Consider the following 57,671-nt stretch of genomic DNA (forward strand, 5'->3'; position numbering starts at 1 on the left):
TCGACAAATAAAGAAGGAGTAATATTCAAATCAACCCGTTCATTTTTCAATTTGTAATCAGCGGTTATCCGATGGTTGTATGAAAAAGTTGAGGTTGAGTTGAATTGCCCGAGGGAGAGACTTGAATCCGGCCGGAGTTGATTTAATGTCTGTGTAGCACTATTTATGTCGTTTAGATCTTGCTTGAAAAAATACGAAACCTCCAAACGGTTGTTTTTATCTAGTGTGGATTGAGAAATAAAGTTCTGTTGTAGGTACAGTCCAATTACTCGGGGTTTATGACTGCCTGGAAGCGAAAAGTCTGCCTGGTATGCTAAAGGCCCTCGTTCTTTAAATGAATTATATCTCATTAGCAAATCTATGCTATTTGGTACTGCATTTACATTATTTGCTGTTCCTGCAACGCTAACTTGAGTTGATGGAGAATAGAAGCTCAGCATGCCGTCAGCTGTATAGCGTGATCCTGTCCCAAGACCCAGCCCTGTTTTTCCGAAAAGACCAGCTTTGTATTCTTTCTTAAGTTTGATATTTACGTTAAATGCAGAGTCAGATGGTTTAGTTATTTTGCTTTCCGGAAAAATTTGAATTTTATCTACTACGTTTTTAGGCAGATTTTGCGTTGCAATTCTGGCATCACTACCAAAGAATGGCTTGCCATTTACAAATACATGGTTTATTGACTTGCCATTAAATGTAATCGTTCCGTCACCCCACAGCGTTATACCAGCGAGTTTGCGCATTAAATCTTCAACTACTGCATTACGATCCAGTTTAAAGGCATCCGCTTTAAATTCTAGTGTGTCACCATTCATTACAAGTGGGGGGGAATAAGCTGTAACCTTCACCTCGTTAAGGACCTTGCTTAGAGGGTGCAATTTTAGTGTATCAAAATTATATGACTGCAAATTACCCGGGATGACGAACTTTTGGCGGTATTGTTCATATCCGATATGGCTGACTACAAGTTGAAGTTGAACGTTATGAGGTAAATTTTTAAAGTAAAATCTACCATTCGAATTTGACAACTGGTATGCTACCAAACTTGTGTCATTACTTTGGTACACGGAAGCAGTTGCTGCTAACAGTGACTTTTGATCAATGGAATCAACTATAACACCGGTCGCTTTACCCGTATTTATAAGGTCGGTACTTTGACCAGACGCTTTAATTGAAAAATTTAAAATTAGGATAAGATAAAGCCTTAAATACTTCATTTTTAAATGTTGTCTTTGGGCTTTATCTGGATGATGACGGGATTATCCTTACGGCTAGCCTTTCTTAGATATGCTTTTAATAACGCAGGGTAGAATACATCTCTTTTTGCATTATTTCGCTTGTACTTTAGAAGGATATCAGATGACACGGCTGTATAAACATATTGTCCATCACTCGTTAGAAAGTTATGGTTTGCAAAGCCTACTCCGTCATGTAGATCGGTTACGGGCAAAAAATAGTTAAAATTATCTGGTTGTATATCTTTCACAGAGATGAGAGTAGCCGATTTTAAGTTGTAGATGTAAGAGTTTGACCTATTGTTCCAGCTAAGGATTTTAAAAAATAAAATATTTTTCACCTGATATGGATATCCTATGGTCGAAATAAGATTCTGATGGGCTGAAAGGAATGCGAAGCGCTTTCCCTGTAGCAAAGTGTCACTTTTAAAGCTTGAAGAAAGAGTGTATGCGGCAGGAAAGACCATTTCGTATTTCTTAGAAAAATCAGAGCTTGTTACCTGATAGATACAGTAATCGTAAGGGCGTGTATAGTAAAGAATCGTGTCTATTCCTGTTTGGTAAAAAGGTGAATGCGCCAGATTAAGGATATCTTCGCTTTGTATTGGAGCCGTCTTCATATTATAGGGTAAGTATCCAGCTAAGAGGCGTTGTTTTTGGAATAATTTGACCTCGAAATCAATGGTGTCAGGTAGGAATTTTTTACTGACCGCATACAATGATGAAGCAATTCTATCCCTATCGAAGTAATGCAAATCAGCATGCATCCGAAACTCTCTATCAGGCTCTTCAGCTATTAACTCTCCCGAAAAGTTGAAGAATAACAACTTTCCGTTTTTTCGAAAAATTATCTCCTTATTTTTTTTATTCACAAAGAAATTCTTTCGATCATTTTTGTCTCTAGTAATTCGCCCTTTGAACTCTCCGTTTTTTAAGAAGATCAGGATTGCATTAGTATTTTCATCGGAAAGAATAAAATGTTCTTCTTCTACTGTAAGAGCTGCTATTTCGCCGAAAATGCTTTCCTTAGTTGTTTGCAATGGGATGTAATTGATTTCCTGAAACGCTTCTGACGCCCTCAAAGGAATCGCTGTTGATGGATCAATATGTAACATCTGAGGTTGAGAGACCTGGCCTGATACTGTTTGGACAATTATAACTAGTGTTGCTAGCAGGAAATTTGGTTTCTCCATTTCTATGAGGTTAAAATTTAAGAAGCGTTTTACTAGAAAATGAAATGATGTTGGCTTTTAGGTTTTCCTTTTGCGTATTTATCGATATCAATCGAATGTCGGCGAAGGTTACTTCCTTGGTTTATATCTGGAAAGAAAATATGAAAGTATAATGGCTTCCCATATTTTCTATCAAGAAATATGCTGCTTTTAATTTCATTGGATCAGATTCATTGTAGACCTCTGGCATATGTTGGAAGTCTCCACGTAGATTAAATGATAGAATTTTCAGTAGTTATCTCGATTGTATTGAAGTTAATTTCTTGCAACGTTAAGCGGTTTATTTCTTAGAAGAAAATGAAAGCTTGTGATTGTTACATTAACGAACATTTATGATACGTTAAAGGAGGAGGGAAAATTATAGATCATCTTGATGAGATCGTAGTTTTACTTCTAAATTCTGCCAAATTTCCGTTCATGTCACTTCCCTGAAGAATAATAGTGTACCTCCCTGGTTGGTCTGCAGCAAAAAAGGAAACAGATGCTTTTCCTTGCTCATCGGTTATTATATTCGGTTCCCAGTGGATTGTTGAGCGGAGGTCTGGTTCAGAAGCTGTGCCGCCTTTTACTGTGTATCGAGGGCGGTAAAATTCTTTGCTTAAGCTGAAGGCCATAGGCCTATAGGAATATACCCCAGGCGTTTTGCTCAGGAAGGGGCCTTGGCCAGAACGGGTCGTGATTTCCACATAAGCGAAATCAAACTGAATACCTACTTCAATAAGTGAATCCGGCGGCAAAAAGGTGCTATTGTATCTGGCATTATACTTACTATTGTGCATCACTTCAATCCCTTTAATATCCTCAGCGGTATAATAGTCTAAAAAGCTTTTGATATGCTGAAGTCGTTCATTCGTAGTGTTGCTTCCAGGAGTAAAAGAATAATCTACATCAATCCCGTCAATTACCAGGCGAACTTCTTTAAAGAAGATGGTATAGCTTTGTATGTTAGACTTTGGCGGGAACGTTCCGATACCGAAACCTTTTACTTTCTGCTGCAGGAGATCCCCCAGGGTCATTTTACCCGCCTTTAGCATATCCTTTTCATCCAGTACCTGGTCGGCGTTACCGGCACCGTTTAAGTTTTTTGAGCCTTTCACTGTTTTCCTGGCAGTTATCACCACCTCCTTTAAGATGATGTTCGCTCCCGGAAATTTCCCAAGTTGTTCCTTCCTGCCCGTGTTTTTTTTCACATAGTTCAGCATGGTGGTATCGGTATTGATATACCAGGGAATAAGAGTATTAATGTAGCCAGTAAATACAGGTGGTCTAAATTCATCCACTTCAATCCCTACATTAAAACTGTTTCCCTTTTGGTTTTTAGCCTGGATAAAATAGACAGCTGTATCCGTTGGAAAGAAGTTCTTGAATATAAATCTTCCGTCGGCGTTGGTTAAGGTGTCCATAAATAGAAAGGGCTTTTTAGAGAGCAAGGTTACCTGGCTGTTAGACACCGGCCTATTTATAGCATTAGTCACCCTCCCCTGGACAGTAAATTCAGGCTCTCCGGCAAATAACTGTTTTTTTGCTGCATTAAAGATGTCTTTCCAATTGTAGCCCACCCAGCCCTGGGTCAGCAAAAGATTATCCAAATGCTTTCCGGCATGCGAATCTGGACCTAAATAGTATCCAGGTTCTTCTATCTCACCCTTTAGATCCGAAGTTAGGAGCACATTAGAAACGATACTGCTACCAGCCGTACTGCCTGTCTCTACCTGTCCGTCGTCGGTTACTGCAAGTGAAAAACTTCCCGATATGGGCTTTCCGTCTTTATCATTTACCTGTATATTGAGTGATATACTGTCCTTCGTATAATAAACCGGCATACTAGCTTGTATATCAACTTTCAACGCATCATTATGGTCAATATAGACCAGACGTTCATTTAAAGGCTGTTTTGAGGCATTTAACAAGGTAAGTCTTGCTATGCCCGTTGGAAATACATCTTTTGGAATATCGATGAATGATGTCTTGTCTAAGTTTAGACGTGCTGCATAACATACTACACCTCTTGCTTGACCTACTAAGTAATAAGATTCGTATCTATTAAGCACATCGGCTGAAGCGCTTATTTGCACCTGCATGAAATCTTCGCTTAGCTTGTTTATTCTGAGAACGGTTCCCGCATTGTTCACCCTGGGAAGCCTATATGTTTTTGATTCGCCATCTTTAAATATCAGCTTTGCGGTATATTCTTCTCCAGGCTGCGGTGTCAGCTCGAAAGACCCCATTCCTTTATGTTCTGAGCTAAAGTCACTTACTTTTTCCTGTTTGCTGTTATAAACAACGCCAGTCACATCTGTTCCTTTCCCATCCTCGCCGATGGCTTTAAAACCTACACGAGTGGATAGCCCGGCGACCAGGGCACCACCTTCGGGCATAAACTGCAGGTCGGTTTGCGCGGAACGCTTAAGTTCAAGGGGAAAAGTTAGACGGCGGTTGCCTTCTCCTTTAAATGGTTGAACTTGTGTGTGCAGCAGCCAATCCTGCCTTTCTGGAGCAAAATAAAACTGCTTTTTGAATACATAGTCTTCATTGAAGTTTCGCATCCAGTTCGTATAGGCTCTCAGAGTATACCCACCTTCAGAAAATTCTTTTTCATTCAGTGGGATGCTGCCCCAGCTTAGTCCGTCTACCGCCGGCACCATCATCCTTTTGACAACCTTATTGCTGTCTGTAGACAATTCTATATAAAACAATCCGCTTTTTTGGGAGGGCGTTAGAAAGGAGGCATCAAACAGGTATGCCTTGAACCAAATAGTATCTCCTATAGCGTAATACGGTTTATCAAAATGTAAATAAAGTTTTTCAATAGGGAAATGGGCACGGTTACTATCAATCAAGGATACGAGCGTTTTGACATCGTTTCCAGCAGTATTTTGAGCGTACGCTGGATCATCTTTTAAAGCAAAGCAGGTTAAACAAATAAATATTACCTTGACTAAAGATCGTCCTGTCTTGTTTAACGATAATAATTCCATTAGATCTGTCCACATGTGAAGTCTGTGTAGAGCATTATTTTGAAACCAACCCCTGCTTTTTTCCCACCTTTAACTCCTTCATCTCCATATGAGATATCGTTACAGAGCCGTCCGAAAAATTGAGTTCAATCTCATTACCTTCAATTTTAACTCGCCTGCATCCATCGAAATAGAAAATAGGATTTTTAGAAAAAGGCAAGTAGGTATCCGTTTTTTCGACTTTATTCCCTTTGAATGAAAGATTGTCCACGGATCTGGCGTAAAGCAAAGATCTGTCGTAATGTTTAAACTGATTGTTTTCAATGCGAATATTTCTGTGGTAAGGAATGGTTCGCATGCCCGAAGGCCTGATAGATGGTGTAATAGTTATCACGGCCTCTCCCCATTCAGGGCCGGAGCTAAGACAATCTTCAAATACGTTATTTCTTATAATTACATGGTTATTCGCACCCGACTCAAACCAGTGATTCAAGTCGCCTTCAATCAGGATGGCTGCTCCCGCAGTTCTGAAATAATTGTTCTCAATAATAACATCGTTCGGGGTCGTCACCAGGATACCTCTTGCCCGGTGTTTCTTTAGAATTTGGCAGTTCCTGATTTCCAGAGAAGCCGACCATGTTTTGTTTTCAAGGTAATAGCCCGCACCTATTTGTTCTGGTAGTTTATCTTGCATGGTAAGACGGTAGGAGAGGAGCCTGTTTCCTGAATGTACAGCTTCAATCTTTGTTACTGAAGTTGTAAAGGACTCCCTTTGTAGCGAAGTACTGCCGACAAAATAAATTTCGTCTCCTTCTTCCAGCAATTGTAGCCGATATCTTCCTGTTGTGGAAACTTCCAGTGTCCGATCGTCTACGCGTTTTAATGCTTTAACATATATTCCATGGCAGTTGAGGAAGTCATCACCCATGCCGGCATGTCCACAGCTGTCTACAATGATCTTCCCTCTGCAATTTGTAAAATGGGATGCATCCGCAATCGTACTGAATACTCTGCCTTTCTTTTCGTTGATCGTCATGCTCGAATTTCGTACTGTAATATTTTCGCTCCTCTCGCCTAAGATGCCGTGACTTAAGGCATGATAAACGGTGACGTGTTCAAGGACGGTGTTTTTGCTGCGGTTTATTTCTATTCCCGGGGTGATATAACGGCCGTGGTAAAGCGTTACGATAGTTCCAGCGTCGGGAATAAAAGCAGTTTTCCCATAAAATCTAAGTAGGCCGGGCTGGATTTCTTCAGCTTTCCCCAGGAATATGTTGCCCAAAGGATTGTCCCTGGTTCGATATACAATTTCTTTGTTAACCTTATCATAAAGCGTATGGAGGTTTGTGAAGGGCGACTCGAGCCTGGATGACCAGTTCTCTCCGTAAAATGTCAACATGCCATTTTCAAACCGGTATGGATACTCTTCCTTATTGATCTTTATATCAATATATTCATTGTTGGTATTAATAATTTCAGCCTGGGAAATAAAGGGTCTTTGCCAGTCGATACTTATATTCTTAATTTCGGTATCAGTGCATTCACGGATCAGAAAGGGCTTCATCTTTCCATGAAATACCAGCGATGCGCCTTTCCCATCAATGGTAACATTTTTCATCCCCTGCAGATGCAGCGCAACATTGCTAGTACCTTCCTGCTGCCAAAAGTCGAATCTTCCTTCGGAAAACTCGAAGAGCAGGTCGCTTTTATTGCTGTAGTGATCCAGCATTCTCTTCATCTGCGCGGAACAGTCTTTCCCGGTATTCGGGTGTATATTCCAGTCTGCAACCTTTATTTTGGTAGTCATGGTTTGTGAATGAACTATCCCTAAATAAAAGAAGAACGCTAATACGAGGCTTATCCAAAGTTTTGTAAATCGCATGGTGTTTTTCGTTATCTATCCTTAAGAGGAACTATTTGTGCTGGTTTCGACCTCTGCCTGCTTGCCGTATTCTTTCGGCGACACGCTGTACATCTCCTTGAAATATTTGTTGAAATGAGAATTGCTTGATATACCTACTTCGAACATTACCTCCGAAATCCTCATTGAACCACTTGACAGCAGCTGTGCGGCTCTTTTTATTCTAACCTCTCTAATAAACTCTGATGCTGTCTTTCCTACGATAGCATGTAGCTTCCTGTGCAGATTCATCCGGCTCATTCCAATCCGGTCGCAAAGTTTTTCTACGCTGAAGTTCGGGTCAGATAAGTTTTGCTCTACAATGTTCACGATCTTCTTCAAAAGCTCTTTATCTAATGATGGAACTTCCACTTCAGTTGGTTTGATGATTTCATCTTTATACATACTCACCATTAACTGGTTCTGTGATTTCAGTATATTATTGATTTTCAGGGCAAGCATTGAATAGTCGTATGGCTTGGGAATGAAATCATCTGCTCCGGCTTCGAGCGCGGCTTTTATAGTCTCGGATGAATTTTTCACACTGTGCACAATTACCGGGATGTGACTTGTTTTTGCATGCGATTTCACCTTTCGGCATACATCTATTCCATCGGAGAAGGGCATCATCAGATCGGTAAGTATCAGATCTGGTTGATATTTTGAAGCAAAATCAAAGCCTGCGGCTCCGTCAGCTGCTTCGAGAAGGTGGAAGTGGAGGTGAAGGCATTCTTTGAGATACAACCTTTGATCTTCGTTATCTTCAATGATCAGTACTGTCTTTCTGGTAAGGTTAATTTCGGGACTTTCAATAGCTTTCACATGCAGTCCTGCAGCCTCTCCCATTTGGTCATCCTGCTCTTTGGAGTGTTCCTGAATGGTTTCTGTACTGAAGCGTTGTTTCGAAACCGGAAAACTGACCAGGAATTCAGCTCCGCTCTCTGCTGACCTATTCAATCGCAGTGTTCCATGATGCATTTCGATCAGCCTCTTTGCCAGGGAGAGTCCTATGCCAGTACCCGAGTTAAAGTGATTATTGCTTTGGTAATAAAGCTCAAATATTTTTTCCTCTTCTTTCTGCTCTACTCCAATTCCTGTATCCTTAACGCTGATAGTCGCCTCCTGATCTGTCATTTCTCCATTAACTGTAAGAGTCACAGAAATAGTCCCGCCATTGGGAGTATATTTAAAAGCATTGGAAATCAGGTTAAAAACTACCTTTTCAATTTTATCTTTGTCAAACCAGGCGTGCCATTCGCGCGGGCTTTGAAAATCGAACCGAATATTTTTTTGTGCCGCCATCCAGTCGAACGACTTTTTGACCTCTAACAGCGTGTATACCAGGTCATATTCGCGTATTACAAGTTTTTCAGAATCCGAGGTGATTTTTCTAAGATCGAGGATTTGGTTAATGAGATTATAGAGTTTGAGGGTATTCCGGTGAATGATTGCAACTCTTGTGTTGGTATATTGATCGAAGGATTCAGCTTTTCCCAGCAAATCTTTAAGTGGGCTGATAATAAGGTTGAGTGGGGTGCGGATCTCGTGGGTGATGTTGGTGAAAAAGTTAAGCTTGATTTCATTTAGTTCCGTCACTTTTTCCTTTTCCAATTTTTCCCTGTAAAGCTCGTTCTTCAAGCGATTCCGGCTTCTGAAATACCTGATCACCTGATATAAGGCCCATATAGCGAACAGGCAGTAAATAAGCTTGGCCCACCATGTAGCCCATGGAGCAGGACTGATCTCGATATCAAGTGTCCGGATGTGTTTTGAATAGACACCATCATTGTTGGAAGAGGAAATTAAAAATCTGTATTTTCCCGGGTCAAGATTGCCATAGGCTGCAATTCGTTCTGAAAAATCAGTTTCTATCCAGTTTTTATCATATCCCTCAAGCTTATATCTGAATTTATTGTTTTCAGGAGCTGCAAAGTGTAGCGAGGCAAATTCGATAACAAAATCGTTCTGTTTATATGAAAGATTAATCTTGTTGGTATAGTTAATATCATTTTGCAGAATGACCGAACCATTATATTCTTCACCCGGCTTTATAGTGCGGTTGAATAGCCGGAAACCGGTAAAACCGGTTTGAGCGTGAAAAGCATTACTTGTTATTTTTTCTGGCTTAAAGTAGTTCAGTCCGTTGATGCTGCCAAAATAAAAGACGCCCTTACCGTTATTAAATGCAGCTTCAGTTAAGGTGGAGCTCAGCAGCCCGTCTTCATAGGAAAACAGCTTCGCATGATAACTGCCATTGTTGAAACGGAAAAGGCCCTGGCTGCTGCTGAGCCAGAGGTTAGAGAACTTATCTTCCATTATAGCCATTATTTTTCTGTCTGCCAGAGGAGAAACATCAATTGTTTGAATGCTTTTTACCTGAGAACCTGCATCTAAGGAGAGTTTGTTTAACCCTGCGTCTGTTCCTACCCATAGAGAATTAAAACGATCGCGGTGGAGGCACCAGACATGGTTGCTGCTTAAGCTATTTACGTTGTTTGGCTTGGGCTTATAAACAGTGATGTTATAGTTACCTGAATTGTCGTAGCTGATGCGGTTCAAGCCTCCTCCGATAGTTCCTGCCCAAATTACAGGTGCGTAGGGATCCTGGTAAACTATGTATACTGAGTTTGATGACAAGCCGTGCCCGACTGTTATTTCTTTGAATTGATTTAGTTTGCGGTTATAAATGAGGATTCCGCCCCAGGTGCCGATCCAAAGATTATTAAACCTGTCCTCGCAGATTGAGCGGGCTATAAACGCATCTTTTACAGTGCTTATTTTGTAGGTACTGCCGGCAGGTAGTACTTTGTATAAGCCGTTCTCGGTACCAATCCATAATGTTTTGTCTCTGGTTTCGACCAGGGAGCAGATCGATTTCGAATTTAGAGCATTTTTATAAGGAAATAGTTGTTTTGTGCATTTATTATATCTGTATAGACCTTCATTGAAAGTGCCGACCCAAAGATCATCGCCGGTTTCAGCAATTGCAGAAATATATTTCCCTTCATATCCAGGCAAGGCTGTCTTGTCAGACATCATTGGGTAGAAAGAAAAGAAGTTTTTAGGTGAAAGATCAGTGTAATTTATGCCTTTTTGATAAGTGCCCACCCATAGTGTATTAGAGCGGTCAACAAATAAGGTGTTGATGGAATTGTCTACCAGGTTACAGAACTCTTTTTGTGTATGGTATTGCGTTAATCCTTTTATACTTCCACTCGAATTTAATGCTATTCGATATAAGCCCGAGGTTTTGCTGCTGATCCATAGGTTGCCCTCACGATCTGCTTTTATTGCAGAAATCTGTAAGTCTACTCCTGAAAGATCCTGACGTGCGGTTATGATTCTGGGGTCTATAATGCTTAAAGCGTAAACTCCTTTTGCATGAGCCACCCAGACACTGTTGTGCTCATCAGTGAAGAGAGCTGTGATACGTAAATCACCCGGCTGGCCTATTTTTATGAATCGTTCGGGCCGGATCATTTTACCTGATCCCTTGCGGTACATATAGAGCCCCCTGTCTGTTCCTATCCATGTATTCCCGGCCCTGTCTGTAGCCAGGCTTAAAATATTTGCTCCTTTGAAGGAAGCCGGGAAAGTAATTTCTGGTTTGCTTTTCCCCATAGAAGACTCCGTAATTATTGCCAACCCTTTGTCTGAGCCCGCCCATACATGGCCATCTGCATCAATGCTCAGCGTTTGAATGGTGTTACTTGGTAGTTGAGCACCTCCAATATCAACTGTTAGAATCTTACCATCGGCCGGGTTAAGGATGTTCACGCCCCCTCCGTCTGTTCCTATCAAAATTTGTCCTTTAGCACTTTCATAAAGGCAGAGAACCCTGTTGTCAGAGAGGCTGAATTTATTGTGCGATGTATGCCTGTAGATCGTGTTGGAAGACCCATCGAAGCGGTTTAACCCGTCATACGTCCCAATCCATATAAATCCCCTCGAATCCTGTATTATAGAAGTGACCGAGTTTTGCGACAGGCCATTGTTCACAGAAAGGTAGTTGAATGAATAGTTCTGAGCCAGATCGACATCACAAGCGCTTGCCCTGCCCAGTAGGGTAAGGACTAACAGTGGTATAAAAATGTATAAGTTCATATGGGTTAGTACTGGGGAATACACAATTGTAGTCATTTGAAACCTATTTGTAAAGGCGAAAAAAGGTGATGTTACATCCGGGAAAGTTTTTGTTACAGGAGTAAACTTCGAAATGAAATTATCAATTTAACATTGCATTGCAGTAGCGACACTGCAGAATTCAGCATTTCGGGCATTAACAGACAGCGATAAACTGGTACCTAAGATGCCCGGAGGAAATACTGGTCGCAAACGATTATTAACCAATTAAAATACAAATCACTAAAGACAGGCCGTCATGGTATTGTCTGATCGGTAAATTAAATAGATCCAATGAAACAAACACACAATTCGTTTAAGTGGGCAAAGTTCCTTGCCCTGCTGATTTTTATGTCGAACAATTGCCTGGTTTTGGGGCAGGCAATGAAACGTACTCCCTTATTTTCCACTGCTGGTTTCTTCCCAATAAAGGACAGCCCGAGAAAGGTGTCTAATTTCAACCCTGGCTGGAGGTTTTATAAGGGCAGTCTTACAGATGCCTTTAAAGAAGGTTTTGACGATTCTTCCTGGCAAATTGTAGGCCTTCCTCACGGGCTTGAGATCCTGGGAGAAAATGCCAGCGGAATGCGTAATTACCAGGGACCGGCCTGGTATCGTAAAAAGTTCAAGGCACCAGCGAATCGTCAGGGGAAGAGCTTTGTGTATTTTGAAGGGGTGATGGGGAAGTCGACTGTATGGCTTAACGGAAAAAAGGTTGCCGAGCACTTTGGTGGTTACCTTCCTTTCACCATTGCCATAGACAATAGCAGTTTGCACGGTGACAGGGAAAACGTTATTGCCGTTCTCGCCGACAATTCAGATGACCCTACCTATCCTCCAGGAAAACCGCAAGACAATCTTGATTTTACGTACCTGGGAGGGGTGTACAGGGATGTATATTTTATAGAAACGGCTCCGGTTCATATAACATTCCCTGAATTGAGTTCTACTGTTGCAGGCGGTGGAGTATTTGTAGCTGTTAAGGATGTAAATGGCAAGAACGCCAGTCTCGAGATCCGCACAGAGATAAAGAACAGTAGTAACACTGCAAAGAACTTGACGGTGAGAACGGTTTTAGAAACTGCTGAAGGTAAAGAAGTAATGAAAAAACAGAGTGCCCTAAAGATAGGTGGCGGCGCTTCTTCTCAGGTAACTCAGGAAATGGAGCCCAAAAACGTTCATTTATGGCATCCTGACGATCCGTACTTGCATTTTGTAAAGACAGAAGTGCTTGAGAACGGCAAAGTTGTGGATAGCTATCGTACCCGCTTTGGAATCCGTTTATTCGAAATGAGAGGAGATCAGGGCTTTTTTGTAAATAAGAAATACATTGGGCACAAACTTTCCGGAGTAAACAGGCATCAGGATTATGCTTACGTAGGAAATGCCCTGCCGAATACGGGTCAATGGCGCGATGCAAAATTACTGAGAGAAGGAGGCTCCACCATCGTAAGGGCAGCACATTATCCATTAGACCCTGCGTTCATGGACGGATGTGATGAACTTGGTCTGCTGGTTACTTCGGCAAATCCAGGCTGGCAGTTTTATAATGATAAGGATCCTATTTTCCCTAAACGACTGGCGGAAGACACTCATGCCCTGGTTAGGAGAGATCGTAACCGCCCTGCTGTTGTCTTGTGGGAAACTGCGATAAATGAAACGCCATGGCAGCCTGCTTCTGTGATGAAAAACCTCCATGATATTGTGCATGCTGAATTTCCGTTCCCTGGAGCTTTTACGGCAGCCGATGTAGATGAAGCCAAGAAAGCAGGCTTCGACTTTTACTATCACGGTGGAATGGAAGAGGAAAAATGCTCCTTTACGAGAGAGTATGGAGATGGCGGAGAAGTAGACAACTTTTATTCTCAGAATGCCATTACCCGGGTGAAACGTGAATGGGGCGAGTTTGCGATGTTAAACCAGGCAATGGTGAGGGCGAAGGGTCTACAGGGAATTTATCCGACTCCTCCGAAGCGTATAGGAGCGGCTCTCTGGTGCGGTATAGATCATCAGCGCGGGTATCATCCAAGCCCGTTCTGGGGAGGGCTGCTGGATGTATACCGTATGCCCCGCTATTCCTATTATTTATTCAAAAGCCAGTACGATGCAGATTTCAAACTGCCAGGAATAGAAACCGGACCAATGGTGTACATTGCTCACGAGCTTAGTCAGGCATCTGATAAAGATGTGATTATCTTCAGTAACTGCGATGAAATACGCCTTACCTGGTTGGGTAAAGTGATCGGTACCGCAAAGCCGGACCCGTCGTTAAAAAGTGTGCCCCATGCGCCCTTCATCTTTAAAAACGTGTTCAATTTCCATGAGATCTCTTCCAAATGGAGGAACAGAACGCAGGACATTGAAATGATTGCAGAAGGTTTGATCGGAGGTAAGGTGGTGACCAGGCAGGTAAAAAGGTATGCAGAGCGGACTACTGCTGTACGCCTGGAAATAGATAGCGCGGGGATTGGTCTTTTTGCAGATGGGGGCGACTTTGTGCCTGTAAGAGCATCGATTGTAGACAATAAGGGCGTTGTGAAAGTGCTTGAGCCAGAGTTTATTCACTTTGAAGTAGAAGGCGAAGGTGAGATAATAGGAGGAGAGTTTAACCAGGCTAACCCTATGAAAACACAGTTCGGTACATCTACGGTGTTTATCAGGGCAACTACCAAGCCAGGTCAGATTAAGGTAAAAGCCTATGCTGAGGGATTAAAATCGGATGTCATAACTTTTAATTCTCGCCCATCACAGTTACCACTTTACTATAGTGAAAAAGCTGTAGCAATAGCACAGAACAATTCCTCTGGAAATAAGGCTGGCGGATCTGGCAAAACCTCTGGTCTTTCCGCTGAAAATTCTACCGTATCAGAACTGCAGGAGAAAATTAAACGCTTGCAACTCGAGATTACGAGCAGAGATCAGGACATTATGGAGCTTCGAAGCAAGGTACAGAAGTAAGTTAATGTCAAACCTAGTAGAAAAAACACATGAATAGACTTAGGGTACTCGGTTACGTTCTACTTTTCTGCTCTTGCAGCTCAAGCAGAACTAGCAGAATAAAGCAGATGCCGCAATATAGCGGCATCTACCCTCACCTTGCCTATTACAATAATGAAGGTGAATGCGGAACAGGAGCGGTTGTTCCCTGGGCTGGAAGTTTGTGGGTAGTGTCGTATGCTCCTCACAGTTATTTGGGATCCTCGGATAAACTCTACCAGATAACGCCAGATCTGAAGCAGATCATTCGTCAGGAAAGTATAGGGGGAACCCCGGCTAACAGAATGATCCATCCGGAAAGTCAGCAACTTTTTATAGGACCATATGCCATCGATAAAAATGCAAATATTAGGTCGCTGTCATATAATGCTGTCCCTGGCAGATATACCGGAATTACGAGGCACCTCAGTGATCCATTGTCCAAAGCCTACCTGGGCACTATGGAAGAGGGAATCTATGAACTGGATGTAAAGACGCTGGGTACAAAGACCCTGTTTCCAGACGAAAACAAATTCAGAGATCAGCAGAAGGCGTACGAAAGCATATTGCCAGGTACCCATGGCAAAGGTCTGTACTCGGGCCAGGGAGTTTTGATCTATTCGAACAATGGTGAATATGGAGATGATGCCAGGGAAAAATTTGATGTACCCTCGGGTGTACTTGCCGAATGGAATGGCAAAGACTGGAAAATCGTGAGGCGAAATCAGTTTGCAGAAATAACAGGTCCAGGTGGTATTGAAGGAAACAAAAATCCGGATACTGATCCTGTCTGGGCTACCGGGTGGGATCACAAATCTGTTTTACTGGGTGTGAGAGATAATAATCAATGGGCGTTTTTCCGATTACCTAAAGCAAGCCACAGCTATGATGGGGCACACGGATGGAATACCGAATGGCCTCGGATCAGAAATGTTGGAACCGCAAACAAACCTCATTACGTCATGACTATGCACGGACTTTTCTGGCATTTTCCGGGAGCTTTCTCTTCGCGGAATTCTGCGGGAATACGGCCAGGATCGGCGTATCTGAAGGTGTTCGGCGATTTTGCACGCTGGAACCAACAACTTGTTTTTGGAGCTGACGATGCAGCAAAGAAAGAGTTTTTAAACAGCCGCAAAGCAAAAGGAGAGATGCCGGGTCCCGGCCAGTCCAATTCAAATTTGTGGTTTACTTCGTTGAAGAGCTTGGACGAATTAGGGCCAAATACAGTAAATGGAGCGGTATGGTTGTCAGAACAGGTAGATGCCGGTCAGGCATCGGATGCTTATTTATTTGCCGGCTGGAAACACAGGGCAGCCTGGCTTTTAAACGAGGGCCCAAAAACGGTAACATTCACCTTCCAGGTAGATCGTAACGGTAAGGGCGACTGGCAGGAGCTGAAAAAAGAGCAGGTTGATCCAGGCAAGTCAATTAATATCAGCTTTGGTTCTTCAGAAAAAGGCGAATGGATCCGGGCAATTTCCAATGTATCAACAAAGGCAACGCTCCATTTTTCCTATACAGACGACAGTCGCTTTGCTGATGAGTCCGGTTCAATATTCAAAGGGACTAACCGTATAAAGGAAGAAAATTACCATGGAGGTTTGTTATACTCTCTTGGGGATAACAGAAGAGCTTTAGGAATACTGGCAGGTAATATATCAGATGGAAAGTTTTTTGAAACTGGTTACTACGAGCTAAGTGCGGATATGAAGCTTGAAAAAAAGCAAGATGCGCAAACTACATCTTTTATTCGTGAACGGCTTGCGATAAACCGATCTCCCGGAATAAGCATTGAGGAATCTTCTGTTTTAGTTATCGATAATAAGAATAGAAGATGGAGGCTCCCCCTGGGTGACAGCTCTTTTAATGCGCTTTACTCCAATAGCCTGGCAAGAGTTTGCCGGGAAGTTGTTACAGAGCGGGATCTGTTAAATATCCATGGTACATTTTATGAACTACCTGCAGAAAACGCCGACGGATTTGCGAAGATACGTCCGGTAAGCTCTCATCAGTTTACAATCCATGATTACGTTTCTTACCGGGGTTTACTGGTAATGAGTGGAATTTCTGCAAGTACAAAAGGAAATGAAAATATTATAGAATCTGCAGACGGGGAAGCAAAAGTATGGGCAGGAACAATAGATGACCTTTGGAAAATGGGCAAGCCGGTTGGAAGGGGAGGGCCGTGGATGGAAACCTCAGTTGAGCAGAATATTCCTTCTGACCCTTATCTTATCGGTTTTTACGATAGGAAAAGCCTTGAATTATCTCACGATTTGACCGAACCGGTTACTATTTCAATAGAGGTTGAACCTGTAGGACATGGTCCCTGGATGTTGTATAAAAAAATAGAAGTGAAGCCAGGCGAAACAAATACATACACTTTTCCAGATTCTTTTCAATCCAGATGGATACGCTTTTCATCTGATAAAAATTGTAAAGCCACTGCCTGGCTTAAGTATCAATAAAAAATAATTATTCAACACTAGAAAACGATTTATGACCAAGAGGTATAAAATGTTTTTGAGCAGTATTCTCTGCTCAATGTGGCTGTGTGCCGGTTACGCTAATGATAAAGTGGTGAACATTGCCGACTTTATGAAATACGTCAGGGAAGGAGATGACGTTACACCTGTCGTCACAGAGGCTTTGAAATATTGCCGTAAAGTACAGGCAAGCAAGCTGCTATTTCCCAAAGCGACCTATAATTTCAAAAAGGACTTTGCTGTCGAAAAATATCATTTCATAAGCAATAACGATGAGGGATTAAAGCGCTTTGTGTTCGACCTTAGCGGGATAAAGAACCTGGAGATTGACGGGCAGGGATCTCTATTCCTCTTAAATGGCTTTCTATCTCCTTTTCTGTTAGACAAGTCATCAAATATCACCTTCAGGAATTTTTCCATTGATTATTCGCGTACTTTTCATAGTGAAGGGAAGATCCTTAAAGTCGATAATAATGGCATAGACATTCAGTTCAGCAGCGGGTTTCCTTATAAAATAGATAACACCACACTGCTTTTTACGGATAAAGAAGGGACTGTATATCCCTGGAGCGATCTTCTCGAATTTGATCCCCAAAGGCGTGAAACTGCTTTTATGGCCAAAGATCTTTGGGTGGGATCGAAAGTCCCTGTAAAAGAAATATCTCCAGGCGTTGTTCGACTGAAATCACCTGATATAAAAGGTACAGTAGGCAATGTCATGGTATTTGCCGCCGGACATCGCCTCGTACCGGCCTTTAATATTTCTTCCAGTAATAATATCCGCTTTTTTGATGTGAACATTTATCACTGTGGCGGAATGGGCGTGATTGCCCAGAACAGCAGTAATATTTACCTGGATAAAGTTAAGGTAAGTCCAGCTCCGGGCTCGGGCCGGATTATAAGTATTACAGCAGATGCCACTCACTTTTCCAACTGTACCGGAAAGGTAGTACTCGAGAACTGCTTATTTGAAAACCAAAAAGACGATGCAAGCAATATTCACGGAATCTATAGCAGAATAACTCGTGTCATATCCCCGAATGAAATAGAAGTAAAGCTGGTACATCGACAGCAATTCGGGTTCGATTATCTCGAGGAAGGAATGGAGCTGGAGTTTGCAGACGGTCCCAGTATAAAGACCTACAGTAAAAATACTATAAAGTCCTTAGATCGAATAAATAAGGAATATACCCGGGTTACTCTGAGACAGCCGCTGGATCCGGCAACGAAGTCGGGTGATGTAATCGCAAGTATTAACGGCTACCCTGAAGTGCTTATCAGGAACTGTGTCATCAGGGGCAATCGTGCCAGGGGGATATTGCTGAACTCTCGCGGCACAACAATAGTGGAAAATAACGTTTTTCACGTTCCGGGGGCAGCCATATTATTTGAAGGAGACGCAAGCTTCTGGTACGAGCAGTCAGGCGTCAATAACGTAATTATCCGCAACAATACCTTCGACAATTGTAACTACGGCGTTTGGGGAACAGCCTGCATTGAAGTGGGATCAGGGATCGTAAAGGAATACAGGGCCAATAACAGCTATCATAAAAATATCGTCATCGAAAACAATGTGTTTAAAGTTTTCGATCCGCGGATCCTCAAAGCTTACAGCGTTGATGGATTGGTATTCAGGAGTAATAAAATTGAGAGAAGTAATGATTATAAGAGTCTGTATCCCAATGCGGAGCCTTTCGTTGTAGACGATTGTTCGGGTGTACAGATCGAGAATTTGTAATCCCCATTTGTATTATGATGAATAACTATAAGTTTTTATTAATGTTCCTAGGCTTTGTTCCGGTAGTTTTCCCGGTAAATGCCCAGGACAGACCCAATATTATTTTGATTTATGCCGATGATCTTGGCTATGGTGATGTGAGTTGCTATGGTGCTAAAGCAATACAAACACCTAATATTGATAAACTTGCAAAAACGGGTCGCCGCTTTACCAACGCACACAGTACTGCTTCAACTTGTACTCCATCCCGTTTTTCCCTGTTAACTGGTATTTATCCCTGGAGAAAAAGTGGTACCGGTATTGCCACGGGTGATGCTGCTTTATTGATACCTGTTTCTGGCCCTACACTACCTGGAGTTTTAAAGAATGCGGGATATAATACAGCTGTTGTTGGAAAATGGCATTTGGGTTTGGGTGATGGCACGGCAATACAATGGAATGCTGAAGTAAAGCCCGGACCGCGAGAGACAGGATTTAACTATAGTTTTATTCTGCCGGCAACTGGCGACAGGGTTCCCTGTGTGTACATGGAGAATGGCCGGGTGGTTAACCTGGATCCCACCGACCCTATTGCAGTAAGTTACCACTCCAAAGTAGGGGATGAGCCCACCGGTTATGAGCATCCTGAATTGCTTAAACTGAAGTATACAAAGGTTGATCATGACAAGACTATAATTAACGGCGTAAGCCGGATAGGCTACATGGCCGGTGGGAAAACGGCCAGATGGAAGGATGAGGACATGGCTAAAACGTTAGTTACAAAGGCCGATAGCTTTATCAGAGGAAATAGAAGTAAGCCCTTCTTTCTGTTCTTTTCAGCTCATGATATCCACGTTCCGCGACTACCTCATCGACAGTTCGCCGGTAGAAGCAGCATGGGCCCCCGCGGGGATGCTATTCTGCAGCTGGATTGGACCGTTGGTGAAATTGTAAAAACACTAAAACGCGAAAAGCAGCTGGAAAACACCATGATCATTTTCAGCAGTGATAACGGCCCTGTACTTGACGATGGCTATGATGACGGGGCCGATATTCTTGCCGGCAACCACTCTCCTTCAGGCCCCTTTAGAGGAGGGAAATTCGGCGAGTACCAGGGCGGAACAAGAATACCTTTCATAGTTTCCTGGCCCGGAAAAGTAAAACCGGGAGAGTCAGATGTGTTAATCAGTCAGTCGGATTTGCTTGCTTCATTTGCAGGTGCGGTCTCTGGAAGAAACAAGCAGTCAGAGCTTGCAGACAGTTTTAATATGTGGGATGCACTTATGGGAAACGGTCATGGTTCGAGAACCTCTCTGGTTACCCAGTCGTACGGTAACACGCTTTCTCTTATCTATCAAAACTGGAAGTACATAGAACGGCCGGCCGGAACGCCTCCGGAGTTATATAACCTGTCTGAAGATATTGCTGAAAAGCGTAATGTGTTTGCTCAGAATCCTGCAGTTCTGCAGCAACTGAAAGCTCTTCTTCAAGAAATCAAGAATGCTAATCATAAACATTGAAAATATAGAAATTAACATTTACAAAACCAATTATTAACCTTATGAAAAGAGTTCTTATGCTGGCAATCCTCACCGGAGGTTTGCTTCAACTTGTACTGCCCTGCATAGGCCAGGATGTAACTTCAAATCTTGAAGTTTGGTATAAATTCGACTACCAGACAGGCGATCCGGTAGTCTCAGATTATTCGGGAAACAACCGCGATCTTTCCCCTTACAGATCCGGCCAGGCCCAGCCTTTTAGCTCAAGTTTTCAGTGGGGAAATGAAGAAATAGGAGGTGTAATCAGACCTTATGTTTATTTCCCTCAGGGCCGGCAAACTGATTTTCTGTCTAATGCAGCTGGCAACACCTGGCTCGGTGTAGCCGGTTCGCAAGCCCGGACCTTCGCGGCCTGGGTAAAAATAGAGCCAGGATCGGATGATTTCACAGGCAGAACCTTATTTGCTTATGGTAATGAGAATCAGCCTGGGGGGCGGTTTGAAATTGCACTCAAGGGACACAGCATCGAGTTCGAAAATGCCGTGAATAACGCAGGTAACAGCTGGAGTAACAGGAGTGTGGCCACCTTGAACAATACCGATCATCCCCAGGGTCAGTGGTTTCACCTTGCTCTGGTATTTAATGGAACCGGGAACAGGAAAACAGGCTTAATACTGTACGTAAATGGCAAGCAGCTGCCGCTAACACCTGTGAGTGAATCTGCAGACCTTACTATTAACACTGTTACGCAGTATGGTCCCGAAATAGGGCTTTATATGTTAAAAATGGGGATAGCTGATATGCGATTTTATAATCGTGCCCTTACACTCGCCGACATCCGGGTACTTTGTCCGGTTAGTGTATCTCCTGAAGAGCAGTTTTCCATCAATACCTTACGAGACCTGATTATCAATGCCGCAAGCTCTGGAGCTTCGCAAGTGGTTATACCCAAAGGTACTTATAGGGGAACAACAAGCGGCGGTGTCTTTGTCTATCTTAACAATGCCTCAGACCTCGAAATAATAGCCGACAGTGTTATAATGCTTTGCGGAAAGCGAACAAGGGCTTTCGAACTGGTAAACTGCAAGAATGTGACCTTAAAGGGGCTGACAATTGATTATGAGCCGCTAACATTTACCCAGGGAGATGTTATAGCAACGGGTAGCGGTTATGTTGATGTGAAAATACATAGAGGTTATCCGCTTCAGCCTTATAGCAGAATTGATATAATTAATCCAGCAACGAGATTTCGTAAACGGGGCAGCGTTTTTGTATGGGAGGCAACAGCCGCATTTACATCCGATTCGGTTGTCCGCGTTTCGCAGCCTGATCTTCCGGGTCCTGCGGTAGTAGGCGATATGGCTTCTATGAGTGCTGGTCCGGTTGCCGGCGGAGTTGATCACGCCTTCGTTTTGAATAAGTGCAGGGGAGGGATCAAATTACTGAACGTTACGGTTAATGCAGCTCCTGGATTTGGCATCTTCGAAGCAGAAGGAGAGGGTGGAACTATATTAAATGGCTGTAAGGTTGTGCCTGGGCCGAAGCCGGCAGGAGCAACTGAAGCAAGATTGTTGTCTGCCTCATGGGACGCCATTCAGCATAAATTAACAAGGATAGGACCGGTAGTGGAAAACTGTACCGTACTCGATGCAGGGGATGATTCCTGGAGTGTTACCTGGGATGGGGAGTATACTCTGGGGACAGTTAGCGGAAACACTATTACCGTGAGCCCGAATACCCTTCAGGTTGGGGATACTATAAGGACCTCGCTTACTTCGGCCTATGCGGTGATTACAGCGAAAACGAATGGAAGCCTTGAGCTCGACCGTAGTTCGCCGTGGCCGGCAGGCACTCGCTTTTATTCACCTAACCGCCGCTGCGAGAATTTTATTCTGAAAAACAACTACATTCACAGCTCCGGACGCGTTCTGGTAAAGGCGGGCAATGGCTTGATAGAAAATAATACATTTGACAATACCCATAGTGGAGTAACAGTAAACACTGAGGTTGGGCCTGGTGCAGCGGCAATAAGCAATTTGATCATCCGCAATAACATAATTAATGGAACCGGGCACTTCATGCCGGCTCCCTGGAGTAATCAGGCCGGTGCCATTTCGATAACTGATGGCAGTAACGGCTTGTTATCGCAAGCAGGTGTTTTTGATAATATCAGGATTGAGAACAACACATTTTCTGATGTTTCCGGTTCCAATATCGTTATCAGTTCTGCCAGTAATGTGCTGATTAAAGAGAATAAATTTTTGACTACGGGGATTTCTACCCCTAATAGCAGCGGAGCTTATTACAATATCAACCAAAATACTGTGGTGTTTTTGAAAAACCTCAACAACGTAACGCTGGATAGTAATGAAGTTATAGTGCAGGGACTAAGCACCTTGTTGGATACCGCGAAAGTACAGAACTTCACCAAGCTTAGAAAAGGGATTTTTATTCGGGCAGACGAGGTTCTTGCTTTAACGGGGATGATTACCTCACCAGCAAGCCATACGGAACATACTGCAGGTTCGCTTATCAGGATATCGGCAGAATTTTCGGGAGATACAAAAGTGTCAAGAGTGGAATTTTATCGTGGTGCAACTAAGCTGGGAGAAGTTAAAAGCCCCCCGTACTCGTATCTATGGTCCGATGCAGGGGAAGGATACCATGCAATAACTGCAAAAGCATTCGGTACGGACAATACAGTTACAAGCACAAATGAGGTGTTGATTTTCGTAAGACAGTCTACTATCGAAAAGGCACTTCGGGCAAGGAACCTTATTTCTCCGAATGGAGACGGAAGGAATGATTACTGGGAGATTGAGAATATCGAACAACGGCCGGAAGCAGAGGTAAGTGTTTATGATAAAAAGGGCAGGGAACTATACAAAAGATCAAGATTTACTCACTGGGACGGCTATTATATGGGCGCTCCCGTTCTCCCGGGCGTCTATTTTTATTCAATACGTGAAAAAAACAAGATAGTTAAATCAGGAACCATAACTGTAGTACAATGATGACTATGAAAGCTGCTGCCTTAATTTTATGTCTGCTTTCCGGTTTTCAGACATTAGGTCAGGGATTGCCCGTTTATAACCATTTTTATCTGAACAGGTTTTTGTATAACCCGGCGTTCGCTGCTAGTCCGGGAGGAATCACCCTCTCAGCACTAAGCCGGGTGCAATGGGTTAATTCGTCCAGTTCAGTCTCTAACTCTGTTCTGACCGCGCAGGTGCCGGCAGGTGAGAAAGTAGGTTTGGCGCTGATAGCTTCTAATGATCAGCAGGGGGTTCTAAGCAGCGTCTCTGCATGCATGGCGTTCAGCTACAAAGTAAGGCTGACCGGGAACCAGAATTTACGGTTCGGATTATCTGCCGGCGGTCACAAGAGAAGTATTGACAACGAGGAATTGGACGTAACACACTATGATGATTTATCCATTGCAACGATCGAAAATAGCAGTATAGAGATGATTGGCAGCTTCGGAGCCGCCTATGAAAATGCCGGTTTCACCCTGGGTTTTTCTTTGCCAGGTCTTGATCTGTCATCGCGCGAAGGCAACGGGGCGAAGATGTTTAAAAACTATCTCCTCTCGGCCGGATTTAAAACAAAGTCTCAAATCAGCCTCGAACCCCAGCTTGTATTTGTGTCGGAGGCTGGGGTTACAAACAGGCTTGAAGGTATGGTGACCTGTTTTTTCAACGATGCGGTTTGGGCGGGTGGAATTTACAGAATTGACTATGGGCATGCACTTTACGGAGGGCTAAATGTGGGGAAGTCCTTGAAGATAGGCTATGCTTTCGAAACGGGCGAAGCAAGTGTTGCCCGAAGTTTTAATTCTACACATGAATTTCTGATCGCCTATAAATTCAAAAAGCGGTAGAAGGCAATGAATGTTACAAGATTATTACTTTTTGTTACGTCAGCTGATACAATCGCCCTCTTTTGATGCTAAAATTGTCTTGTAAAACCAGCATAAACAACCAATTTTAAAAGTATAAATATGCGATCGAATTTTTGCAACTAAACCTCAACTACGCAGTGCAAAAAAGAGTGTACTGCTTTAATTAACCAAATTAACCAATTTTAAAACTTATTATCAGACGATGGATGTAAAATTCAGCGGGAGACGGCTGCAGGAGCACCGGCTATGCAAGAGGAAGCTTATCGTTAATTTAACGCTAATGCTTATTATGATGGGGTACTGTCCCGTTTTCGGAGAGAGTTTATCAAAAGAAGTTTATGTCAAAACATTAAAAGCTGCCATTGAAATAGTCAGGGGAAAGGTTACTGATGACAAGGGAGAACCTTTGCCAGGCGTAGCAGTTAAACTAAAGGGGGCATCGGTAAGTACTGTAACTGACGCAAATGGCGACTTTGCCATTAAGTTAGACAATTTATCAGGAACCCTGGTTTTTATGTTTATCGGCTTCTCTTCTCAGGAAGTTGACATTAATGGCAGGACAACTGTTAATGTGAAACTTAAAGAATCGACCAAAGATCTCCAGGAGGTGGTCGTGGTGGCCTATGGAACTCAGAAAAAAGGAAGTGTTGTTGGTGCTATTTCAACCGTAAAACCTGCTGATTTAAAGGTAGCGGCACCGAGGTCACTAACCAATGCGATTGCGGGAAAAGTGGCAGGTGTAATCTCTGTTCAGCGAAGCGGAGAGCCAGGAAAGGATGATGCTCAGTTTTGGATCAGGGGAATCAGCACGTTTGGAGCCGGTAAAGAGCCACTGGTGCTTGTCGACGGGATTGAAAGACCAATGAATAATGTTGAGCCAGAAGATATAGAAAGCTTCTCTGTTCTTAAAGATGCTTCTGCAACTGCTGTTTATGGGATCCGGGGTGCTAATGGAGTAGTTCTCGTCACGACAAGGCGAGGAAAACAGGCAAAACCTGCCTTAAACTTTAAGTATGAAAAAGGGATGTTAAATGCAACATCTAAGCCGAAATTTGTAGATGCTCCAACATATCTTCAGCTACTTAATGAAGCGAACCTTGCAACAAATCCTAACTATGTTACTCCATACACCCCCGGTGTAATAGAAAAGTACCGTTCAGGAGAAGACCCTCATCTATATCCGAACGTTGATTGGATGGGAATGATGATGAAAGACTTCTCCGATAACCAACGTGCTACGATGAACGTAAGTGGTGGGTCAGAAAAAGCAAAGTACTACATATCGGGCAGTTATTATGATGAGTCGGGTATATGGAGTACAGACGCTTTGAAAAGCTACAATTCACAAAGTAAGCTCCAAAGGATAAATTTTAGGTCGAACACCGATCTTGCTCTGCGAAAGGATCTTGAGTTGAGTCTCGGATTGGGGGGATATCTCATGTTAACCAATTATCCTGGTGATGGGAATAGTGGCGCTGTTTGGTACAATATGATGCTGGCTACTCCTGCAAAATATGCTCCCACCGCTCCCGATCCGGAAGATCCAAGGAGGCTGGTTTATCTTAATAGCGGCGGATCAGGAAATATCAATCCTTATCAAAGTTTAGTAGATAAAGGGTTTTCAAACCAGTGGACCAATACTCTTCAGACAGATCTTACCTTAAATTATGATGGAGCAGTCATTACAAAAGGGCTCAAATCATCCATAAAGTTTTCATATGATGCTTATTCTCACAATAAAATCCTGAGATCAAGAAGTGGAGATACATGGGCCATCACCCCCCCTGGCAGAGACCCCGTTACAGGAAATCTTATTCTGCAAAAAACCTACACCGGATCTCAAGATCTGGGATATACCAAATCAGCTGGCGGAGATCGAAGAATCTATTTTCAGGGGAGCGTTAATTATGACAGACAATTTGGAGATCACACTATAGGTGGTATGGTTCTTTATAACCAACAGGACTATCAAAACGCAGATGCTGCGAATTCCATTGATGCTCTCCCCTTTCGGTTTATGGGGGTAGTAGGCCGTGTCACATATAGTTATAAAAATAGATATTTTATTGAATCTAGTGGCGGATATAATGGCTCTGAGAACTTTGCTAAAGGGCATCGCTTCGGATTGTTTCCATCAATTAGCGCAGGATGGACTGCCTCTGAGGAGCCGTTTTTTAAGAACCTGGTTAATCCAGGAATTCTCAGTTATTTGAAATTTCGAGGCTCGTATGGATTAAAAGGTAACGATCGGCTCGGAGGACGGCGTTTTGCTTACCTCACCACAGTGGGCGGAGGATTCGGACAATATATGCTGGGAGCGGATGTAAATAATGGCTGGGGAACAGTAGGCGAGGATCAGTGGGGAGCAGACTTGACCTGGGAAAAGGAAAGGGAGTTGAATATAGGAATGGAATCCAATTTTCTTAACGGATTTAGCCTTCAAGCCGATTTCTTTACCCGCCATCGCGAAGGTATTTTCCTTCAGAGGAACTCTATGCCGATGATCACTGGTATGAAAAACAGGCCCTGGGGAAATATTGGCGAATTTAAGAACAGAGGTTTCGAAACAACTTTAGAGTATTCACGGAAGGTCGGTGAAGCAAATGTTTCGTTACGTGGAAATTACACATTCGCAAGGAACAATCTGGTAGATAATGACGAACCGGATTTCGTTTACACGTATCAAAACACCAAGGGCAAGAGATTGAACCAGCCGTTTGGTCTGATAGCAGAGGGATTATTTCAGTCAGCGGAAGAGATTGGCAGTTCACCCAAGCAAACATTCGGAACTGTGCGGGTTGGAGACATAAAATATAGAGATGTAAATGGGGATGGCGTAGTTAATACCTATGACGAAGTAGCTATCGGAAATCCTGATATTCCGGAGATAGTGTATGGATTTGGAACTTCAATAAGTTTTAAGGGATTTGATTTATCGGCCTTCTTTCAGGGAGCTGCGAATATGGATTTTATGCTCGGAGGAGATGGTTTCTTTCCGTTTACCCGTGGCGAAACTCAGGGGAATGTTCCTTACTGGGCAACGGACCGGTGGACTCCTGAAAATCCAAGTCAGAATGTACTGTTTCCAAGGTTGAGTTCAGGTTCCAATCCAAATAACTATAGAAATTCCACATGGTGGCAAAGAGAAGCCGACTATCTACGGCTTAGGACAGCTGAATTTGGATACACTTTGCCAAAAAAGTTGTTGGAAAAGGTCAGAGTTAAAACTTTTAGAGTTTATGCAGCGGGCTTTAATCTATACACCTTTAGTAGTTTCAAATTCTGGGATCCGGAGTTAGGTAATGGAAATGGCGCCGCTTATCCCTTACAGCGTTCCTTTATTCTGGGAGCGAATATCAACTTTTAATAATTGAAATTATGAAGATCGTAACGATAAAACATAAACTACTTGTATTTCTGGCAGTCCTGATGTTTTCCTCCTGTGAGAAGTTCCTGGACAAACAGCCAGACGATATGCTCTCGATGGATGAGGTGTTTGCTTCCAGGGCGCAGAGCCAGGCTTACCTTAGCAGTGTATATTCTTTTATACCTGACATCCTGGCCATGCAAAATAATTATAACACGCTCGGTATGTGCGACGAGGGCGATTTTATTTGGGCAGCCTCTTGGGCCGGTCAAATAAATAATGGCAACTGGAATGCAACAAGCGGATACTATGACAAGTGGGACAGCTTTTACAAGGGAATTCGCTCTGCTTCCGTCTTTATTAGCCGGATTGATGAAAATGATGACCCGACTTTGGCTGCCCCGGTGAAAGCAAGTTGGAAACAGGAAGCACGTGCCTTGCGGGCTATCTACTATTTCTTTCTAGTCCGCCAATACGGACCAGTGATCCTGCTGCCCGACCCGACAGACGTAAACGCTTCAAATCAAGCATTGCAGATACCCAGGAACTCCTTTGAAGAATGTATGGATTATATTCTTTCTGAGTTTGACTTAGTTTTAAGCAGTGCTGATCTGCCCGATCAGTTTGTGAATCCTGCGGATAAAGGCCGGATCGATAAGCGCACAGTGATGGCATTTAAATCACGAGCTTTGCTATTGGCAGCAAGTCCGCTTTGGAATGGTAATCCAGACTTTGCTAATTTCAAAAACCCTGATGGAAAACAGCTGGTAAGCACGTCTTATGACCATGCCAGATGGCAAAAAGCAGCGGATGCAGCTAAAGCGCTCATAGATAATATGCCCGAGGGTTTATACAAAAAAACGCCTGCAGGAGCGTCAGAGTTCGATCCGTACCTGTCTTACCGGGATGTATTCCTGGATCGATGGAATAAGGAAGTTATTTATGCTCGTCCTCAAATGGGTTCCTTTCAGGCCGATATTGGTTGGGAACGTCATTGCGCTCCTCGCTTTGTAAACGGCTGGAATGGGGTGGGCGTTGCCCAGCAAATGATCGACTCTTACTTCATGTCAAATGGTAAAAGTATTGGTGAAGACGGATCTGGTTATACTGAGAGTGGTTTTTCTGCGGCTGCAGGTAAATATACTAAACCAAATACTTTTAACATGTATGTAAATCGGGAACCCCGGTTTTACGCCTCAATCATCTACAATGGTGCAGACTGGATCTATAAGCGAGACGGTAATCCAGCCAGAACAGTAGAGTTGCATTTCGAAGGGAATTGTGGTAAAAAAGGATCTCACGATCATTCTGCTACAGGCTATTTAGTTTGTAAGAATATTAGCCCTAACTCAGACCTTGAACAGTGGAAGGGGGAGTTACGCTCCCTGGTCATGATTCGTCTGGCCGAGATTTATTTGAACTATGCAGAAGCTCTTAACGAAGCAAAGGATGATCAGGCTTCAAGAGACGAAGCTGCAATTTATATTAATAAGATCCGGGAACGTGCAGGAATTCCAGCGCTTACCTCGGAAAAAATCAGTACCAGAAATTCTATGCGAGAAGCTATACATGCGGAACGACGTGTGGAGCTCGCCTTTGAAGGGTTCCGCGCCTGGGATACACGAAGATGGAAAATTGCTGAACAAACGGACGGGGCACCGTTGATGGGAATGAACGTGGATGCAGGTAAAACTCTTACAGATCCTGCTTTCTACAAAAGGACAGTAATAGAAAGAAGGACGTTTCCTAAGCATTATTATCTGTGGCCAATCCCGCAGTACGATATTGTGAGAAATAAAGCTTGTGTACAAAATCCAGGCTGGTAATTTAAATCTAATTTAAAGACTTAAGTTTTATGAAATTAAATGCAATAACTATCAGGCCCACCTTTATCTATTTGCTGGCACTATTCGTCTCGGCCTGTGAAGTGAATACACTGGAAGATGTGGAAAAGCTCGAGCAGAAGGTTAGTTTGGTTCAGAGTGAAAGCGGCACTTATACTTTAAAGCCAGAAAATATGATTGTTGACAAAACCAATCTTCTGGTAAAGAAAGCAGTCGGAGTATCGCTATCGGGATTGCGGGAAAGCGAAGGTTTCTCCGGTAACTTGATGCTGGATTTTAACGATATACCGGAAGGATATGAGAAATTGTCGCCAGGTGAGATCTTTTTAACGGAGTCGGCAACCGAGTTACAACCTATCGATCGTTTTGAAGCGTCGGCTGGCGTTAGCCAAAAGGCATTCTATATAAATATCACAAAAGCTGCTCTTGATGCTCACATGGGCAAAAAGCTGGCTGTTAGATTGAAATTGTCGGACGTTTCGGGCTATACCTTAAATTCCGGAATGAGCTCTGCCTATATTCTTTTAAATACCAGTGACTTTGGTACATTGAAGACGGATGTAACGGACACGTATTTTAAAAACCCTGTATTTGCAAGAAAGACCGGCTCTACAGGGCGTTTTGTGAACTTGCAGGATTGGATTTCAAATGATGCAATTACAAATTCACGCCCCACAGGCGCTGGTTTTGATGGAAACGCCGGCTTCATGGGAATTGAGCGCTGGGCATCGAGTGACAATTCAATTATAAATGGAAAGATATATCAAACATTTAATCTTCCTGCAGGAAGTTACTCGGTGGAAGTGGATATGAAAAAGGTAGCAGTAGACGTGAATACTTATTTCGTTGTCAATTCCGGACAATCACTGCCTGATGCTTCCGATGTTAATAGTACGATAACTAAAACTGAAATCACAAACAGTTATAATAATCAGCTTTTGAAATCGGATTTTAAGTTAACTGCAGCGACTCAAGTTTCTATTGGTTTCTTGATTAACATAGATCTTGGAGTTGAAAAGATTCTTCAGGCCAGTCGCATTAGACTGTTTAAGGTTGAAAATTTATTCGACTAGGAAGTACCCATGATTTCATGGAAAGAACTACCTGCAAAGGAGTTCTTTCCTTTTTGTTTATATTTCGGTGTTTTGGTATAATTGCCATCCCATTAAAAATCAGATCCCTATGAGATTTTATATCTGTTATTTCGCGTGTTTACTTTTACCATTTATTAGCAGCTTCCAGACTGTAAAGCCTGAAAACAATAAAGAAAAATGGATCTCTTTATTTAATGGTAAAGATCTTAACGATTGGTTCGTTAAAATACAGCACCACGAAACAGGTGTTAACTTTGGTAACACCTTCCGGGTAGAGGATGGTATCATTAAAGTCAGGTATGACCAGTACCAGGATTTTAACGATCAGTTTGGGCACCTATACTACAAAGTACCGTTTTCTTATTATCACCTGGTGCTTGAATATCGTTTTACCGGTGCACTTCATAAAGGCGCTCCGGATTATACGCTCCGTAACAGTGGAGTGATGTTCCATTCGCAGGATCCGCGTACCATGCCGAAGGAACAGGACTGGCCAATTTCCATTGAAATGCAGTTCCTGGGAGGCTTAAGCGATGGTAAGCCTCGTCCTACTGGAAATATGTGTTCTCCCGGAACACATGTGGTATATAAAGGAAAACTTACAGATGAACACTGTATCAATTCTACTTCGAAAACTTATGATGGCGATCAATGGGTAAAAGCGGAACTGATCGTTCTGGGTGATTCACTGATCACTCATGTAATTAATGGCGATACTGTACTTCAATATTCGAAACCTCAGATTGGCGGAGATGTGGTGAACAGGTATGATCCGGCAATTAAGCAGGATGGCAAGTTATTAAAACAAGGTTTTATTGCTTTGCAAAGTGAGGGGCAGCCTGTAGAGTTTCGTAACATTAAACTGAAGGATCTTTCTAAAAATAAAAAATAAAGATTATTCGAATAAAAGACAAGGGTACGTTCAAGCAGTTCAACGCGGCCGTGTCTAATACTTTACTCAGATGTATCTATCCAATCCGGCCGTTCATCGTAAAATGAGGATGCTGTTCACATATATTAAACATAGGAAATTTGTTGGTTACAATAACAGTGGTTTACTTGCCAGGTCAAATTGCAAATTACGGTCCAGCTAGTTTTCCAAGGACTTAAGATCTTTAAGCCTTTCTATCGTAACCTCTGAGAAATGGAACCGTTCGGTTGACGAATTTCGAGTTTGAATCTCTGTTGTCATTAAAGTCGGTTTTTAGAACTCGCTTAGTGAGAACACGCTGCTGGTAGGTCACACTTGTATTCCATTGGTGTTGTTCCGAAATTGGAGGTCCAGAGTATTTGAGTGCTAATCGGAGTTGCCGGAGTCTCAAGCAATATTTGTTGGCCACAATCCAGATTTCTCTTTTTTATTCTTCTTTTCGAATTTCCTCCCAAAATCAATAGGATTTTACACCATCGGCCTGTCCAAACCAATTTAGTTTTAATATATCATAACTAAATTATAAATCATATGAAAAGATTATTGAATCGTAAAACAGCCTTGGTTGGGTGGCTAAGCATGGGCATGTTTATGGGTAGTTGTTCAAAGAACACTGAAATTCCGGAAACTGCAATCACAGACAGCTCAAAAAATGAAACTAAGGTTAGCAGTTTGTTATGGTGCGGAGCGGCTTCAGGAGGGACCGGAGTGTTTAAAGCTCTAGAATTCCAAAAGATCAGTGACATGAGCTATTCGGGGTCTTCTCCATCTCCGAATGGCTCCTACCTTAAATCTGAGGCTGATGCCAGCGAAGGTACCGTGTGGCACGTTCGTAAAGCTCCCTTGGACCGGCGGGCTGAAGCGAGGGGAGCCACTGGTGTCAATGTCGCGGTTGGCAATACTTACTATATCGGCTTTCGGTTTAAATTAGGGCAGGTGCCGACAAGTGGCGATGGCACCTATCATGTTGTTTTCCAGTGGAAAGCATACGGAACGCCAATGACACAAAATATTCCGTTAGATTTTATTTACCGCGGAGGGCACATGTACCTGACCTACCGGGCCGATCATATCGTCGGGTGGGCTTGTGATATATTCCCTGAGATGCGCGCCTCTTTTGGCTTCGTTAGTAAAGGGGCCTTCCAGGTGTAGTCCTAATATCCCCGAACCCGGATTTTTATCTTTATAGGCTTTTACCGTATCCAGACTTTTGAAAATAGTTTCAAACGGAGAGGTAATAAGTGTTGGTAAGGTGTAAGCCGTTCCACTTTTTCAAATGCCTGTCCTATATATCCTAAAGCTTCCTGATCGGCTTTGTCTGTAAAATGGAACCGTTCGCCACCGTTAACATGCACATCTATAAAACCAGCAGAAATACAATTAACTGTCGGGTGTCCTTCAGAAGGAGATCCCGGTTCGATTTTTGTTATCCTTCCAGCCTCAGATGTTATTACTTGGTTCTCCAGGACGGTTCCCATTGATTCCTGAAGACAGTCTCATTAATCGCTTGAAAATAGCGATGGAACAAAGATACTATATTTGGTTTCCTGAATTATTTATTTCAATTCCTGTAAAAACTGCGATGGGGTTTTGCCAAACTCCTTTTTAAATGCTTTGGTAAAATACGACTGCGACTGAATTCCGACGCGGAACATTACTTCCGAAATACTGATATCTTCGTGCGTCATCAGCTCAATAGCTTTTCGTAGCCGTATACTTCTTACAAACTCTCCTATCGGCTGCCCTGTAATACTTTTGATTTTTTGATATAAACTTGTACGACTCATTCCAATTTCTGCGCAGAGCAGTTCTATATCAAGTTCAGGATTGATTAGCTGCGAGTCAATTATCTGCAGGAGCTTATCCATAAACTGCTTGTCTTTTGCTGTGTGAACCAATTCCTTCACTTCTGCATGGTGGTCCTTATTGTAATGGTCAATCAGTTTTTGCTTTTGGATGAAGATGTTGCGAATAGTGAGCTGTAGGAGTTGAATGCTGACTGGCTTCGAGAAATAAAAGTCAGCGCCCGATTCGATGCCTTCAATTTCAGAGTCGAGCGAATTTTTTGCCGTAAGCATTAAAAACGGAATGTGACTGATTTCAATATCTTCCTTTACCCGTTTACAAAATTCTAAGCCATTCATATCAGGCATCATTACATCACTAATGATGAGGTCCGGCTGTACCTCTCTTGACCTTTCCAGTCCTTCGGCTCCGTTTGAAGCTTCAGAAATCTCATAAAAATCTTTCAAACTGTCTTTTAGGAAGCTTCGCAATTCTTCATTATCATCCACAATCAGAAGGTGTCTGGATAGATTGCTTTTCTTGTCCTCCTGCTGCAAATCAGTCTTCGCGAAATCCTGAATAGTATTATATTGGATGCTTTCCAGCTTTACGCCCTCATTGCCGGCAGTTGCCCCTTTCTCCTCAGAGGTATAATCCTTTGCGGAAGACGGAATTGCTATAATAATTTCAGTTCCCTCATTTCTCTCACTAGAAACAAAAATTTGTCCTTTATGCAAAAAAGCTAAACTTTTGACAAATGCAAGGCCAACACCAGAGCCCAGGTGAGCATCAGTAATGCGATAATAGCGTTGAAATAGGTTGTTAATTGAATCGCGGGAAATGCCGATCCCGGAATCTGTGACCTTTATAAACGTATAGCTATGAGCCATATAAGGGCTTTTTAAAACCAGTGTGTTTTTGAACTGAGGCCTGAATTCTGCCATCTCCCCAAAAACAGCTACACTTATTTTACCGCGGTCGTTAGTGTATTTAAAGGAATTATGGATGAGGTTAAGCAAGATTTTCTCAAGAACCTGCCTGTCAAACCAAACCTCATCCTTCAGATCAATATGAAGCTGATAATCAATGTGCCTTTCTGTGGCCAATTCAGAAAATTCGTCAATAATTTCTTCGATAAATGTTTTAAGATTTCCAGGCGTAACATTTAGTTTTAAGGCACCTGATTCAATCTTTCTAAAATCCATCAGTTCGTTGATCAGGTGCATTAGCCGGTTAGCATTGCGATAAATGATGCTGTAGTAATGCCGGTTTGCAGAAGCAGCACTCTGACTAAGCAATTTTTCCAGGGGGCCCAAAATCAACGTAAGCGGAGTACGAATCTCGTGAGAGATATTCGTGAAGAACTGAAGCTGCACCTGGTGTATTTCTTCCTTCTTTTTCTCCTCCAGCTCGCGAAGAGCCTGCTGACGCTTGTATAACAGATAACGATAAATGGCGTAAGCAATAAGTGCAATCACGATCAAACGAAACCACCAGGTTTCCCAGAAAGGAGGATGGATTATGATTTTTACAGACGCACCTTTAAGGTTCCAGATGCCGTCGTTATTGGCGGCAATAACTTTAAATGTGTATTCCCCCGCGTCGAGGTTAGTATAAGCGGCATTATGTTTTGACCCCACAAAGTTCCAGTCTTTTTCAAAACCTTCGAGTTTATAAGCATAGCTGTTCTTTTCGGGAGAGGTAAAATTCAACGCAGCAAAATCAAAGGAGAATATCGATTGGTCATAATTGAGATTCAGTTCTTTAGTGTGACTGATGTGTTCAGAAAGCGGAGAATCTTTTGACCCCGGAATAACTTTTTTGTTAAACAAGAGGAAATCGGTGATTACAACAGGCGGAGTAAACGTGTTGTATTGCAGCTTTATGGGGTTAAATATGTTTAATCCTTTGTAGCCCGAGAAGTATACGTTGCCAAAAGTATCCTTAGCACAGGCATTAAACAAAAATTCATTTCCTTGCAAGCCGTCGCTGGTGCCAAAGTTTTTCGTTTTCCTTGTTTCGGGATTAAAACAGCACAAGCCCTTATTGGTTCCCAGCCAAAGGTTACCGTTATTATCTTCTACGATTCCGTTAATTACATCGTTAGGCAAGCCTTCTTTTTGTGTGAAAACTTTAAAGGTTCCCGACTTTCGATCCATCAGATTTAATCCATTAGCAGTTCCAACCCAAAATCTTCCTTTGTGATCTTCAAGAATGCTAATTACGGTATTGTGGCTTATTGAATTGAGATTGCCTTTTTGGTGGCGATAATGGATAAAATGGTTAGCAGAAGGATTGTAAAGCTCCAGGCCACCTCCAGAAGTTCCAATCCAGATTCTACCTTGCTTGTCTCCAAAGATTGTGTAAATCAAATCATTGCTCAAGCTGTTCGGATCTGAAGAATTGTGCTTGTAACTGAAGAAGCGTTTCGTTTTATGGTCATAACGACTCAACCCGCTATTCCAGCCTCCGGTCCAAATATCTTTGTTCCGATCAACCCAAACGGAGTTAAGCTCGTGTCCGCTGATGCCGGATGCATCTCCTGCCTTTGGTAAATAATGTTTGAAAGTTTTGTTTCGCTTGTCGAAAAAAGCCATACCTCCCCTGCGGGTCGCTAGTACCAGGGTGTCTTTGTTATATTCTTTGATCGACATGATCCCCACCTCGAAGCGTTTGATGTTTGGGTTGGGATAGTAAGTAAATACTTTGCTTGCGGGTTCGAAACTGTACAGGCCGTTTTCTACGACACCAAACCACATTTTCCCATCAGAGTCCCGTGTTATCGATTCAATACCTTCAAACCTTGCGAAAGGGTAGCGATTATACAATGGGAATTTGAGTTGTGTGGGACTATAAAAGTTCACTCCGCCCGCCCAGGTTCCAATCCAGATATTTCCCCAGTTATCCTTATAGATAGAATGCAGCGAATCGTGACTCAGACTGCTGGAATTGATGATGCTCGGCTTAAACGTGGTGAAAAGGTTTCTGTCCGTATCAAAAATACAAAGACCTCCATTTTCAGTGCCGATCCAGAGTACGCCTGGTTCATTTTCAACCATGCAGCGAATATCATTGTGCGGCAGGCAGTTCAAATTTTGATTGTAGCTATAAGCCGGATCAGCTTTATAGGTTTTAAAGCTTTCGGTCTGCCTGTCAAACAGGGCCAGTCCGCCTTCACTCATCCCAATCCAGATCCTTCCCCGCGAATCTTCGAAAAGCTCATGAATAATAGGACTTTGAATTGTTGTGCTGTTTCCCTGCTTTGCCTCGAAAACGTTAATCCGCCCCGTTTTTCGATCAATATAAAACAAACCGTTCTCTGTTCCTACCCAAAGCAAACCCGTTTTGTCTAATAACAATTTGTTGATCTTGTCTGAAATGAGGTTGTTTAGCTGTTTCGGTTTTTGCCACTTTACAAAACTTTTTTTCTCTGGATAGAATTCGAAAAGACCTTTATCTGTTCCCAATAACAACTTTCCGTCTTTGTCCTCGCAAATATCCCGGATATCTGTCAGGCTTCCTGCCGGTTTAAAATGTTCAAAGGTTTCAGTTTTTGATACAAATCTGTCAAGCCCGTCCACTGTAGCAATCCAAAGATGTCCCTTATGATCTTCGTAAATGTCATTAATGAAGTTTTCGCCGATGCTTTTTGAATTCCTGATTTCATTTCTAAAGACGGTAACTTTGTTTCCATCGTACCGGTTTAATCCATCGCGCGTACCGAACCACATAAAACCGTATCGGTCTTTTGCTATTGCTTTTACAGTTGCCTGCGATAAACCTTCTTCAATAGAAATATGCCTGAAGCTCAGCCGGGATGTTTGAGCAGAAGCAGGAACAGCCTGCAGCAACAGCAAAATGATAAAAGATCTTAGTGTGGTTAGTAAATGATTAGTGAGTTGTTGCATCAGATTGCTTATCAGTACAGCGCGAACGAGGACAAGTTACACAAATTTAAACTTCAAGCCCAATCGAAACATCAATATGGCGTTTATGAGCGTAAAAAGCACTTTTGAGCTAAACAAAAGCACGTTAGAGCAAAGCCAAAAAACGCCGATTGCTGTTATTTGTTAAACCTTTTTCGGACACAAATAGCCGAAAATGACGAACCAATTTTTAAACTAATATAAATGTCAACTATGTCGAGTATTTCTAACTTGAGAGGAAGGTGGCTTCTTTTGATGGTGATTTTTTCTGTGATTTCTCTTTTTTCTTTTGGGCAGGGAAACCTAACCGTTACGGGTATAGTAACGTCTGCCTCAGACCAGGAAGTACTTCCGGGTGTATCAGTTAAAGTTAAAGGGAACCAAACCGGAACTTCAACCAACGCAGAGGGAAAGTTCACGATAAGAGTTTCTGACCTCAATCAAACACTGGTTTTTAGTTTCATCGGCTTCAAAACAACAGAAGTAAACCTTCAGGGACGAAGCTTAATTACGGTTAGACTGGAGGATGAAGCGAAAAGCCTTAATGAGGTTGTGATAGTGGGATATGGAACTACCCGGAAAAAAGACTTAACAGGGTCAGTTGCTGTAGTGGACGCAAGGGATTTTCAAAAGGGAAACATGACCTCGCCCGAGCAACTGATTGCAGGAAAAGTACCTGGAGTGGCTATTACCTCTAACAGCGGTCAACCGGGCGCAGGAAGTACTATTCGTATCCGGGGTGGTTCTTCCTTAAATGCAAGCAACGATCCGCTTATTGTTATTGATGGTGTTCCGGTAGAAAATTCTTCCGTTTCAGGAGCTTCAAATCCTTTGAGCTTTATTAATCCGAACGATATTGAGTCATTCACTGTACTTAAAGATGCTTCGGCTTCGGCAATTTATGGTGCAAGAGCTTCGAATGGTGTGATCATTATTACCACTAAGAAAGGCTCAAGCGACAGGTTTAAAGTCACATTTAATACGCTTAACTCTGTGGCAAACGTCTACAAATATGTAGATGTACTTTCGGGGGATCAGATCAGGGAGATCGTAAATGCAAGCAATAAAGATCCTTTGAAAGCCCGGCTTGGCACAGAAAATACTGACTGGCAGAAAGAAATTTATCATGCGGCATTTGGCACAGATAATAACCTGAGCTTCAGCGGAGGACTTAAGGAACTGCCTTACCGCGTGTCCTTGGGTTATCAAAACCAGAACGGTGTACTAAAAACAGATAATCTTCAAAAGACTTCCCTGGCTTTAGTCTTGAATCCTACATTTTTCGATAAGCATCTTTCAGTAAATGTAAATTTAAAAGGAAGTGCCCAGAGAGCTCGTTTTGCAAATACAGCAGCAATTGGAAGTGCAGTTAGTTTTGACCCCACTCAGCCAATCCGAACTAGTAGTCCCCGTTTCGGTGGTTATTTCGAACATCTAAATGGAACAGAGCTTTACAACCTGCAAGGCAGAAACCCGGTAGGATTATTGGAGCAGAGGGAGGATATCGGCAATCCTATCAGAAGTATTGGAAATGTTCAGCTGGACTACAAGTTTCATTTTCTTCGCGACCTTCGCCTGAACGTTAACGCCGGATACGACGCAGCTAAAGGCAAAGGAACTGTCTATGTAGCAGATAGTGCCGCTGCAGAATATCTAACCAAAGGTTTGAACAATCGGTATCAGCAAAACAGGACTAACACCGTTTTTGAAACGTATTTGAATTATGTTAAAGACATAAAAACGATTAAAAGCCGTATTGATGCAACTGCGGGATATTCATACAACGATTTCAAAACTAAAGTATTCTTTTTCCCGGGCTACAATGCTGCGGGAGAAAAGCTTGAGAACTCTGATCCGGCTTTCCCATATGATATTCCAAGGTATCGATTGATCTCTCTTTTTGGTCGTGCAAATTACAATTACAATGATAAGTATTTGCTTACAGCTACCGTACGCCGCGATGGATCTTCCCGGTTTGGCGAGCACAATAAATACGGCGTATTTCCTTCGGTTGCTGCAGCATGGACAATCAGCAATGAACCCTTTCTGAAAAATGTAAGCAGCGTCTCTAGTTTAAAACTGCGTCTGGGTTATGGAGTAACGGGGCAGCAGGATGGAATTGAAAACTTTGGCTATCTGGCCAGCTACAGTCTAAGTCAGAACACTACCAGTTATCAGTTTGGCGATGCTTTTTATCAAATGTACAGGCCGAGTGGTTACATCGCCGGTATAAAATGGGAAGAAACAGCAACTTCCAATATTGCGCTGGATTATGGTTTCTTAAATAACCGTATATCGGGAAGTATTGAGTATTATTATAAGAAAACTAAAGATTTGTTAGCAAGGGCTCCACAGGCTGCCGGAACAAATTTCTCGGCTGAGGCAACTCAAAATATTGGTAATATGGAGAACCGTGGGATTGAGTTTAATATTAGTGCGCAACCCATTCGCACTAACACCTTAACCTGGGATGCTTCCTTCAACATCACCTACAATAAAAATAAGATCACTAATCTTACTCTTGTTCCTAATGATCCTAATTATTCAGGAGCGCCAACAGGAGGTATTACCAGTGGGGCAGGAGGGCAAACATCCCAGCTTAATCCGGTGGGCGGCACAAGAAATACCTTCTACCTCTTTCGCCAGTTGTATGACGCTTCAGGGAACCCGGTCGATGGCGTTTTTGAGGATATCAACGGAGATGGTGTCATCAGTTTGGACGACAGATATTTAAGTGAAAGTGCTGTTCCTGATTATTTCCTGGGATATACAAACAATATCACCTATAAAAAATGGAGTACAGGTTTTGTTCTGCGTGCTAATTTGGGTAATTACTTGTATAACAATAATTACAGTGCAACAGGAACCTTTAATCAGATAACCGGTTCTGCCGTAGTTTATAATGCTTCAGTAAATTACCTGGCAACTGGTTTCAGAGGCAGCGACTTCCAGGTTTTGAGCGACTATTACCTCCAAAATGCATCCTTTCTGAAAATGGACAACTTTAACATTTCATATAATGCAGGGAAAGTATTCCGGCAAAATGCCAACCTTCAGGTTAGCGGAGTCATTCAAAATGTTTTCACCATAACCAAATACAAAGGCATTGATCCGGAAGTGAACGGCGGGGTGGATAACAATCTTTATCCTCGTCCGCGAACTTTCTCCATTGGATTAAACCTAACCTATTAAGCATTGATAGAATCAACATTAAAGAGACATAACATGAATTCTTATAAAAATATTTTCGCACTTGCTTTTTGGGCTGCCTTTTTGCCAATAGCATTGGCTTCCTGCTCAAAATTAGACCTGAAACCAACTAACGATGTGGTGGCAGAAGACGTGTATGCTACTCCATTGGGATATAAGCAGGCACTTGCTAAAGTATACGGAGGTTTTGCTCTAACCGGAAACGCGACTACAGGCAGCCAGGATATCCCGGAAAGTATTATTCGCGATGAAGGAAATTCTGACTTCTTGCGTCTTTACTGGAATTTACAGGAACTCACTACAGATGAAGCGGCGTGGTCATGGCCAAGTGATCCCGGAGTACAGGGCTTGCATGAGATGAGATGGTCGTCAATAAACGCTATTGCAAATGGACTTTACTACAGGTCTTTCTTTCAAATTACCCTGGCTAACGATTTTATAAGACAGGCATCGGATGCTAACATTTCCAAAAGAGGAATAAGTGGAGCAGATGCTGACGAATTAAAAAATTTCAGGGCAGAAGCCAGGTTTCTCAGAGCGTATCAGTATTGGGTGTTGATGGATTTATATGCAAATCCTCCCCTGGTAACAGAAGCCGACGAGGTGGGTTCAGGCAAGCTCCCTCAACAAATTCAACGGAAAGACTTGTTCAATTATATTGAATCTGAACTTAAGGATCTGGAGAATTTACTCCCTGCTCCAAAAGAAAATGAATATGGAAGAGCAGACAGGGCGGCAGCATGGGCTTTGTTAGCCAGGATGTATTTGAATGCAGAGGTATATACTGGAACTGCCCGGTATACAGACGCTATTACCTATTCTAAAAAAATTATTGACGCCGGTTATACACTACACCCAAAATATCGCGAGCTAACCATTGCAGATAATCATTTAAATACTGATGAAAATATTTTCATGATTGCTTATGATGGTACCTATACTCAAAATTTCGGAGGTACAAGTTATCTGATGCATGGACCGGCCAATGTTCCTGCCGATATAAGCGGTTCAAACGGCGACTGGGGCGGTTTACGCTTCACCGAGAACTTTGTAAACCTTTTTGCTGATAAAACAGGAAATACGGATAGGAGAGCCCAGTTCTATACCGGCACCACTGCAAGGCCACAAACGCTTGAAATGACAGAGATCTATCTAAGCACGGCAGGCTACTCTAGTACCAAATACAGGAATTATACAAGGACCGGTGAACTTGCTCCTCATATCGACCCTAAAAAGGATTTTGCAGACATTGATTTCCCTCTTTTCCGCTTTGCTGAGATTTACCTGATCTATGCAGAAGCTGTTTTGCGCGGGGGGACCGGAGGCGACGCGGGTACTGCTTTGACTTACATGAATGCCTTAAGAACCAGGGCGTATGATGGCAGCACTGCAGGAAATCTAAATTCATCACAGTTAACCCTGGATTTTATTCTCGACGAAAGAGGTCGCGAGCTTTATTATGAAGCACACCGAAGAACTGATTTGATCCGCTTCAACAGATTTACCACCAGCGGATACTTGTGGGCATGGAAAGGCGGAGTAAGGAACGGGGCTGCGGTTTCAGACAAATACAATATTTTCCCGCTTCCTCCAACAGATCTGTCTTCCAACCCCAACCTTAAACAGAATAAAGATTATTAATTCATAAACCCTCACAAAATGAAAAAGTCATTAAGCGCGGTTTTACTTATGATATTGTTCCCCTTTCTATTTATTTCGTGCGAGAAAGAGTTAGAACAAAAGATGTTACTTGCTCCGGCTGGAGTGCCAGACTTTACAACAACAGCTCAAAGCGTGGTGCTTTCAGCCAATACAGATAATTCAAAGGTCGTTACCTTTAAATTCAATAAGCCGGATTATGGTGTAAAGGTTGTTCCAACCTTCACGCTTCAGTTTGATGTTCCTGCAGATACCACAGGTGAAAATGCATGGGGTAAGGCTGTGGACGTAAAATTGACGGGAGACAGCACGGAGAAGTCGTACACCGGAAAGGATTTCAACTCCCTCCTGGTTAACCAGTTAAAATTACCTACAGGCACTCAGAGTGAAATTGTAGTTCGACTGAAGTCGGACATTAACCAGCCTACCGGCGACGCTACTACTGTGAAGCCTGTTTATTCAGTGCTGACGATGACCGTTACTCCTTATCAGGCTGTGATTGTTTACCCGGCGCTATTGGTAAGAGGTACTCAAGCATGGGTTACTCCGGCTACACGAACTGAGGGCTTCCTTCTCACATCAGCTAACTTCAACAACAAATATGAAGGCTACGTATACTTGCCAAACGCAAGCGGTTGGGGTGGAGATAATTTCATACTGGAATCAACAAGTACGGGTAAAGTTTACGGATGGGGGACCAGCGCAACAACGCTAAGTGAAGGTGGAGGAAATTTGTGGCTTAGTCCGGCTCCGAACTATATGAAGGTTAACGTTGACCTGGATGCGATGACGATAAGCTATACTCCGGTGACGTTTTATATTTCCGGAGATGACAATAACTGGAGTACTTCTGCAAACCCGATGACTTATGATCCTTCAACCAGGAAATGGGTAGCAAATAACGTTTCGCTAACTGCAGGTAAAAAGTTTGTTTTCACGTCTAATGGAAGTTATGATATCAGTTATAAAGTAAACAGTGAAGGCCAGCTTGTATACGCCGGGCCACCAGCATGGACTGGAAACAACATAACAGTACCAAACAATGGAACTTTTAAAGTAACGCTTGATTTAAGTCAGGGAGACGGTAGATACACATATTCAATAGAATAGTAAGAATCTTAAACTTAAAACAGAAAAACTGATGATTAAGTCGATAAAACAATTTCTGCCTGCATTGCTAATCCTGATAGTTTTAGTAATTGCTTGTAAAAAAACAAGCGGTACTAATGCAGGGGAAGAACCGGATACCACCGATCCTGTCGATCAGGGAACAGCCCTTGCTAAAGGAGCTGACATAAGCTGGCTCACCGAGATGGAGGCTGCAGGCATTAAATTCTATAACAATGCCGGTACGCAGCAGGATCTGTTACAGATCCTGAAGGATAAGGGAATGAATACTATCCGATTGCGGGTCTGGGTAAATCCTTCTGATGGCTGGTGTAATAAGGCTGACGTTCTGGCAAAGGCTATCAGAGCTAAAAATATGGGCTTCAGAATTATGATCGATTTCCATTACAGCGATTCATGGGCCGATCCTGGTAAGCAAACAAAACCCGCTGCCTGGGTTGCCCAAGCTATTGCGGGTCTGAAAACTTCCGTTTACGATCACACTGTAGATGTTCTTACTCTTTTAAAAAACAATAATATTAGTCCGGAATGGGTACAGGTTGGTAATGAAACCAACAATGGCATGCTGTGGGAAGAAGGTAAAGCTTCATTCAATATGAAAAACTTTGCTGATCTGATAAATAGTGGTTACAGCGGAGTGAAGTCGGTTTATCCAGGTGCAAAAGTTATCGTACATATCTCTAATGGTTATGATAATTCCCTGTTTCGCTGGATGTTTGATGGGCTGAAGAATAACGGTGCGCAATGGGATGTGATCGGAATGTCTCTTTACCCGGCTACGAACGAGTGGCAGTCTAAGAACAATCAATGCCTGAGCAATATGCAGGATATGGTGGCAAGATATGGCAAAGAAGTAATGGTAGTAGAAGTGGGGATGCCAGCTGCTGATGCAACAGAAGCAAAATCCTTTATTGCTGATCTGATCACGAAAGTAAAGTCAATTCCGAATAATAAGGGACTTGGAGTTTTGTATTGGGAACCTCAGAGTTACAATAGCTGGAAGGGATATAAATTGGGTGCTTTTACAGATAACGGTCGTCCAGGTGTTGCTCTTGATGCCTTTATGAATTGATCATATCAAAAAACACCGGGAATATAGCTAACAATTGGTGAAACAGTAAATACAGGAACACACTTTCAAAATATTCTAAATGACTACTAAAAGGCTGTTTTTTTCGCTGCTTCTTGTTGTAATTTTTGTGTTTCAAAAGCTTTCAGTACAGGCCCAGACAGGTAAGGCTGTCTTTGTGGATAAGGAAGGTGTTTTGAGATGGAAGGATACAAAGAAGGAAGTGGCATTTTTTGGGGTGAACTATACAACTCCTTTCGCTTATGGGTATCGGGCAGCAAAAGCACTTGACGTTAATCCCGAAGAGGTTATAAAACAAGACGTTTATCACATGGCCCGTCTTGGTTTAGATGCTTTTCGAGTGCATGTCTGGGATACTGAGATTTCAGATTCGGCCGGTAATCTATTAAACAATGAACACCTGCGACTTTTCGATTTCCTTTTGGCGGAATTAAAGAAGCGTAACATTAAGACCATCATCACTCCGATTGCTTTTTGGGGAAATGGTTATCCTGAAAAGGACGAAAAAACACCAGGTTTTTCAGCGAAATACGGTAAAGGGCAATCCCTGGTAAAGGAAGAAGCGATTAAAGCCCAGGAGAATTATCTGGAGCAGTTTTTCAAACACGTAAATCCTTATACAAGCCTCAGATACCTGGAAGATGACGCTGTCATTGCTGCCGAAATAAATAACGAACCTCAGCATAGCGGGTCAAAAGAAGGTGCAAAAAATTATATAAATCGTTTAGCTGCAGTGATCAGGGCAAGCGGTTGGACAAAACCTGTTTTTTATAATATAAGCGAATCTCCGTTTTATGCAGATGCCATTGCCAACGCGAATATTGATGGACTGAGTTTTCAATGGTATCCAACAGGTTTGGTGGCAAATCATACGTTAAAAGGAAATTTCCTTCCCAACGTTGATCAGTATCGAATTCCCTTCGATAGTATTCCTGCTTTTAAAGACAAAGCCAGAATGGTTTATGAATTTGACGCAGGCGACGTGGTTCAGCCGGTGATGTACCCGGCCATGGCGCGAAGTTTCCGCACTGCCGGGTTCCAATGGGCCACCCAGTTTGCTTACGATCCTATCACTACCGCATTCGCCAATACTGAATATCAAACACACTATTTAAATTTGGCTTATACCCCCGCAAAAGCCATTAGTCTATTAATTGCTAACAAAGTTTTTCATCAGGTTCCGCGACTAAAAAGTTATGGCTCTTATCCGCAGAATACGCAGTTTGGGAATTTCAGAATAAATTATCAGGAAGGTTTAAGCGAGATGAATTCGGGTGAAGAGTTTTACCACACCGCCTCCACTTCATCTCGTCCGGCAAGTGTCTCTAAGCTAAAAAAAATTGCAGGTGTGGGAAGTTCAACGCTGGTAACATACACAGGCAGTGGTGCATACTTCCTGGATAAACTCCAGGACGGTGTATGGAGATTGGAAGTAATGCCGGATGCTATTCAAATACGTGATCCGTTTGAGAGAGCTTCACTGAAAAAAGAAGTTACCAGAATAGAATATAAGAATCAGGAATTCACTCTTACTCTTCCTGATCTTGGCCAGGACTTTGGGATCAGCGTTTTGAACTCTCCATATGCTGCTTATGCTGCTGGTGCATCAGCTTCAGGAAAGAGCTTTAGGGTGTATCCCGGAACTTATTTACTGGTCAACAAGCAGAAATCGGCAAATAAGCTCCCTGAAACTTTCGGCGAGAATTACATTGGCTTAAAGGACTTTGTAGCTCCTAAAGCCTTGTCTTCCAGTCTTATTGTCCGGCATGATCCTTTACAACAAGTATCAGAAGGAAGATCTTTTACTGTGAAAGCTACCGTAGCTGGTTTAGAACAGGATGCAAAGCTGGAGCTGCATGCTAATCAACTCAACGGGGAGTATAAAACAATCCCGATGTCCATGTCGACCTCGAATGAATTTGTTGCAGAAATTCCTGCTTCATTCGTTATCCCGGGCTTGCTTAAATATAGGATAGTTGTGAAAAACGGCGCAGATGAAGTCATTTTCCCGGGAAACTATAAACAGGACCGGGACAACTTTTCTATCGACAGCTGGGAAACGTATGTTGCCGCGAAAAACAGCAGTCTGGAGATCTATAATGCAAGAGAGGATCAAATGCTCCGATCTGTTCCAAATTGGGATAAGACCATAAAAACCAGTTATGTTACATCCGGGAGCGGAAATCGATTGCTCTATCAGGTACAATTTTCTGCACCTTTGAAAGAAGGGCTTGCCGGATTTGAGCTCTACATAGGAGATAAACTTGAAGGAAGGGCATCTGAACTAACAGAGTTTACCAAATTGGTAGTAAAAGGTCGTTCAACATCTCCTGAAGGAACAGTCCTGAAATTTTCACTGACAGACCAAAACGCTAACACCGTTTCTGCAAAAACAAGCTTGAAGTATGAGCTTACCGAGATTGAAATTCCGTTAAGTGAGTTTCAGGAAGATAAGTTTCTGTTGCTGCCCCGGCCTTATCCCGGCTTTCAGAATTTGTGGTTTGATAGCTCTTTTAAGCGGAAGTATGATCCGGCACAGCTCGAAAAATTGCAGGTAAGTCTTTCTGACCTCCCTAAAATCACTACAATTACATCTGGTTTTCTAATTGAATCCGTTCAGTTAAAAAAATAATTATATACACACACACACACTTCTCAATACAATGAAAACACGATTGTTAATTACCTTTTTTGTCACTTTTTTAAATCTTTCATTTGCTCAGGTAAGATGGGAAACAAGTCTTACATCAGGCTGGAAGTTTTACAGAGGAGCAAGTTCTGATGCCTATAGAACCGAATTTAAGGACAAAAGCTGGCAGACTGTAACTGTACCTCATGACTGGGCCATTTACGGTCCTTTTGATAAGGAGGTAGACAAGCAGGTAGTTGCGATTGTGCAAAACGGTGAAAAGGTTGCGACGGAAAAAACAGGCAGGACCGGAGCTTTGCCACACGTAGGAGAAGCCTGGTATAGAAATACCTTCAACCTGCCAGGCTTCGGCCCCGGTAAAAAGGTGATCATTCTTTTTGAAGGTGCAATGAGCGAGCCCAAAGTCTATATCAACGGCCAAAAGGCCGGAGAGTGGAATTACGGATACAGCTATTTCTACTTTGATATAACCAAACTTGTAGCTGGGGGGAAGGAGAATAGTATTGCTGTGCATTTAAGTAATAAAGAGCTGTCATCCAGGTGGTATCCGGGCGCCGGACTCTACCGCAATGTCCGTTTAATTGTAAAGAACGAAGAAAGTATTGATCAATGGGGAACTTATATAACCACTCCCTATATCTCCACCGGCCTGGCAAAAGTGAGCATCAAAACCAAAGCTTCCGGAAATGATCTTCGATTAAAAACCTATATTGTTGATGTAGCAGGCGATACCGTCGCCTCTGCTGAAACTCAAACCCTTTTTGGAAAAGAGTTTGACCAGGATATAGCCCTGCGCAATCCCAAACTTTGGAGCCCGGAAACACCCTATCTGTACAGAGCGGTTAGTCGTTTGTATAAGGGGAAAATACTGAAGGATGAAACGACCACTCGTTTCGGTATCCGGGAGATCAGTTACCAGGCGGGTGAAGGCTTTAGCCTGAATGGCAAACCCCGTAAGTTTAAAGGAGTTTGTTTGCATCATGATCTGGGCCCTTTGGGCTCAGCGGTAAATATCGCTGCTTTAAGAAGACAATTAAGGATCCTCAAAGATATGGGCTGCGATGCCATCAGGAGTTCACATAATATGCCTTCATTAGAGCAGCTGGAACTATGCGACGAAATGGGTTTTATGTTCCTTGCTGAAACTTTTGATGAATGGGCAAAGCCCAAGGTTGAAAATGGCTACAACCGGTTTTTTCATACCGATGCAGAGAAGGACGTTGTTAACCTTATTCACGCAACCCGCAATCATCCATGTATTGTGATGTGGAGCTCCGGAAATGAGGTTCCCGACCAATGGGGATCGGAGGGTGTAAAACGTGCAAAATGGCTTCAGGATCTTTTTCATCGGGAAGATCCCACCCGCCCGGTAACGGTTGGTATGGACCAGGTAAAAGCTACTATGGCTTCAGGCTTCGGCGCTATACTTGATGTGCCGGGGCTCAACTATAGAACGCACCTGTATGAAGAAGCATTCAACCAATTTCCGCAGGGATTTATATTAGGCTCAGAAACAGCTTCAACAGTAAGTTCCCGGGGTGTTTATAAATTCCCGGTAGAAAAAGGCGCAGAAAAGAAATATGATGATCATCAATGCTCCTCTTACGACCTTGAATATTGCAGTTGGTCAAATTTGCCCGAAGATGATTTTATTCTCCAGGATACTAAGCCCTGGACAATAGGGCAATTTGTATGGACCGGTTTTGATTACCTGGGTGAGCCTACTCCCTACGATAATTCCTGGCCCTCACGAAGTTCTTACTTTGGCATTAACGACCTGGCTGGCTTGCCTAAAGACAGGTTTTACTTGTATAGAAGCCAATGGAATTCCAGCGACAATACACTTCACATTTTACCTCACTGGAACTGGGAGGGAAGGGAAGGACAGGTAACCCCGGTGTTTGTATATACCAATTATAAAAGCGCTGAACTTTTTGTTAACGGGAAGAGTATGGGTGTGCAAAAGAAAAATGATTCAAGCTCTCAGAGCAGATACCGGTTAATGTGGATGGACGTGAAGTACGAGCCAGGAACCATTAAGGTAGTGGCTTTTGATGATAATGGAAAACCTGTCATCGAAAAGAGCGTAGTAACTGCAGGTAAGCCATACTCCCTGCATTTAGAGGCCGACCGTTCGGTTATAGATGCAGATGGAAAAGACATTTCTTTTGTGACGGTGTCAGTTTTGGATCAAAAAGGCAATCCATGCCCAACTGCTAACAATCAGCTTACCTTTAAAGTAAGCGGCGAAGGGTCGTATAGAGCCGCCTGTAATGGGGACGCGACGTCCCTGGAGCAATTTCACCTCCCAACCATGAAGTTGTTTAATGGAAAGCTGGTTGTTTTGGTGCAATCGAAGGATGTAGCTGGCGATATCAAACTCACGGTAGAAGGCCAGGGATTAAAAAAGAGTGTGATTTCGATCAGGTCTCAATGAAAAGCGGTGCCTGGCGAAGCATTAAAATCTTCTGCTTTGTCAATTCATGAAAGCTATCAGAAGCGGTTTATTGGGTTCACACCCGAATAAACTTCTTGCTTTGATTCCAAATTTATTACTTTGTAAATGAACAATTTGGTCTTCAATATGGGACAACCATAGATGAATAAGATTTTAATGAACATCAAAACCCTAATACTACTTATAATCAATAGTTTGATCGTACTTGTGATCGCTTTGTTGTCTTTTTTATTTTATAAACAGTTTTCGAATGTTTTGAACGATCGTATTCTAATGCAATTGAATTCAATCGAAACCCTCGAAAGTATTCAGATAGAGAATCTGATAAAGACAAAATGGAAAAGTTTTGCCTCATCTAAGGTGTATAGCGAAAACATTGACAGTACCACTTTCAAACTTCCGGATAGTATAAAAGAGATCGATGGCATCCACGATTTTACGCCATATCATAAGCATAAAAAAGCTACCATAGGTTTTGTTTTAAACACCAGAGCAGGGAGGAAGATTAGATTTATAGATTACAGCGATATACAAAACATTCTTCTTGAACGAACCGGTATGGGCGAGAGTGGAGAGACCTATCTTGTTGGCGAAGATTTTCGAATGCGTTCAGAATCTCGCTTCTTTCCTGATAAAAAGCCTTACGAGATATTTGTAAAAACGCAGGGTGTTATAAGCGCGTTAAAAGGGGTAAATGGAAGAGGCATCTTAGTGGATTACAGAGGCATTCCAGTTTATAGTGTCTACAGTCTTATTCAAATTTCAAATTTAAAGCTGGTTATTCTCTCCGAAATTGATGTAAGTGAGGTTACAAAGCCTTTGGAAGAATTGAAGATAAGGCTTGCGAAACTAACTTTTGTTATTTTCTTAGTTGCCGTCACCCTATCTCTTTTCCTGACACGAATCATTATTAATCCAATAAAAAATATGCGAAATAGCCTGAGAGTAATGGCTAAAGGCAACTACGATCAGACCATCGAATATAAAAGAAGTTCAAATGAAATAAAAGAAATGTTCGATGCGCTGTCGAACCTAAAAGCTTCTTTACAAGGAGCTGTAAAATTTTCTGAGGCGATCGGCAATATGGACCTAAATACAAACTATAAACCAAATAGTGCTCATGATGTCCTTGGGAAGAGTCTTCTAACGATGAGAAATAAGCTTATCGATTTTAAAAACCAGGAAGATAATACCAGAACAATGGCAAAGCGGCTGTTGGTGGACGGTTTGGAAAACGAAAGGCGTCGGCTTGCGAGAGAACTTCATGATGGTGTGGGCCCTTATTTAACTTCTTTGAAGCACTATATTGAAAATAACGTTGAAAATGAGTCGAAGAAAACGGAAATGAAGAAAATAGTGGATGAAACCATTTCCGAGGTCAGATCAATGTCGAACGCATTGATGCCCGCTTCAATAGATGATTTTGGAATTGGTGTAACACTAACAAATTACATCGAAAACTTAAACAGATCAATCAGTATAAGTATTGAGTATGAGGATCTTACAAAGCAGGAAAACTCAAATATTACTGATCATCAGGCAATCAATCTTTTTAGAATAAGCCAGGAGCTGCTAAATAATTCATTAAAACATTCTAAAGCAAAAAACATACGAATTACACTTTCAGAATTTGATGAGTTTATTTCACTTTTCTATTTTGATGATGGTATTGGTTTTGATATTAGCACTGTCAGGCTAGGGTCTGGAATCACAAACATTAAAGAGCGCGTAGATATTTGCAATGGTAAAATTACGATCAATTCTTTACCCGGAAATACAACTTTCGAAATAGAACTACCTGTTGATTATGAATGAGATAAAATTAATAATTGCTGACGACCATGATCTTTTTAGAAACGGAATTGCAGAATTACTCAAAAAGCATGGCGAAATTAAAATTGTTGAAAGTGTTGCGGATGGCTTTGAATTTTTGAAGGTAATAAAAGAGGGGGTTGAGGCGGATATAGTTTTGCTGGATCTTACTATGCCAAAAATGGATGGTTTTGAGGTTTTAAAGGAATTAAAAAACTTCGAGGCTAAAATAAAACCCATTGTAATTTCTATGCATAGTGCTGGTAACTACATTGCAAAATGTGCTAAAATGGGTGCATATGGTTACTTGTTGAAGAATACCGATGAATCAGAACTGATTTTGGCCATCAGGACTGTTCATAGAGGAAAGAAGTATTTTAGTGCTGAAATCTCTGAGAAAATGATAAACTTTATGTCAACCCAAAGCGTCAGCGATGATGTTTTATCAAAAAAAGAGACTGAGGTTTTGGGACTAATCTCCAAGGGCTTTACCACAAAAGAAATTGCTGCTAAATTATTTGTGAGTACACGAACGATAGAAACTCATCGAAACAATATTCTTAAGAAACTTGAGGTAAAAAATACTGCCGAGCTTATTAAAAAAGCCACTGAAATAAATCTGATCTAAATTTCTAATCAATCTTATCCGTATAAATACGGATACAAATAGCGTAAATTCATATAATACCTAAGGGCCTTGATCGACTGTAAATTTGTTACAACAAATAAAAAACAGTCATGAAAAAAGCGTTAGTAATTTTAGGGTTGTTTGTCGTTTCATTTGGTGCGATGGCACAAGAGAAAAGTCAGGTAAAACAAAGTGATCTTAAAGGTCCTGAATATAAAAACTATAAGATCTGGATGCACAAAGCTGTGCCGACCAAAATACAATCAGCCGCCACTGTAGAAACCCTCCAGGGGCCTGCATATAAGAACCGCCAGCCGGGAAGAGATGCTTCAAAAGTAAAAGCTTTAGTGAGCACTGTTGGTAGTGAGCAGCAGAAATTTAAAGGCCCTGCCTATAAAAACTTCAATCATCATACTGGAAGACCAAATTAAGCATTGCTTAATTTGACCTCTGTTGTTTACACACACACACACACACACACACACACACACACACACACACACAGTCCGTAGAGTTTGACATAAGGCTCTACGGATTTTTAGTTTAAAGAGCATTCGAACTCATCAAAACATGATGGTATGCTGTTTAATTTTCATTTTAAAAACACACTAACCATTTCAAACTATCCCGGTGCTTCTCGATGTGGGCTTAACGAATTAGGCACACACCAAGCCTCAACAATGGTAGCAGATACAGTGATTTTTATTGAACACCTTCGTGCTAAAGACAAACTATCAACTACTCTCTACGAGATATCAGAAAAGACCGCTATTTATATCTCTGCTGTAACAGTGTGGGCTTTATATTTGAGCTACTAAGACAAAGAAAAGGATGTTATGAATATAACTGAAAATTTCACTGTACTTCCATTCACTGATGCCGTGCTCGGAAAGCAGCTGAACTGTACCATCAACTTAGATTAAGCAATCAAATGATTGAGTTTAGAGACATATTTATTGCAGCTACCTGTATGGTTCACGAACTTCCTATTGTTACCCTCAACAAAAAACATTTTAAGTGTATTGATGGATTGAAAATTCTGCGCTAAGATATTTAGTACCTGACTGCGTTTTAAAGAATGCGGCCTTCTTTCTTGCTCTGTGGGTGTCGGTAAAAAGGAGATATTCGGATGAGCTTAATTACAAGGAATACGAAGCTCAGGTACAAAAACTAATCGATAAGCATATTACCTCTGATGGGGATGTTCTTAGAATTAGGAATTTGGGAATGTTAGTACGTTTTATTTTACGCTGCCAATAGGATGTCCGTAGAAGGGCTGGTAGATACCCTGGTAGGATGGATCAAGCAACGATAACTTGTATCCGAACTATAATTGTTAAAATTTGTTGTCTAATAGCAAAGAGCTCTTTTCTATAAACTCAACAAGTATAGGTTGCTCTAGTTACCTTGCTTTACTTAAAATAAACAATATTAAGCTTTAAATGAAAACTGAAATTCTGGACTTGGGTCTTATAGACAAAAAGCTGATCCCAGCAAAATCAGAGCTATCTTTTCAGCCGTTTGTTGCTTTTTTACAAAGCCTAATTGACGATCAGCCACTAAAGGAGGACCTTTTCAGAAGTTTTATCTTAAAGTTTGAAAGAGCTTTTACGGGACGGGAGAGCATAACAATTGAAGAGACTGCGGAATTTGAAGAGCTCCTTGAAATGATTTATATGTTCGTAACTCCCATTATTTCCAAAGAAAGCAAACATGTGTGGGCGTTGAGTACCCCTGTTCCAGGAGAAATTTTTTATAGCACCGATGCTTTTTATAGTTTCTATATTGGTGATAACTCAAATGCGCCAATTGGCGATTTTGAAACCAAGAACATCCTGTCTGGTAAAGAAAAAGTTTTTTTTTACCAGCTAATTTTACGTAGATTCTATAATATTGATTCGAGTGTTTACACCGATAGCCACATTCAAGGTTTAAATCCAAAGGACAATAACCCTGTATTTTATAGAATTCACATTGATACACGCTTCCTAAATATTTCTTACTCCGGCGACCTCCCACAGTTAGATACACAATTAATAGAGACCTGGCTTCTTGATCCAAAGGGAGAGAAGTACCTTGAAAACTTATTACCTCTTTCGAATTTCCAGATTAAGGGTTTTTCCATTCTTGAATTTACCGATGTTACAGAAGAACATGCCATCGAAAACCTCAAGAATATCATTGTTGACCACAAAGAAGAAATTTTTAGCGAAGGAATAAATGAAACACTTCAATCATTGGTTGGAAAGAGAAATTTAAGATTTGGGATATTGCCTTTTATTAAACTAAACAATCGGACAATATATCTGAGCGAGAGCTCCACTAGTAGCATTCTTATGAACGCGGCGATTAAATACCGGGTTAAGCAAGATATTTATCACCAGCTGGTAGAACAGTTTGAGAATAATCCGGAAGCAATCCTTCATAATAATATTTCTTCGAGCCAATTTACTGAAGAACCTTTGATAAAAATTCTTAAGTATGCGGGAATAGAATCATTTGCCTTACTTGCTGTAGTGTTCCTAAAAAAAGTTGTTGGGGTACTGGAAGTGTATTCCCCAGATAAGGTATTTATTGACAAGCTTGTACTTTCTAAGCTACAAGGAGCAATGCCCTATATCGGACAGTTAGTTAAACATATTTCCGACAATTTCGCAAACTCAATTGAACAGGCAGTAAGTGATAATTTCACTTCAATTAAATCTCCCGTAAAATGGAAATTTAAAGAGGTGGTAGGCACATATTTGAACGCGCCTGATATTTCTACCGCTGAGATAGGCCGGGTAAAGTTCGAAAAACTCTACCCATTTTATGGCGCAATTGATATTAGGCAGTCGTCTATAGAAAGAAATAATGCCGTATTAGAAGATATTACAGATCAAATAGAGTTACTCACAAAGATATTGAATGATCCGCTAACATCTTTGAATGATCCCTTAGCTGAAGTTTTGCTGATGAATAAGCAAAAATGGTTAGGCTATTTTGACGACTTTAAAGAAACAGGTGATGAAATTACTTTCAATAGTGTAGTTCAGGAGGAGGTTGAGCCCTTTCTTATAGAGGCTGCAGAAGCTTCCCTTGAGGCTAATGAATTGATAAAACCCTATCTACAGTCTATCTCGGAAACTGAAGGAGCGTTCCACAAACACCGCAGGGAACTTGAATCATCCATGCATATAATAAATAGTAGTATTAATCAGCATCTCACGACCTACCAGAAAGAGCTTCAAAATTTCTTTCCTCATTACTTTGACAGGTTTAGAACAGATGGAGTAGAATATGACATTTATTTAGGGCAATCTATTGCACCCTACAGAACCTTTAGCATGGAACATGTGAAACATATGCGGTTGTGGCAGCTAAAAAGCATGGCTGAGATCGGGTTAATTACCCGGAACCTTCGATCTAAAATGTTAAAAGATCTGCAAACAACCCAGCTTATCTTTATTCATTCATCGCCTATTACTATCGGGTTTCGCAATGACGAAAAACGTTTCGATGTAGAAGGTGGATCAAGTATCCGCTACGAAGTAGTGAAAAAACGAATTGATAAAGTTCTCATAAAAAGCACTCACGAACGTTTAACTCAGCCTGATAAAATTGCCATGGTATATTTCAGTCAATCTGAAGAAAATGAATACCTCGAATATATTTTGATACTTCAGCAGCAGGGGCTTTTGAAAGATGAACTGGAGTTTTTAGAGTTGGAAGACTTGCAAGGGGTCCATGGATTGAAAGCTCTCAGGGTGAGGATCAATTAAAGAGCAAATTGAAAGGAGAATACGGATAGACCCGGGACTTTACGCAATTTCATAGAATAATCTCTACAAAGCTTTATCTTAGCAACGATATGGAAGAGGAAGACAAGGATTTAAATAATTTTCAGGAAACAATAACGGCGCTAAAAACTGAAAACTCTTCGTTAAGGAAAGAGATACAGCAACTTCAATCTGCTATAAATCCTGCCGCAGATCAACAAGCGTACGAAGAAAGCCAGGTCCGTTTTAGAACTATCTTCGAATTATCGACTTTAGGAAATAAGGTTATCGCCTCCGATTTGAAGATCATACAAGTTAATCCGGCGATGGTCTCTCTTTTGGGATATAACAGTAAAGACGATATTATTGGTACTCGTATCCTTGATTATTCGCCTGAAAGCTACCACGAACACTGGAGGAATCTTCAGCAGCAATTATGGGAGAAATCCACACCTTCTTTCAGCTTAGAAACTGTACTCATTAAAAAAGATGGCTCAGAGATCTGGGTAAGCGTTACATCTATCTTATTTCCTGATAACGGTGAAACTTTAGGATATACTATCATTGAGGACATCACCGAAAAACATGCCTTGAAACTTCATAAGGAAGAATTTATAAGCATAGCAAGTCATGAGCTTAAAACGCCGATTACCAGCTTAAAAGCTGTACTACAGTTATTAAACAGGATGTTTAAGAAGGAATCGGCTATTACTGAAAAAATGGCTACCCTGGCCAATGAAGCGCAACTGTACACTTCAAAAGTAATTCACCTGATTGAAGATCTGTTAAATACTTCCAAATTTGAACGGGGCGAGCTATCTATCCATAAAAGGAGATTTCCTCTTTCAGATGTTATCGAAGGCTGTTGCAATCATGTAAAATTGGATAGAAAGCATTATGTAACCCACTTAGGCGATCTGTCTACCGTAGTATATGCCGATCGCCACAAAATCGACCAGATACTAGTAAACTTCGTTAACAATGCCGTTAAATACGCATCCGAGTCAGAGGAAATCTCAATTATTGTAGAACGCCTTGCTAACAGCACGAAAATATCTGTTAAGGATAGAGGAAAAGGAATTCCAGCCGAAGACTTACCTCACCTTTTTGACCGTTATTATCAGGTAGTGAAAGGGGAGAAACAAAGTTCGGGTTTAGGCCTGGGTCTTTATATTTCTAAGGAGATCATTAAAAGCCATGGCGGGGAAATTGGAGTTGAAAGCAAGCTGGGCGAGGGGACAACCTTTTGGTTTACATTGCCAGACGAACAAAAGGAACATGAGTAATGCAACTCGTAAAACAAAAATCGCTGTACCTGCTTATATAACAGAGTACTATTCTTATCACCGGATAAATAAATGTATTATAGATCTTCGGGAATACCTCAACGCCCATGGATACTATACAATCATTAAAAAGGCAGATTCAACTCCTTCAATCAGAAGTTCAAGAGCTTAAAAAAAGTCAAAATTCTAATAAGGTTATTAGTCACAAACAATTAGGCTATAAAGACTCGCAAATACGTTTTCGAACTATATTCGAATGCTCTCGCCTTGCTAATAAGGTAATATCCTCGGACTTTAAAATCTTGGAAGTAAATCCTGCTTTTGTGAACTTATTAGGATATTCAAAAGCAGAGCTACTAGGCAATAAAATCCTTGATTACTCTCCAGCTGAACATCAGGCTGACTGGCAACTACTGCAGGAAAAGCTTTGGAACGGGTCTACCCCGGCATTTAATTTAGAAACTTGTTTAAAAAAGAAAGATGGCTCTCTTATCTGGTGTAATATAAACTCTATTTTATTTGAGGATAACGGGCAAACTTTAGGCTACACAATACTAGAAGATATCTCTATAAAAAGGGAGATGAGGCTTTATAGAGATGATTTTTTAAATCTGGCCAGTCACGAATTAAAAACTCCTGTTACAAGCCTTAAGGCTGTTGTTCAGGTAATGAACCGAATGATTGATAAACATACAGATATTCCTCAAAAAATCGTTCAACTGGCCATTGATGCTGATCGATATATCATAAAGTTAACCCATTTAATAAATGATCTTTTAAATTCAACCAAGGTAAGCGGAGACAACTTAACTTTAAATAAAACGAGCTTTACAGTCGGTCAACTTATAGAAGACTGTTGTAAACATATTACTTTAAAAGGGACACATCACGTGGACTGTTTCGGAGACTTATCAACGCCTCTGTTTGCTGACAAGCAAAAGATTGATCAGGTATTGGTTAATCTGATTAATAACGCCGTAAAATACGCTCCGGACGATTTAGCAATCGACGTTCAAGTCG

Annotated in this window: 30 protein-coding genes (2 of these 30 only partly in view); 23 read left to right on the forward strand and 7 right to left on the reverse strand. The window is 41.9% G+C overall.

Annotation, left to right across the window (positions count from 1 at the left end):
- From J3P37_RS13170 to J3P37_RS13190, 5 genes are all read right to left on the reverse strand, one after another.
- On the reverse strand, positions 1–1,214 hold the 5' end (the start) of the coding sequence (locus tag J3P37_RS13170) for a peptidase associated domain and porin domain-containing protein (protein WP_256011712.1). It extends 1,588 nt beyond the left edge of the window; only the first 1,214 of its 2,802 coding nucleotides appear in the window; the start codon lies at positions 1,212–1,214; the stop codon falls past the left edge of the window.
- A 2-nt stretch (positions 1,215–1,216) separates the two neighbouring features.
- Entirely contained in the window at positions 1,217–2,425 is a 1,209-nt protein-coding gene (locus tag J3P37_RS13175) for a DUF4934 domain-containing protein (protein WP_256011713.1), read from the reverse strand.
- A 404-nt stretch (positions 2,426–2,829) separates the two neighbouring features.
- On the reverse strand, positions 2,830–5,442 hold the full coding sequence (locus tag J3P37_RS13180) for a hypothetical protein (protein ID WP_256011715.1): 2,613 nt from the start codon (positions 5,440–5,442) through the stop codon (positions 2,830–2,832).
- A 34-nt stretch (positions 5,443–5,476) separates the two neighbouring features.
- Positions 5,477–7,303, reverse strand: a complete 1,827-nt coding sequence (locus tag J3P37_RS13185) for a right-handed parallel beta-helix repeat-containing protein (protein ID WP_256011716.1) — start codon at positions 7,301–7,303, stop codon at positions 5,477–5,479.
- Between the two features lie 21 nt (positions 7,304–7,324).
- Positions 7,325–11,425 (reverse strand): hybrid sensor histidine kinase/response regulator transcription factor, encoded by a 4,101-nt coding sequence (locus J3P37_RS13190; protein ID WP_256011718.1) that lies wholly within the window; start codon positions 11,423–11,425, stop codon positions 7,325–7,327.
- A 312-nt stretch (positions 11,426–11,737) separates the two neighbouring features.
- Between J3P37_RS13190 and J3P37_RS13195 the strand changes: the two genes are divergently transcribed.
- From J3P37_RS13195 to J3P37_RS13245, 11 genes are all read left to right on the forward strand, one after another.
- Positions 11,738–14,401, forward strand: a complete 2,664-nt coding sequence (locus J3P37_RS13195; RefSeq protein WP_256011719.1) for a glycoside hydrolase family 2 protein — start codon at positions 11,738–11,740, stop codon at positions 14,399–14,401.
- A 107-nt stretch (positions 14,402–14,508) separates the two neighbouring features.
- Positions 14,509–16,890 carry a hypothetical protein gene (locus J3P37_RS13200; RefSeq protein WP_256011720.1) on the forward strand — a complete coding sequence of 794 codons (2,382 nt, stop codon included), beginning with the start codon at positions 14,509–14,511 and terminating at the stop codon, positions 16,888–16,890.
- A 55-nt stretch (positions 16,891–16,945) separates the two neighbouring features.
- Positions 16,946–18,646: a right-handed parallel beta-helix repeat-containing protein gene (locus tag J3P37_RS13205; protein ID WP_256011721.1), complete on the forward strand. Its 1,701-nt coding sequence runs from the start codon at positions 16,946–16,948 to the stop codon at positions 18,644–18,646.
- A gap of 14 nt (positions 18,647–18,660) precedes the next feature.
- Positions 18,661–20,145: a sulfatase family protein gene (locus J3P37_RS13210; RefSeq protein ID WP_256011723.1), complete on the forward strand. Its 1,485-nt coding sequence runs from the start codon at positions 18,661–18,663 to the stop codon at positions 20,143–20,145.
- A 41-nt stretch (positions 20,146–20,186) separates the two neighbouring features.
- The gene (locus J3P37_RS13215) at positions 20,187–23,138 is read left to right on the forward strand and encodes a T9SS type B sorting domain-containing protein (protein ID WP_256011724.1); all 2,952 of its coding nucleotides are present in this window, start codon (positions 20,187–20,189) and stop codon (positions 23,136–23,138) included.
- The gene (locus J3P37_RS13220) at positions 23,135–24,004 is read left to right on the forward strand and encodes a PorP/SprF family type IX secretion system membrane protein (protein WP_256011725.1); all 870 of its coding nucleotides are present in this window, start codon (positions 23,135–23,137) and stop codon (positions 24,002–24,004) included. The genes J3P37_RS13215 and J3P37_RS13220 overlap by 4 nt, the downstream gene beginning before the upstream one ends.
- 223 nt (positions 24,005–24,227) lie before the next feature.
- Positions 24,228–27,392: a SusC/RagA family TonB-linked outer membrane protein gene (locus J3P37_RS13225; protein ID WP_256011726.1), complete on the forward strand. Its 3,165-nt coding sequence runs from the start codon at positions 24,228–24,230 to the stop codon at positions 27,390–27,392.
- An 11-nt stretch (positions 27,393–27,403) separates the two neighbouring features.
- Positions 27,404–29,218, forward strand: a complete 1,815-nt coding sequence (locus tag J3P37_RS13230) for a RagB/SusD family nutrient uptake outer membrane protein (protein WP_256011728.1) — start codon at positions 27,404–27,406, stop codon at positions 29,216–29,218.
- A 29-nt stretch (positions 29,219–29,247) separates the two neighbouring features.
- Positions 29,248–30,309 carry a DUF5013 domain-containing protein gene (locus J3P37_RS13235; RefSeq protein ID WP_256011729.1) on the forward strand — a complete coding sequence of 354 codons (1,062 nt, stop codon included), beginning with the start codon at positions 29,248–29,250 and terminating at the stop codon, positions 30,307–30,309.
- A 109-nt stretch (positions 30,310–30,418) separates the two neighbouring features.
- The gene (locus tag J3P37_RS13240; protein WP_256011730.1) at positions 30,419–31,222 is read left to right on the forward strand and encodes a 3-keto-disaccharide hydrolase; all 804 of its coding nucleotides are present in this window, start codon (positions 30,419–30,421) and stop codon (positions 31,220–31,222) included.
- Between the two features lie 570 nt (positions 31,223–31,792).
- Positions 31,793–32,413, forward strand: a complete 621-nt coding sequence (locus J3P37_RS13245) for a polysaccharide lyase family protein (RefSeq protein ID WP_256011731.1) — start codon at positions 31,793–31,795, stop codon at positions 32,411–32,413.
- Positions 32,414–32,454: 41 nt separating this feature from the next.
- Here J3P37_RS13245 and J3P37_RS13250 read toward each other — a convergent pair whose 3' ends face one another.
- A complete protein-coding gene (locus J3P37_RS13250; protein ID WP_256011734.1) occupies positions 32,455–32,739 on the reverse strand; it encodes a hypothetical protein in 285 nt (94 codons plus the stop codon).
- 78 nt (positions 32,740–32,817) lie between these two features.
- Entirely contained in the window at positions 32,818–36,954 is a 4,137-nt protein-coding gene (locus tag J3P37_RS13255; RefSeq protein ID WP_256011735.1) for a hybrid sensor histidine kinase/response regulator transcription factor, read from the reverse strand.
- Positions 36,955–37,176: 222 nt separating this feature from the next.
- On the opposite strand from J3P37_RS13255, the gene J3P37_RS13260 reads away from it, so the two are divergent.
- The 12 genes from J3P37_RS13260 to J3P37_RS13315 form a co-directional block, all read left to right on the forward strand.
- The gene (locus J3P37_RS13260) at positions 37,177–40,164 is read left to right on the forward strand and encodes a SusC/RagA family TonB-linked outer membrane protein (RefSeq protein ID WP_256011736.1); all 2,988 of its coding nucleotides are present in this window, start codon (positions 37,177–37,179) and stop codon (positions 40,162–40,164) included.
- A gap of 33 nt (positions 40,165–40,197) precedes the next feature.
- Positions 40,198–41,823 (forward strand): RagB/SusD family nutrient uptake outer membrane protein, encoded by a 1,626-nt coding sequence (locus tag J3P37_RS13265; RefSeq protein ID WP_256011737.1) that lies wholly within the window; start codon positions 40,198–40,200, stop codon positions 41,821–41,823.
- Between the two features lie 18 nt (positions 41,824–41,841).
- Positions 41,842–42,951 carry a SusE domain-containing protein gene (locus J3P37_RS13270; RefSeq protein ID WP_256011738.1) on the forward strand — a complete coding sequence of 370 codons (1,110 nt, stop codon included), beginning with the start codon at positions 41,842–41,844 and terminating at the stop codon, positions 42,949–42,951.
- 31 nt (positions 42,952–42,982) lie between these two features.
- Positions 42,983–44,041, forward strand: coding sequence for a glycoside hydrolase family 53 protein (locus J3P37_RS13275; protein ID WP_256011739.1), 1,059 nt, complete (start codon positions 42,983–42,985; stop codon positions 44,039–44,041).
- 79 nt (positions 44,042–44,120) lie between these two features.
- Positions 44,121–46,691, forward strand: coding sequence for a cellulase family glycosylhydrolase (locus J3P37_RS13280; RefSeq protein ID WP_256011740.1), 2,571 nt, complete (start codon positions 44,121–44,123; stop codon positions 46,689–46,691).
- Positions 46,692–46,722: 31 nt separating this feature from the next.
- Entirely contained in the window at positions 46,723–49,146 is a 2,424-nt protein-coding gene (locus tag J3P37_RS13285) for a DUF4982 domain-containing protein (RefSeq protein WP_256011741.1), read from the forward strand.
- A 162-nt stretch (positions 49,147–49,308) separates the two neighbouring features.
- A complete protein-coding gene (locus J3P37_RS13290) occupies positions 49,309–50,982 on the forward strand; it encodes a sensor histidine kinase (protein WP_256011742.1) in 1,674 nt (557 codons plus the stop codon).
- Complete coding sequence (locus J3P37_RS13295) at positions 50,975–51,607, forward strand: response regulator (protein ID WP_256011744.1); 633 nt, start codon at positions 50,975–50,977, stop codon at positions 51,605–51,607. Before J3P37_RS13290 ends, J3P37_RS13295 begins: the two co-directional genes overlap by 8 nt.
- Positions 51,608–51,717: 110 nt before the next feature.
- Positions 51,718–52,038 carry a hypothetical protein gene (locus tag J3P37_RS13300; RefSeq protein ID WP_256011746.1) on the forward strand — a complete coding sequence of 107 codons (321 nt, stop codon included), beginning with the start codon at positions 51,718–51,720 and terminating at the stop codon, positions 52,036–52,038.
- 1,011 nt (positions 52,039–53,049) lie between these two features.
- Positions 53,050–55,368, forward strand: a complete 2,319-nt coding sequence (locus J3P37_RS13305) for a hypothetical protein (RefSeq protein ID WP_256011747.1) — start codon at positions 53,050–53,052, stop codon at positions 55,366–55,368.
- An 89-nt stretch (positions 55,369–55,457) separates the two neighbouring features.
- Positions 55,458–56,651: a sensor histidine kinase gene (locus tag J3P37_RS13310; protein WP_256011750.1), complete on the forward strand. Its 1,194-nt coding sequence runs from the start codon at positions 55,458–55,460 to the stop codon at positions 56,649–56,651.
- Positions 56,652–56,758: 107 nt separating this feature from the next.
- Positions 56,759–57,671: the 5' portion of a sensor histidine kinase gene (locus tag J3P37_RS13315; protein ID WP_256011751.1), read on the forward strand. It continues 239 nt past the right edge of the window; 913 of the gene's 1,152 nt are visible here — the first part of the coding sequence; its start codon is at positions 56,759–56,761; the stop codon falls past the right edge of the window.

The organism is Desertivirga xinjiangensis (assembly GCF_024436435.1).
Lineage (GTDB): Bacteria > Bacteroidota > Bacteroidia > Sphingobacteriales > Sphingobacteriaceae > Desertivirga > Desertivirga xinjiangensis.

Bases quoted from the DNA above. Each gene is read 5' to 3' on its own strand.
- J3P37_RS13175 (WP_256011713.1), bottom strand. From the start codon at position 2,425: ATGGAGAAACCAAATTTCCTGCTAGCAACACTAGTTATAATTGTCCAA.
- J3P37_RS13180 (WP_256011715.1), bottom strand. From the start codon at position 5,442: ATGGAATTATTATCGTTAAACAAGACAGGACGATCTTTAGTCAAGGTA.
- J3P37_RS13185 (WP_256011716.1), bottom strand. From the start codon at position 7,303: ATGCGATTTACAAAACTTTGGATAAGCCTCGTATTAGCGTTCTTCTTT.
- J3P37_RS13190 (WP_256011718.1), bottom strand. From the start codon at position 11,425: ATGAACTTATACATTTTTATACCACTGTTAGTCCTTACCCTACTGGGC.
- J3P37_RS13195 (WP_256011719.1), top strand. From the start codon at position 11,738: ATGAAACAAACACACAATTCGTTTAAGTGGGCAAAGTTCCTTGCCCTG.
- J3P37_RS13200 (WP_256011720.1), top strand. From the start codon at position 14,509: ATGCCGCAATATAGCGGCATCTACCCTCACCTTGCCTATTACAATAAT.
- J3P37_RS13210 (WP_256011723.1), top strand. From the start codon at position 18,661: ATGATGAATAACTATAAGTTTTTATTAATGTTCCTAGGCTTTGTTCCG.
- J3P37_RS13215 (WP_256011724.1), top strand. From the start codon at position 20,187: ATGAAAAGAGTTCTTATGCTGGCAATCCTCACCGGAGGTTTGCTTCAA.
- J3P37_RS13220 (WP_256011725.1), top strand. From the start codon at position 23,135: ATGATGACTATGAAAGCTGCTGCCTTAATTTTATGTCTGCTTTCCGGT.
- J3P37_RS13225 (WP_256011726.1), top strand. From the start codon at position 24,228: ATGGATGTAAAATTCAGCGGGAGACGGCTGCAGGAGCACCGGCTATGC.
- J3P37_RS13230 (WP_256011728.1), top strand. From the start codon at position 27,404: ATGAAGATCGTAACGATAAAACATAAACTACTTGTATTTCTGGCAGTC.
- J3P37_RS13235 (WP_256011729.1), top strand. From the start codon at position 29,248: ATGAAATTAAATGCAATAACTATCAGGCCCACCTTTATCTATTTGCTG.
- J3P37_RS13240 (WP_256011730.1), top strand. From the start codon at position 30,419: ATGAGATTTTATATCTGTTATTTCGCGTGTTTACTTTTACCATTTATT.
- J3P37_RS13245 (WP_256011731.1), top strand. From the start codon at position 31,793: ATGAAAAGATTATTGAATCGTAAAACAGCCTTGGTTGGGTGGCTAAGC.
- J3P37_RS13250 (WP_256011734.1), bottom strand. From the start codon at position 32,739: ATGGGAACCGTCCTGGAGAACCAAGTAATAACATCTGAGGCTGGAAGG.
- J3P37_RS13255 (WP_256011735.1), bottom strand. From the start codon at position 36,954: ATGCAACAACTCACTAATCATTTACTAACCACACTAAGATCTTTTATC.
- J3P37_RS13260 (WP_256011736.1), top strand. From the start codon at position 37,177: ATGTCAACTATGTCGAGTATTTCTAACTTGAGAGGAAGGTGGCTTCTT.
- J3P37_RS13265 (WP_256011737.1), top strand. From the start codon at position 40,198: ATGAATTCTTATAAAAATATTTTCGCACTTGCTTTTTGGGCTGCCTTT.
- J3P37_RS13270 (WP_256011738.1), top strand. From the start codon at position 41,842: ATGAAAAAGTCATTAAGCGCGGTTTTACTTATGATATTGTTCCCCTTT.
- J3P37_RS13275 (WP_256011739.1), top strand. From the start codon at position 42,983: ATGATTAAGTCGATAAAACAATTTCTGCCTGCATTGCTAATCCTGATA.
- J3P37_RS13280 (WP_256011740.1), top strand. From the start codon at position 44,121: ATGACTACTAAAAGGCTGTTTTTTTCGCTGCTTCTTGTTGTAATTTTT.
- J3P37_RS13285 (WP_256011741.1), top strand. From the start codon at position 46,723: ATGAAAACACGATTGTTAATTACCTTTTTTGTCACTTTTTTAAATCTT.
- J3P37_RS13290 (WP_256011742.1), top strand. From the start codon at position 49,309: ATGAATAAGATTTTAATGAACATCAAAACCCTAATACTACTTATAATC.
- J3P37_RS13295 (WP_256011744.1), top strand. From the start codon at position 50,975: ATGAATGAGATAAAATTAATAATTGCTGACGACCATGATCTTTTTAGA.
- J3P37_RS13300 (WP_256011746.1), top strand. From the start codon at position 51,718: ATGAAAAAAGCGTTAGTAATTTTAGGGTTGTTTGTCGTTTCATTTGGT.
- J3P37_RS13305 (WP_256011747.1), top strand. From the start codon at position 53,050: ATGAAAACTGAAATTCTGGACTTGGGTCTTATAGACAAAAAGCTGATC.
- J3P37_RS13310 (WP_256011750.1), top strand. From the start codon at position 55,458: ATGGAAGAGGAAGACAAGGATTTAAATAATTTTCAGGAAACAATAACG.